This window comes from Nitratireductor sp. GCM10026969, from assembly GCF_042660605.1.
Classification (GTDB): Bacteria; Pseudomonadota; Alphaproteobacteria; order Rhizobiales; family Rhizobiaceae; genus Chelativorans.
The window spans coordinates 1-57,671 of sequence record NZ_JBHSUM010000001.1; the positions used below are offsets into that span (position 1 = coordinate 1).

Annotated in this window: 51 protein-coding genes, 1 tRNA gene and 4 pseudogenes; 41 read left to right on the forward strand and 15 right to left on the reverse strand. The window is 61.3% G+C overall.

Annotated features, from left to right (window positions below):
* Positions 1-227: 227 nt before the first annotated feature.
* Together ACFP9U_RS00005 and ACFP9U_RS00010 are read left to right on the forward strand one after the other, a co-directional pair.
* Positions 228-304, forward strand: a tRNA-Met gene (locus ACFP9U_RS00005).
* A gap of 238 nt (positions 305-542) precedes the next feature.
* Positions 543-752, forward strand: a complete 210-nt coding sequence (locus ACFP9U_RS00010; protein WP_378618092.1) for a hypothetical protein — start codon at positions 543-545, stop codon at positions 750-752.
* 29 nt (positions 753-781) lie between these two features.
* Here the strand turns inward: ACFP9U_RS00010 and ACFP9U_RS00015 are convergent, their stop codons facing one another.
* On the reverse strand, positions 782-1,576 hold the full coding sequence (locus ACFP9U_RS00015) for a recombinase family protein (RefSeq protein WP_378618093.1): 795 nt from the start codon (positions 1,574-1,576) through the stop codon (positions 782-784).
* Positions 1,577-1,662: 86 nt separating this feature from the next.
* Positions 1,663-2,073, reverse strand: a pseudogene (locus ACFP9U_RS00020) (recombinase family protein); the annotation flags it as partial.
* A gap of 696 nt (positions 2,074-2,769) precedes the next feature.
* Between ACFP9U_RS00020 and ACFP9U_RS00025 the strand changes: the two are divergent.
* The 5 genes and pseudogenes from ACFP9U_RS00025 to ACFP9U_RS00045 form a co-directional block, all read left to right on the forward strand.
* The gene (locus ACFP9U_RS00025; RefSeq protein ID WP_378618095.1) at positions 2,770-4,329 is read left to right on the forward strand and encodes a Fic family protein; all 1,560 of its coding nucleotides are present in this window, start codon (positions 2,770-2,772) and stop codon (positions 4,327-4,329) included.
* Between the two features lie 609 nt (positions 4,330-4,938).
* Positions 4,939-5,580 (forward strand): hypothetical protein, encoded by a 642-nt coding sequence (locus tag ACFP9U_RS00030; RefSeq protein WP_378618096.1) that lies wholly within the window; start codon positions 4,939-4,941, stop codon positions 5,578-5,580.
* Between the two features lie 116 nt (positions 5,581-5,696).
* Positions 5,697-6,095 carry a hypothetical protein gene (locus ACFP9U_RS00035; RefSeq protein WP_378618097.1) on the forward strand — a complete coding sequence of 133 codons (399 nt, stop codon included), beginning with the start codon at positions 5,697-5,699 and terminating at the stop codon, positions 6,093-6,095.
* 184 nt (positions 6,096-6,279) lie between these two features.
* A complete protein-coding gene (locus tag ACFP9U_RS00040; protein WP_378618099.1) occupies positions 6,280-6,678 on the forward strand; it encodes a DUF2513 domain-containing protein in 399 nt (132 codons plus the stop codon).
* A 2-nt stretch (positions 6,679-6,680) separates the two neighbouring features.
* Positions 6,681-7,103: pseudogene (locus ACFP9U_RS00045) on the forward strand (transposase); the annotation flags it as partial.
* A 7-nt stretch (positions 7,104-7,110) separates the two neighbouring features.
* On the opposite strand, the gene ACFP9U_RS00050 reads toward ACFP9U_RS00045, so the two are convergent.
* Positions 7,111-7,782, reverse strand: a complete 672-nt coding sequence (locus ACFP9U_RS00050) for a GntR family transcriptional regulator (protein ID WP_378618100.1) — start codon at positions 7,780-7,782, stop codon at positions 7,111-7,113.
* Positions 7,783-7,888: 106 nt separating this feature from the next.
* Between ACFP9U_RS00050 and ACFP9U_RS00055 the strand changes: the two genes are divergently transcribed.
* From ACFP9U_RS00055 to ACFP9U_RS00110, 12 genes are all read left to right on the forward strand, one after another.
* Complete coding sequence (locus ACFP9U_RS00055) at positions 7,889-8,476, forward strand: amino acid synthesis family protein (RefSeq protein WP_378618102.1); 588 nt, start codon at positions 7,889-7,891, stop codon at positions 8,474-8,476.
* A complete protein-coding gene (locus ACFP9U_RS00060; protein WP_378618104.1) occupies positions 8,469-10,250 on the forward strand; it encodes an alpha/beta fold hydrolase in 1,782 nt (593 codons plus the stop codon). Before ACFP9U_RS00055 ends, ACFP9U_RS00060 begins: the two co-directional genes overlap by 8 nt.
* Before the next feature lie 22 nt (positions 10,251-10,272).
* Positions 10,273-11,322, forward strand: a complete 1,050-nt coding sequence (locus ACFP9U_RS00065) for an LLM class flavin-dependent oxidoreductase (RefSeq protein ID WP_378618105.1) — start codon at positions 10,273-10,275, stop codon at positions 11,320-11,322.
* Positions 11,322-12,785, forward strand: coding sequence for an aldehyde dehydrogenase (locus ACFP9U_RS00070; RefSeq protein ID WP_378618107.1), 1,464 nt, complete (start codon positions 11,322-11,324; stop codon positions 12,783-12,785). The genes ACFP9U_RS00065 and ACFP9U_RS00070 overlap by 1 nt, the downstream gene beginning before the upstream one ends.
* Positions 12,786-12,832: 47 nt before the next feature.
* The gene (locus ACFP9U_RS00075) at positions 12,833-13,837 is read left to right on the forward strand and encodes an ABC transporter substrate-binding protein (protein WP_378618108.1); all 1,005 of its coding nucleotides are present in this window, start codon (positions 12,833-12,835) and stop codon (positions 13,835-13,837) included.
* Between the two features lie 69 nt (positions 13,838-13,906).
* Entirely contained in the window at positions 13,907-14,779 is an 873-nt protein-coding gene (locus ACFP9U_RS00080; RefSeq protein WP_378618110.1) for an ABC transporter permease, read from the forward strand.
* A gap of 1 nt (position 14,780) precedes the next feature.
* The gene (locus ACFP9U_RS00085) at positions 14,781-15,581 is read left to right on the forward strand and encodes an ABC transporter permease (RefSeq protein ID WP_378618111.1); all 801 of its coding nucleotides are present in this window, start codon (positions 14,781-14,783) and stop codon (positions 15,579-15,581) included.
* On the forward strand, positions 15,578-16,648 hold the full coding sequence (locus tag ACFP9U_RS00090) for an ABC transporter ATP-binding protein (RefSeq protein ID WP_378618112.1): 1,071 nt from the start codon (positions 15,578-15,580) through the stop codon (positions 16,646-16,648). The genes ACFP9U_RS00085 and ACFP9U_RS00090 overlap by 4 nt, the downstream gene beginning before the upstream one ends.
* A gap of 18 nt (positions 16,649-16,666) precedes the next feature.
* On the forward strand, positions 16,667-18,127 hold the full coding sequence (locus ACFP9U_RS00095; protein ID WP_378618113.1) for an NAD-dependent succinate-semialdehyde dehydrogenase: 1,461 nt from the start codon (positions 16,667-16,669) through the stop codon (positions 18,125-18,127).
* Positions 18,127-18,876: a GntR family transcriptional regulator gene (locus ACFP9U_RS00100; RefSeq protein WP_378618114.1), complete on the forward strand. Its 750-nt coding sequence runs from the start codon at positions 18,127-18,129 to the stop codon at positions 18,874-18,876. Before ACFP9U_RS00095 ends, ACFP9U_RS00100 begins: the two co-directional genes overlap by 1 nt.
* Before the next feature lies 1 nt (position 18,877).
* Positions 18,878-20,776 carry a TRAP transporter permease gene (locus ACFP9U_RS00105; protein ID WP_378618115.1) on the forward strand — a complete coding sequence of 633 codons (1,899 nt, stop codon included), beginning with the start codon at positions 18,878-18,880 and terminating at the stop codon, positions 20,774-20,776.
* Positions 20,777-20,824: 48 nt separating this feature from the next.
* A complete protein-coding gene (locus ACFP9U_RS00110) occupies positions 20,825-21,793 on the forward strand; it encodes a TAXI family TRAP transporter solute-binding subunit (RefSeq protein ID WP_378618274.1) in 969 nt (322 codons plus the stop codon).
* 69 nt (positions 21,794-21,862) lie between these two features.
* Here the strand turns inward: ACFP9U_RS00110 and ACFP9U_RS00115 are convergent.
* Positions 21,863-22,927: pseudogene (locus tag ACFP9U_RS00115) on the reverse strand (GlxA family transcriptional regulator); the annotation flags it as partial.
* Here ACFP9U_RS00115 and ACFP9U_RS00120 point away from each other — a divergent pair.
* From ACFP9U_RS00120 to ACFP9U_RS00165, 10 genes and pseudogenes are all read left to right on the forward strand, one after another.
* Positions 22,901-23,161, forward strand: a complete 261-nt coding sequence (locus tag ACFP9U_RS00120) for a hypothetical protein (RefSeq protein WP_378618116.1) — start codon at positions 22,901-22,903, stop codon at positions 23,159-23,161. The pseudogene ACFP9U_RS00115 and the gene ACFP9U_RS00120 overlap by 27 nt on opposite strands.
* A 1,104-nt stretch (positions 23,162-24,265) precedes the next feature.
* The gene (locus ACFP9U_RS00125; protein WP_378618117.1) at positions 24,266-25,177 is read left to right on the forward strand and encodes a LysR family transcriptional regulator; all 912 of its coding nucleotides are present in this window, start codon (positions 24,266-24,268) and stop codon (positions 25,175-25,177) included.
* 80 nt (positions 25,178-25,257) lie between these two features.
* Positions 25,258-25,944, forward strand: a complete 687-nt coding sequence (locus ACFP9U_RS00130) for an NADPH-dependent F420 reductase (RefSeq protein ID WP_378618118.1) — start codon at positions 25,258-25,260, stop codon at positions 25,942-25,944.
* Between the two features lie 25 nt (positions 25,945-25,969).
* Positions 25,970-26,407, forward strand: coding sequence for a DoxX family protein (locus tag ACFP9U_RS00135; protein WP_378618119.1), 438 nt, complete (start codon positions 25,970-25,972; stop codon positions 26,405-26,407).
* Between the two features lie 59 nt (positions 26,408-26,466).
* Positions 26,467-27,330 (forward strand): VOC family protein, encoded by an 864-nt coding sequence (locus tag ACFP9U_RS00140; RefSeq protein ID WP_378618120.1) that lies wholly within the window; start codon positions 26,467-26,469, stop codon positions 27,328-27,330.
* 10 nt (positions 27,331-27,340) lie between these two features.
* A complete protein-coding gene (locus ACFP9U_RS00145) occupies positions 27,341-28,303 on the forward strand; it encodes a glutathione S-transferase family protein (protein ID WP_378618121.1) in 963 nt (320 codons plus the stop codon).
* Between the two features lie 324 nt (positions 28,304-28,627).
* Positions 28,628-29,061, forward strand: a pseudogene (locus tag ACFP9U_RS00150) (tyrosine-type recombinase/integrase).
* Positions 29,062-29,390: 329 nt separating this feature from the next.
* Entirely contained in the window at positions 29,391-29,825 is a 435-nt protein-coding gene (locus ACFP9U_RS00155; RefSeq protein WP_378618122.1) for a curlin, read from the forward strand.
* Positions 29,826-29,900: 75 nt separating this feature from the next.
* Complete coding sequence (csgH, locus tag ACFP9U_RS00160; RefSeq protein WP_378618123.1) at positions 29,901-30,284, forward strand: curli-like amyloid fiber formation chaperone CsgH; 384 nt, start codon at positions 29,901-29,903, stop codon at positions 30,282-30,284.
* A 61-nt stretch (positions 30,285-30,345) separates the two neighbouring features.
* Positions 30,346-30,738, forward strand: a complete 393-nt coding sequence (locus tag ACFP9U_RS00165) for a curlin (protein ID WP_378618124.1) — start codon at positions 30,346-30,348, stop codon at positions 30,736-30,738.
* A 1,464-nt stretch (positions 30,739-32,202) separates the two neighbouring features.
* Here the strand turns inward: ACFP9U_RS00165 and ACFP9U_RS00170 are convergent.
* From ACFP9U_RS00170 to ACFP9U_RS00185, 4 genes are all read right to left on the reverse strand, one after another.
* A complete protein-coding gene (locus tag ACFP9U_RS00170) occupies positions 32,203-35,127 on the reverse strand; it encodes an autotransporter outer membrane beta-barrel domain-containing protein (protein WP_378618125.1) in 2,925 nt (974 codons plus the stop codon).
* Between the two features lie 334 nt (positions 35,128-35,461).
* Entirely contained in the window at positions 35,462-36,139 is a 678-nt protein-coding gene (locus tag ACFP9U_RS00175) for an outer membrane protein (protein WP_378618126.1), read from the reverse strand.
* A 305-nt stretch (positions 36,140-36,444) separates the two neighbouring features.
* Positions 36,445-37,497 carry a helix-turn-helix domain-containing protein gene (locus ACFP9U_RS00180; protein WP_378618127.1) on the reverse strand — a complete coding sequence of 351 codons (1,053 nt, stop codon included), beginning with the start codon at positions 37,495-37,497 and terminating at the stop codon, positions 36,445-36,447.
* A 57-nt stretch (positions 37,498-37,554) separates the two neighbouring features.
* On the reverse strand, positions 37,555-38,604 hold the full coding sequence (locus ACFP9U_RS00185; protein ID WP_378618128.1) for a helix-turn-helix domain-containing protein: 1,050 nt from the start codon (positions 38,602-38,604) through the stop codon (positions 37,555-37,557).
* A gap of 193 nt (positions 38,605-38,797) precedes the next feature.
* Here ACFP9U_RS00185 and ACFP9U_RS00190 point away from each other — a divergent pair, with 193 nt between their 5' ends.
* On the forward strand, positions 38,798-39,397 hold the full coding sequence (locus tag ACFP9U_RS00190; protein WP_378618129.1) for a TetR/AcrR family transcriptional regulator: 600 nt from the start codon (positions 38,798-38,800) through the stop codon (positions 39,395-39,397).
* Positions 39,398-39,457: 60 nt separating this feature from the next.
* Here the strand turns inward: ACFP9U_RS00190 and ACFP9U_RS00195 are convergent, their stop codons facing one another.
* The 5 genes from ACFP9U_RS00195 to ACFP9U_RS00215 form a co-directional block, all read right to left on the reverse strand.
* Entirely contained in the window at positions 39,458-39,733 is a 276-nt protein-coding gene (locus ACFP9U_RS00195) for a hypothetical protein (protein ID WP_378618130.1), read from the reverse strand.
* 371 nt (positions 39,734-40,104) lie between these two features.
* Positions 40,105-40,416: a hypothetical protein gene (locus tag ACFP9U_RS00200; RefSeq protein WP_378618132.1), complete on the reverse strand. Its 312-nt coding sequence runs from the start codon at positions 40,414-40,416 to the stop codon at positions 40,105-40,107.
* A gap of 191 nt (positions 40,417-40,607) precedes the next feature.
* Positions 40,608-41,084, reverse strand: coding sequence for a hypothetical protein (locus tag ACFP9U_RS00205; protein ID WP_378618133.1), 477 nt, complete (start codon positions 41,082-41,084; stop codon positions 40,608-40,610).
* Complete coding sequence (locus tag ACFP9U_RS00210; protein WP_378618135.1) at positions 41,081-42,712, reverse strand: hybrid sensor histidine kinase/response regulator; 1,632 nt, start codon at positions 42,710-42,712, stop codon at positions 41,081-41,083. The genes ACFP9U_RS00205 and ACFP9U_RS00210 overlap by 4 nt, the downstream gene beginning before the upstream one ends.
* Positions 42,709-43,446, reverse strand: a complete 738-nt coding sequence (locus ACFP9U_RS00215; RefSeq protein ID WP_378618136.1) for a response regulator — start codon at positions 43,444-43,446, stop codon at positions 42,709-42,711. The genes ACFP9U_RS00210 and ACFP9U_RS00215 overlap by 4 nt, the downstream gene beginning before the upstream one ends.
* Before the next feature lie 459 nt (positions 43,447-43,905).
* Between ACFP9U_RS00215 and ACFP9U_RS00220 the strand changes: the two genes are divergently transcribed.
* Positions 43,906-44,472 (forward strand): globin family protein, encoded by a 567-nt coding sequence (locus ACFP9U_RS00220; RefSeq protein ID WP_378618138.1) that lies wholly within the window; start codon positions 43,906-43,908, stop codon positions 44,470-44,472.
* Between the two features lie 250 nt (positions 44,473-44,722).
* Positions 44,723-45,571: a hypothetical protein gene (locus ACFP9U_RS00225; RefSeq protein ID WP_378618139.1), complete on the forward strand. Its 849-nt coding sequence runs from the start codon at positions 44,723-44,725 to the stop codon at positions 45,569-45,571.
* A 418-nt stretch (positions 45,572-45,989) separates the two neighbouring features.
* Here the strand turns inward: ACFP9U_RS00225 and ACFP9U_RS00230 are convergent, their stop codons facing one another.
* Positions 45,990-47,012 (reverse strand): LacI family DNA-binding transcriptional regulator, encoded by a 1,023-nt coding sequence (locus tag ACFP9U_RS00230; protein ID WP_378618141.1) that lies wholly within the window; start codon positions 47,010-47,012, stop codon positions 45,990-45,992.
* Positions 47,013-47,311: 299 nt separating this feature from the next.
* Between ACFP9U_RS00230 and ACFP9U_RS00235 the strand changes: the two genes are divergently transcribed.
* From ACFP9U_RS00235 to ACFP9U_RS00265, 7 genes are all read left to right on the forward strand, one after another.
* On the forward strand, positions 47,312-48,625 hold the full coding sequence (locus ACFP9U_RS00235) for an ABC transporter substrate-binding protein (RefSeq protein ID WP_378618276.1): 1,314 nt from the start codon (positions 47,312-47,314) through the stop codon (positions 48,623-48,625).
* 76 nt (positions 48,626-48,701) lie between these two features.
* The gene (locus ACFP9U_RS00240; protein WP_322451722.1) at positions 48,702-49,649 is read left to right on the forward strand and encodes a carbohydrate ABC transporter permease; all 948 of its coding nucleotides are present in this window, start codon (positions 48,702-48,704) and stop codon (positions 49,647-49,649) included.
* The gene (locus ACFP9U_RS00245; protein ID WP_322451723.1) at positions 49,646-50,584 is read left to right on the forward strand and encodes a carbohydrate ABC transporter permease; all 939 of its coding nucleotides are present in this window, start codon (positions 49,646-49,648) and stop codon (positions 50,582-50,584) included. The genes ACFP9U_RS00240 and ACFP9U_RS00245 overlap by 4 nt, the downstream gene beginning before the upstream one ends.
* Entirely contained in the window at positions 50,581-50,808 is a 228-nt protein-coding gene (locus ACFP9U_RS00250) for a hypothetical protein (RefSeq protein WP_322451724.1), read from the forward strand. Before ACFP9U_RS00245 ends, ACFP9U_RS00250 begins: the two co-directional genes overlap by 4 nt.
* Positions 50,809-50,811: 3 nt before the next feature.
* Positions 50,812-51,909, forward strand: a complete 1,098-nt coding sequence (locus ACFP9U_RS00255) for an ABC transporter ATP-binding protein (protein WP_378618143.1) — start codon at positions 50,812-50,814, stop codon at positions 51,907-51,909.
* The gene (locus ACFP9U_RS00260) at positions 51,902-52,897 is read left to right on the forward strand and encodes an ABC transporter ATP-binding protein (RefSeq protein WP_378618145.1); all 996 of its coding nucleotides are present in this window, start codon (positions 51,902-51,904) and stop codon (positions 52,895-52,897) included. Before ACFP9U_RS00255 ends, ACFP9U_RS00260 begins: the two co-directional genes overlap by 8 nt.
* Before the next feature lie 12 nt (positions 52,898-52,909).
* On the forward strand, positions 52,910-54,532 hold the full coding sequence (locus ACFP9U_RS00265; RefSeq protein ID WP_378618146.1) for a dihydroxyacetone kinase subunit DhaK: 1,623 nt from the start codon (positions 52,910-52,912) through the stop codon (positions 54,530-54,532).
* Between the two features lie 80 nt (positions 54,533-54,612).
* On the opposite strand, the gene ACFP9U_RS00270 is transcribed toward ACFP9U_RS00265, so the two are convergent.
* On the reverse strand, positions 54,613-55,725 hold the full coding sequence (locus ACFP9U_RS00270; protein ID WP_378618148.1) for a GlxA family transcriptional regulator: 1,113 nt from the start codon (positions 55,723-55,725) through the stop codon (positions 54,613-54,615).
* Between the two features lie 184 nt (positions 55,726-55,909).
* On the opposite strand from ACFP9U_RS00270, the gene ACFP9U_RS00275 reads away from it, so the two are divergent.
* Positions 55,910-56,986 (forward strand): class I SAM-dependent methyltransferase, encoded by a 1,077-nt coding sequence (locus tag ACFP9U_RS00275; RefSeq protein WP_378618150.1) that lies wholly within the window; start codon positions 55,910-55,912, stop codon positions 56,984-56,986.
* Between the two features lie 70 nt (positions 56,987-57,056).
* The gene (locus ACFP9U_RS00280) at positions 57,057-57,656 is read left to right on the forward strand and encodes a GNAT family N-acetyltransferase (protein ID WP_378618151.1); all 600 of its coding nucleotides are present in this window, start codon (positions 57,057-57,059) and stop codon (positions 57,654-57,656) included.
* Positions 57,657-57,671 lie beyond the last annotated feature (15 nt).

Sequence of the window (57,671 nt, forward strand, 5' to 3'; positions counted from 1 at the left end):
GCGATCCGCACGGCCGCCCCGCTCGCGGCCACTGGAAGGCGGCAGGCGAGGGCGCTGCCTTCGAGCCGTAAAGCGTTCGCCCGAGGTGGTCTGCGCGCATCGCCACCGGCCGTGAGCGTCACCCCGCAAAAATGGCTGAACGAGCCGGCGTACAGCTTGACACAGTCCAGAACAGAACCTTATATCCGCCCGTCCTCTCGGGCGCCGGCCTCATCGGCATCCGATGTGGCGGAGTAGCTCAGTTGGTTAGAGCAGAGGAATCATAATCCTTGTGTCGGGGGTTCAAGTCCCTCCTCCGCTACCACCAATCCCCACACCCGTTTGACGCCATTGGGGTAAGCGCGCTCGCCAAGGATCGCGTTGAGACGTCCTGCAATCTCGATCTCGACTGCACCGGGTTCGGAGGGATCGCGGTAGACGGTAACCATCTCGACGAGTTCCTTTATGGCTTCCGCGCATTCCTGATCACCTGACCGGAAGCCCTCCGCCAGCGCGTGTTGCAGATTTTCGAGTTGCTCTTCGTAGCGCTTCAGGATGGCGGGGTGCAGCGAAACGACGTTGAAGGTGGGTGGGGCTTTTGCCAGTTCTGCAAGAACCGCCTCGCGCTCATGGTAGAGTTCCGTCGAACGGGGACCGATCACATATGGATCGCCGATGCCCTTGGCGAGATGATCGACCAGCCGGTCGATCTCGCGCTTGAGCTTATCGGCACGGCGCTCAAGCCGAGTTCGATTGGTATCGGCCTCCGCTAATAGTCGCTTGCGCTCCTCGTGATAGGTTTTCACGTATTCGGCGAGCACCTCGGGCTTTTCATCTCAGCTCGCATGCCAGCCAGAACGGCTGCCTCCACAGTCTCCAAATAGAAGGTCTTTGGGTCGGGACACGACCCGCTTTCCGTTGCCGCCGAGCACCTGATCCGGATACGCCCCGACTTGTCCTTGCCGTTTGTCGACATGCCCGATCCGCATGCACCGCACCGAAGCAGCCCCGAAAGCATGTGGCGCGGCCGACGATGGTGGTGTGGGTGATCAAGACTGCGTTCACGTTTGCGCGCCTGTGCCTGCTCGAACAGTTCGCGATCGACAATCGCAAGCTCGGGTACTTCGACCGACTGCCACTCATCCTTCGGATTGGGGCGCGAGACACGGCGGCCCGTATCAGGGTCCTTCACCATGCGCACCTTGTTCCAGACCAACCGACCACCATAGAGTTCGTTCTGTAGGATGCCGGTGCCGCGTTGCACGTTGCCGTTGATCGTCGAAGCATTCCATTTCGTTCCCCGCGGAGGCGGAACGTTGTCGTGGTTGAGGTCGCGCGCTATGTCACGCGGCGTACGCCCTGCAACATATTCGTCGAAGATGCGGCAGATGATTTCTGCCTCTTCTCCGACGATCTGTCTCTTTCCCGGCTCGCCTGGAACCGGGGTGTAGCCGTAGGTCAGGCCGCCGGCGTTGAGGCCCTGACCGACACGTCCGGCTTTGCCCCGACGAATCTTGTGGGCGTTGTCTTCACGATAGAGTTGCCCGACCAGTCCCCGGAGACCGACGAGAACCGTGTTGGCGACGCCATCGTGCACAGCGCGGATTTCGATGTTGAGAAACGAAAGGCGTTATGGATACCCGCCAGGTCCTCCATGTCGCGCGAGAGCCTGTCGAGAGCCTCGATGACCACGACTTCGAATGCCCCATCGCGGGCGGCATCCATGAGTTGAACGAGACCTTCTCGTCCGAAGACCGAGGCGCCCGATCTTGCGCGGTCTTCAAAAGTGCCCACAACGAAGAGATCGTGTTGCTCGGCATGCTTCTGACAGAGCGCTACCTGATCATCGATGGAGCGCTCATTTTGAAGGTCGGTCGAAAATCTGGCGTAGATTGCCGCTCGCTTTTTATCGCATGCGCTCCTTGTCAGATCCAGCGCATGATCTTCTCGTGCGGCCAGACGCGCAAGTACCCGCGCAAGCCTGAGGATTGCACCATCAGAATCCAAGGCCTTCTGTGCGTGAGGCGTCGGTCCAGCTTTCTCAGCCGACGAGCTTCCAATTGAGCTGTCCGAGGATGCGCGAGCCATGAACATAAATGAGCAGCATAGCTGGCGAGTTCGGTAGGGCTTGTCAGCCAATTTGGGCCAACATCAGGCTCGGTCAATTCGCTAAAATTGGCGGTGTTTGGCCTGTGCCTGCGCTAGATTCACCAATGACCAAGTGAACGTAAGGGCATATCCATCTGCTAGCCGTTTGGTGCGGGTTTTTCGCATAAGCAACGGATAGCATGATTGTGCCTAGAGACGCATGAACCGGTGCTAGGCCGCAACAGAGGTGGGTACTTCGGGATAATTGTCATTTGCAGGTTCAAATCCTGCCCCCGCAACCAGTTCCAGCCAAGATAATCCAATTTGGGCAAGCAGTTAGCCAAGGTAAGCTAATTTCGTTCATCGATCGCGCTACCAAGAATCAATGACTTAGGTTGCAGGTTTAAATCACCTCGCAACTGATTCGTCGGTGGGGCGGTCATGTTCGTTGCTTTTCGCGGACCTCTGAACCAGTTCTGCGCCGTCCGGATGGTGATAGGAGAAGATCGCCAACGAGGGACGCGCATCGATCGGGAACTGTAGGTTTGCCGGGGCAGATGCCAACCCCAGACTTCTGCAAAATACCCTGATACTAGATCGACACAAAAACCTAATAGTGGTACACCCGGATAACCTAAGAGTCGTCCGGCACCAAAACCTACGAGCCGCGCGACGCGATAACCGAACGGCGGCACGGGTCTGATGGCGACTCCCTCCGAGAAACTGGCTGAATCACTGGAGGCGCTCAAAGCGCTGCAGGATGACGGCGCAGTTGCGATCCGCTCGGACAGTCTGACGCGCACCCACCGCGAACGGCTGCTCAAAAACGGATTTCTGCAGGAGGTGATGAAGGGCTGGTACATCCCGTCAAGCCCGAACGATCGGGACGGCGATACGACGCCCTGGTATGCGTCCTTCTGGGACTTCTGCGCCGCGTATCTGAGGGAGCGTTTCGGTACGACCTGGTGCATCGCCCCGGAACAGTCCCTCAAGCTGCATGCCGGCAACCGCACCGTGCCCGCGCAGCTGTTGGTCCGTGCCGAAAAGGGCGGCAACAAGCCGACCAGGCTGTTGCACGGCACCTCGATTTTCGATGTCAGAGCCGCGCTTCCGCCAGCAAAAGACATCGTCGAAGAAAACAACCTGCGCCTTTACAAGCCCGCCGCCGCGCTGGTGGAGGCCTCGGCCGGCTTCTTCGCGCAAAGCCCGACCGACGCCCGCACGGCGCTCGCGCTTTTTGCCGACGCATCGGAGATCCTTGCCCACTTGCTCGAAGGCGGGCACAGCGTCGTCGCCGGACGGCTGGCAGGAGCGTTTCGCAATATCGGCCGCGAACGCATCGCTGATGACATCATCAAGAACATGGAGGCTGCGGGCTACACCGTTCGCGAAACCGACCCGTTCGAAGGCCGGCTGCAATTTGACCTGCCCGCCCGCGAGCGCTCCGCTTATGCCGGACGCATCCGCCTGATGTGGCAGGCGATGCGCGCACATATCGCGAATAACTTCCCGCCCGCGCCCGGCCGTCCCAACGATATCGAAGCCTATCTGAAACGCGTCGAAGACATCTACGTGACCGATGCCTATCACTCGCTCTCGATCGAGGGCTACCGCGTCAGCCCGGCACTGATCGAGCGCGTGCGTTCCGGCAACTGGAACCCGGACCAGGACGAGCAGGACCGCGAGCATCGCGACGCGCTGGCCGCGCGCGGCTACCACCTTGCTTTTCAGGCCGTGAAGACAAGCGTGCGCGCCGTCCTCGGCAATGAAAATCCCGGCACAGTCGCCGATCGCGATCACGGTAATTGGTATCGTGAGTTGTTCGCCCCGAGCGTGACCGCGGGCCTTGCCAGACCGGCTGACCTTGCCGGCTATCGCAGCGACCGCGTATTCATCCGCAATTCAATGCATGTGCCGCTGCCCCCACACGCGGTGCGCGACGCGATGCCGGTCTTCTTTGAGCTGCTTGCTACCGAAGAGGATCCGGCCGTGAGGGTCGTGCTCGGGCATTTCATCTTCGTCTACATTCACCCTTACATGGACGGCAACGGCCGCATGGGCCGCTTTCTGATGAATGTCATGCTGGCATCCGGCGGCTATCCCTGGACCGTGATCCCGGTCGAGCGCCGCAACGACTATATGGCTGCCCTCGAGCAGGCGAGCGTTCACCAGAACATCTCCCCGTTCGCAAGCTTCGTGGGAGGTCTTGTCAGTGACGGGCTCCGGGGCAGACCGGTGGCGACGGTGCCGGATGAGGCTTAGGCAAGGCAACAACGACCAGGATCGGCCGTTATCTCAGTTGCACCGGCGCGGTGCTCGTCAACAATGTGCGCGGGTTATTCACGCCTCGCTTCGGAACGACCGCTCTGCGCCCTCTTGCCATGTTCGCCGTCGAGGCAAACTTTGCCTCCACCCGGAACCGGACATCGCGGGCAAGCAAATGTACGTCGCGGTTGCGGACTGAGCGGTCATCGCCACGACAATCACCGAATGACGTATTCGGGAGCCGTCAGCTGCCAATCCGGTTTGGCAAGGCGGAGAAGCGATCCCTGCCATTCAGTAGCCGACCTCTTTGCGGAAGTTCGGACGCCGGGCGTCGCCGTCTGATAGCGGTCATGCATTCAGCAGGTGAGCTCGTCTCAAATTCTTCGCCTAGCCCGGTTCCTGCTGAATCACTTCACCGATACGCGACCGCAATTTCTGCCGCGGTTAGGTTGTCCAGCATAAACTAGAACGGCAGTAGGTAAGCGATGATCTTCTGGTTACCGAGAGCAGGATCAAAACTGAGAGATCAACCTGCGGTACGCGCGCCTTCTGCCTGACCGCAACTATACGCTCGCAAGAGCGAGTTCTTTTTTGTATTGGCGAGAAATGAAACTCCCGGCTGCATTAAACAGAATTTTCGTGGTCATTAGCGCTTTCTTCTCGATTTTGGGCCTTTCCAGCATCGTGGATGGCTTTGTCACGTGGATCGGCTTCTTTAGGCGCATCCTTGACATCTATCAGGATAAAGTTCGCGATCCGGTGGCCCGGGTCATCGATTGGGTGCTACCCGACATCATTCCGTTGCCCGTCTTCGTCATCGACATCCTTATCATTTGGACCGCCTGCTTTGCGGTTTTCCGCCTTTTCGTCAGCTTCGAGAAGCAGCACAGTGTCATATTCGGGTATCAGCGGCACTCCTGGTACTTCTATCCACTCGCCTTCACTCTCGGGCCATTCCTGCCCCTGTATCTCAAACATTGGACCGACAAGCGCACTGGACGTGAGAGGCGGATGGCGGAAGAGGAGCTGAAAGAAGGCACGGAAGGGACTGAGGTCTCGCGCCTAAACAGGACCGGGAAGATCGCCATAAGAAAGCGCATCGAAGCGGCGAGCGAATGGCGAGAGGCTGCGAACAAGGTCCACAAGGTCTTCGCGACCTACTACGGTGCCGCAACCGCGACCTTCGTCCTGATCCTGTTCATCAACTACCAGCTCTTCCTCCAAGATTGGAGCAAGCTCGGAAATTGATCAGTCGGAGATCTGCTATGCTTGATGAGCGTCCGACCCGGCGGGTGAGCTTGTCGATAAGGTGCTCTGCTCAATCGCCAATCCATGGTAAGAGCCTGCAGAGTGGGTAGGCAATCATGCGGCGACACGACTTCGGCCACGAATATCAGCCAGTCGACGTTATCATCGGATCGGAACACCCGACGCGAGGGCTGGACGCTTTCACGCTCACCTATCTGCGCGCCGAGCGACAGGTGCGGAAGATATTCACCCACCTTGTCTATCAATCCAACGCCTTCGGACCGGGCGATGGGAAGCTACTGCGTCAGACCCTGCACGACGCCAAGCGCCTCGCCTTCAAGAATTTCGATAAGGGGATCAGGAGTCTGTCCGACACCTCTATTCAGGCGATGGTGGGGGGCGAATCCCAGCGGCTCGCGGCTCGTCTTCTCGACGCCAAGACCGTACGGGACAAGCTCTTCCATGGACAGCTATCGGACAAGTACCTCGGCACCAATGATCTTTTTGGCCTATGAACGAGACATCAGGGAGTGGTGTCGCCTGCTCGCGGAGGGCGCTCGCCGCGATATTGGCTACGACGGCATCGGGAAGGACTCGCACCACAAGGCGCGGCGCGCGCTCATCGTGGCGCGGGCGACGAAGCATCTGCCTGATCTCGACGCTTACAAGGTGTTCCTACGGAAACTCTAGGACAGCCGCGTGCGCGCCACCCTACTGCTCTCGATCGAAGAGCAGGACCAGGGGAAAGACGATGACATAGGGGTCGATGCCCCAGGCTATGAACCGGCGATCGTCAATGGTCATTTGAGGCTCTTAAAGGAAGCAGCACTCAGTGATGCGTACGAGGTGCCTGACGAGACGGACATATTTCATTATGTGCTCACCCGCCTCACCTGGCGCGGCCACGAATTTCTAGACACCATTCGGGACCCGGAAATCTGGCGTCAAACAAAGGGCGGTGTGTCGAAAATCGGTACGGCAAGCGTGGAGTTATTTGGGAAATTGCGAAAGCATACGGGAAACACGCAATCAACGAGCGCTTGGGGATTCATATCTGAGCATCAGATGCCAACTCAGCCGACTCCGCGCAATAGCTGAACACCAAACAGCGCACGGCACGAGACTATGCCCATTGCATGCGCGACCTCGTCGATGTCCACTATCCCGAGGCCAGCTGCATTCGCGTCGTCCAGGACAACTTGTCGACCCGCACGGCCGGCGCCCTCTACGAAGCCTTCCAGCCGAACGAGGCCCGCCGCATCATGCGCCGCCTGGAATTCCATTACACGCCCAAGCACGCCAGCTGGCTAAACATGGTCGAGATCGAGATCGGCGTCCTCAGCAGCCAGTGCCTGAACCGACGTATTGACAACGCCGAGCGCCTCATCAGCGAGATCGTCGCATGGGAGCAGAAGCGAAATGCCGCTGGCGCGCGTATCAACCGGAGGTTCACAACCAACAAGGCACGGGCCAAAATGGGCCGCGCCTATCCTCAAACAGCCAATGAGTCAGAATCACTGTGAAATGCTACTAGGCCTTGCTGAGAACATCACGAGCGATAGCCCAAGCCGACTCGATATGACGCCGTGCTGCGGTTGTCGCCTCCTCGGGCTGTCGCTTCTTGATGGCTCGCGTGATGCTTTCCATTTCGCTGGTCGCCGCCTTGCGCCGTTCCGGCGACGTTATGGTCATTGAGCGTAGTTGATTGATGCGGACATTCAATCCCTGAACGATCTCCCAAGTGATCACCTTGCCCGCCGCCTCGAAGAGAACTGCATAGAATTCGGTTGTGGCCCGCATGATCTCAATCGGCCCACCCTCTGCCCAGGCGTGTCGGATGTTCCCAAGCGCCGCCTCGAGCTGCGCGATCTGTTCTCGGGTTGCATTTTCGGCTGCCATGCCGGCGGCAATCCCCTCCAGCAGCGCGCGCAACTCGTAGATTTCTTCCGCGTGCTTGAGGTCCGGTTTGGCGACCGCAGGGCCGTGTCCTGGAATGGTCTCGACGAGTCCTTCGGCCTCCAATTGGCGCAGAACTTCGCGCACCACCGAACGGCTTACGCCCAACTGGTCGCAGAGCGAGCGCTCGACCAGCCGTTCCCCCGGCTGGAAATGAAAGCTCATGATGGCGTCCCGCATCCGCTCGAAAGCAAGCTCCCGCAATGTTTTGGCGGAGCGTTCGATCCGCAAAGGTGCGTCGTTCACCGAGATCTCCTTTTGACCGGTAGAAAAACAGATTCGAGCGGTTGTTGACAAGGAAAATGGCCGCCCATATGGTGGTATACCATAATATGGAATTCAAGAGGCAGAAATGCGGCCAGCTATTCGCAAAACGGTCACCTATGTCGAAAACACGTTCATCGAGGGTGGAAAAGAGGCACCGACGCCGCTGCGGCTGATCGGCGTGGCCGCAGTTCTGACCAATCCATGGGCCGGTCGCGGATTCGTGGAAGACCTTTCACCGGAAATCCGTGCCGTCGCACCCGTGCTGGGCGAACTGCTCACGCGCGAGATACTGGAGATAGCAGGCGGGGGAGACGTCATCGAGGGCTACGGGAAGGCGGCAATCTGCGGCACGGCCGGCGAGATCGAGCACGCCTCCGCACTCATTCACACCCTGCACTTCGGGAACCACTATCGCCGTGCGGTCGGCGCCAAGACCTATCTGGCCTTCACCAATCTTCGCGGGGGTCCCAATACGCCGGTCATGATCCCGCTTATGGACAAGAACGACGAGGGGCGTCGGTCTCATTATTTGACGGTGAATTTCCAGATCGCCGATGCGCCGGCGCCGGACGAACTCGTTGTCGCGCTCGGCGCCTCGGTCGGTGGCAGGCCTCATCATCGAATCGGCGATCGCTATCAGGATCTGAAGGAGCTTGGCGACCTCCATGGCTGAGCGGCGGGCCGTCCCCTGCCTTGTTCGCGGCAGGCCGGGAACGACGGGTTATCTCCGGTCCGGCCGCGGATCCCCGGTGCTGCTCATCCACGGCGTCGGCATGAATGCCGCGATTTGGGAGCCGCAGATCGCCCGGATGGCAGAGCATTTCGACGTCATCGCCATCGACATGCTCGGCCATGGCGCTTCGAGCTTGCCGCCGGAGGACGCAACCCTTTCGGATTACGCCTCGCAGGTGATCGGCTTGCTCGACCATCTCGATCTAGGGAAGGTTTCGCTCGTCGGGCACTCGATGGGAGCGCTGGTTGCACAAGAGGTGGCGTTGGATGTCCCGCATCGGGTCGAGCGCCTGGTATCGCTGAACGCCGTGTTCTGCCGACCGCCGGCGCTAACGGAGGCGGTCCGGCAACGGGCCGCAAAGGCCGAAAACGGCGATCCCGGAATTTTCGAGGCGACGATTTCCCGGTGGTTCGGAGATCCGGTGCCTGCGGAATTTGGCGAGGCGGCGCAGAAGGCACGGGCGGCGCTTGCGGGCGTCGAGATGGAAGGATACGTCCGCAGCTACCGTCTCTTCGCTGCCGCGGACACCGCGCATGAGCGCCGGCTGAAGGAATTGGAGGTGCCGGCGCTCTTCATGACGGGATCAGAGGACGCAAACTCTTCCCCGGCAATGTCGGCCTCGATGGCGAAGCTGGCACCGATGGGGAAGGCGCTTGTCCTCGATGGGGAGAAGCACATGATGCCGCTCGCTTCGCCGGACCGCGTAACGAAGCGCATCGTGACCTTCCTCCAGGAAAGGCCGGAGTACCCCGTCCGGTCGCAGGCCCCGTCCGGGAGCTTCGATACCGGTGAACTTCGGCGTGCGCTGGGTTCCTTCCTCACCGGCGTGACGGTCGTTACGACCCTGGAGCCGGGCGGTACGCCGCGCGGGTTCACGGCCAATTCCTTCACCTCCGTTTCGCTCGATCCGCCGCTGGTGCTGGTTTGTATCGCGAAGAAGGCACACGGCTATCCGATTTTCTCCACGACGAAGAGCTTTGCAATCAACGTGCTTGCCGAGGCCCAGAAGGAAGTGTCCGCGATTTTCGCGTCCAAATCGGCGGACAAATTTGCCTCCGCCGCATGGAGCGTGGCGACCACCGGGAGCCCGATCATTGAAGGCGCCGTCGCGGCTTTCGATTGCGATCTGGAGCAATTCGTCGATGCAGGCGATCATTCGATCCTGATCGGTCGCGTTCGCGATTTCTCGCACAGTGCGGCACGTCCGCTGGGCTTCTGTCGAGGTGCCTATGTGACGCTCGGTTTGAGCCAGGAAGCGCTGTCGAGTGTGGCGCCGGATATAACCGTTGGTGCCATTTTGGAGGATCAGGGCCGCGTCCTGTTCTTCGAAACACCGGAGGGAGTGCTCGAACTGCCGGTGGGCCGCGGACTTGGTTCGCCGAGCCAGACCGCGAGCCTGAAGGGGCGCCTCGCCGCAAACGGTGTCAATGCCGATCTCGGTTTTCTCTTTGCGGTCTGGGACGAAGGCGAGGGGGCGGGGCGAAGCCATGTCTACTACCGCGGCACTGTCCGAACACTACGCGGCAGCGCGAAACACGCCCAATTTATCGACATCGACCACATTCGCGCACTGAACATTGCGAGTCCCGCCGTCCGCTCGATGCTCGACCGCTACGTCCGCGAACGCACGGAAGACGCGTTCGGGATCTACGTCGGCAGTGAGGTCGAGGGTCAGGTGCGAAAAATCGCAAGAACCGCAGCCGCCAATCTTTGACCAGCGAGGGTGAGTGAGGAGCATGAAGTTTTCGTTGTTCGTCCATATGGAGCGGATCTCGCCACGCCAGTCGCAGCGCGAACTTTATAATGAGTTTCTTACGCTGTGCCGGATCGCCGACGAAGGCGGCATGCACGCCATCTGGACCGGCGAACATCATGGCATGAATTTCACCATCGCGCCGAACCCGTTCCTCAACCTCGTCGACCTTGCGCGGCGTACCCGGAATGTGCGGCTCGGCACCGGCACGGTGGTGGCTCCGTTCTGGCATCCGATCAAGCTCGCCGGTGAGGCGGCGATGACCGACCATCTCGCCGATGGACGGTTGGAGCTCGGGATCGCGCGCGGGGCTTATTCCTTCGAATACGAGCGCCTGTCCCCCGGTCTTGATGCCTGGGGTGCTGGTCAGCGCATGCGTGAGATCATCCCGGCGATCAGGCAGCTCTGGGAAGGGGATTATGCTCATGCGGGCGAGTTCTGGCAGTTCCCGGCCACGACCTCTGCCCCGCAACCGCTGCAGGAGCCACACCCTCCGATCTGGGTGGCGGCGCGCGACCCCAATAGCCACGAATTTGCGGTTGCGCAGGGCTGCAATGTGCAATGCACGCCGCTTTGGCAGGGGGATGACGAAGTCCGCGGCCTGATGGATCGGTTCGAGGCCGCCTGCGCCAAGCATGCGGACAAGCCCCGACCCAAGATCATGCTTCTGCGCCACACCTATGTGGGCGCGAACGAAGCCGATGTGGAGCAGGCTGCCGGGGAGATCAGCACCTACTACAATTATTTCGGTGCATGGTTCAAAAACGAACGTCCCATCCACCAGGGACTTATCCAGAAACTCACGCCCGAGGAGATCGCCGCGAACGAGATGTTCGCGCCCAGGATCATGCGCGAGAACAATGTGATCGCCGAGCCCGGCGAGGTGATCGAGCGCCTGAAGCGTTATGAAGCCATGGGCTATGACGAATACGCCTTCTGGATCGACAGCGGCATGAGCGTCGAACGCAAACGCGCTTCGCTCGAGCGCTTCATCAGCACTGTGATGCCCGCTTTTCGGCGCGAGGCGGCGTGATGCGGCGTTTCCAGCAATATATCGACGGGCGTTTTGAAGATGGCATGGCCACCTTCGAAAGCATCGATCCCGCCACCGGAAGGGCATGGGCGCTGATGCCCGAAGCGCGTGAAGCGGATGTGGACCGCGCCGTTGCCGCCGCCGAACGTGCATTCACCGCTCCGGCTTGGGCCGGCCTCACGGCGACGCAGCGCGGTCGGCTGCTTGCGCGTCTCGCGGATCTTGTGGCGGAGCACGCGCCGAAACTCGCCGAGATCGAAACCCGCGACACCGGCAAGGTCATTCGCGAGACCTCGGCACAAATCACCTATGTTGCTGACTATTACCGTTATTATGCCGGCCTTGCCGACAAGATCGAGGGCGCGCATCTGCCCATCGACAAGCCGGATATGGAAGTCTGGCTGCGGCGGGAACCGGCGGGCGTGATCGCTGCCATCGTGCCGTGGAACAGCCAGCTCTTCCTCTCCGCCGTCAAGCTCGGGCCGGCGCTTGCCGCTGGCTGCACGATCGTGCTGAAGGCTTCCGAAGAAGGGCCCGGACCGCTCTTGGAGCTTGCCCGGCTGATCGACCGCGCCGGTTTCCCTCCCGGTGTGGTCAATGTGCTCACCGGCTTCGGTCCCGCTTGCGGCGCGCGGCTGACTGCGCATCCGGCGATCGCCCGCATCGCCTTCACCGGAGGTCCGGAAACCGCCCGTCATGTGGTGCGGAACTCGGCCGAAAACCTGGCCGCCGTCTCGCTTGAACTGGGAGGCAAATCCCCCTTCATCGTCTTCGCCGACGCCGATCTGGAAAGTGCCGTCAATGCGCAGGTGGCCGGTATTTTCGCGGCGAGCGGGCAAAGCTGCGTTGCCGGATCGCGGCTGATCATCGAGCGGAAGATCAAGGACGCCTTCATTGCACGCCTGAAGGAAAAGGCCGAGGCAATCAAGATCGGCTCCCCGCTCGATCAGGCAACCGAGATGGGGCCGCTTTGCACCGCCCGGCAGCGCGCGCATATCGAAGGCACCATGGCGGCCTCGATCGGGGCCGGCGCCCGGCTCATTACCGGCGGTAAACGGCCCGAAGGGGAAGGCTTTTACTACCCGCCGACGATCCTTGACTGTTCGGATGTCACCGCTTCTGCCGCCGAGCGCGAACTCTTCGGCCCGGTGCTTTCCGTGCTGACGTTCGACAGCGAGGAAGAAGCGGTGCGCCTTGCAAACGCCACGCCCTATGGGCTTGCGGCCGGTGTCTTTACCCGTGAGCTGGCGCGCGCACACCGGATGATGCGGCGCATCCGAGCCGGGGTTGTCTGGGTCAATACCTACCGCGCGGTTTCGCCGATCGCGCCTTTCGGCGGCTTCGGCCTTTCAGGCCATGGACGCGAAGGCGGTATCGAAGCGGCGCTGGAATACACGCAGCTCAAGACAGTGTGGCTCAACACATCGGAAGCCCCGATCCCCGACCCGTTCGTCATGCGGTGAACGGATCGGGCGCTGGTCGAACAATAAACAATAATGGAGAGAGGAACATGAAACGAGCGATGATCAGCCTGATGGCTGCAACCCTGCTGGCAGGGACCGCCGCTGCCGGGGAGATGGTGTTCACGAGTTGGGGTGGCACCACACAGGAGGCACAGGAGCGCGCCTGGGCCCAAGGATTTGAGGAGGAGACCGGCGCCAAGGTCCTCATGGACGGCCCGACTGACTACGGCAAGCTGAAGGCCATGGTCGAAAGCGGCAATGTGACGTGGGATGTGGTCGACGTCGAAATGGATTTCGCCATCAAGGCGGCGAAGGACGGCCTTCTGGAGCCGATCGATTTTTCCGTGGTGCCGAAGGACGATCTCGATCCCCGATTCACCACGGACCACGCCGTGGGCAGCTTCTACTATTCCTTCGTCCTGGCCTGGAACAACGGAGCCATTTCGCAGGAGCCGTCAAGCTGGACCGATATGTTCGATCTGGAGAGGTTCCCCGGTAAGCGCACCTTCTACAAATGGTCGGCTCCAGGCGTGATCGAGATCGCCCTGCTTGCCGACGGTGTGCCGCCCGAGGAGCTTTATCCGCTCGATCTCGACCGTGCTTTCAAGAAGCTCGACACGATCAAATCCGAGATCATCTGGTGGAGCGGTGGCGCACAATCCCAGCAGTTGATCGCGTCGGGCGAAGCCGCCTTTGGGCAGCTCTGGAACGGTCGTGTCTTCGCCCTTCAGCAGGAAGGCGCGGATGTCGGTATGTCCTGGAACCAGAACATGACGGCGGCTGATGTTCTGGTTGTCCCAAAGGGTGCAAAGAACAAGGACCTGGGCATGAAATTCCTGGCGGTCGCAACAAGTCCGACGGCGCAGGCGAAGTTTGCCGAGGAAAGCGGCTATGCCCCGATCAACACGGCCGCCAAGGCCGAGATGCCGGAGGATGTCGTGCAATATCTTCCGGACGCCCACGTTGAGGGTCAGATCGACCTCGACATGACCTATTGGGCGGAGCATCGCGACGAAATCGCGGAGCGCTGGTACGCCTGGCAGGCGCAATAGCCAACACGGCCACAAACAAGAGCGGGTAGGGGAGAAGTCCTGCCGCCCGCTCCAGCCGGATTGCTTCCAATGTCAGTCATCGTCGATCAGATCTCCTATCGCACTCGTGGCACGGTACGCCTGCCTGCCGGGATCGGCGGGATCACGCCGGCCCTCCTTCTCGTCTTGCTCTTCTTCGTCGTTCCGGTGCTGTCGCTCTTGTTGCGCAGCGTCATGGAGCCTGAGCCGGGGCTGCAGAACTATGCCGAGCTTTTTGCGGACGGCACCTATGCAACGGTGTTCTTCAACACCTTCCTCGTCGCGTCGGTCGTCACGGCCGTCACGGTGCTGATCGCCTTTCCCGTCGCGTGGCTCCTGGCGATCGCGCCGCCGGCGCTCGGCGCGATCGTGTTCGGGGTCATCATCCTGTCCATGTGGACCAACCTGCTTGCGCGCACCTATGCCTGGATGGTGCTGCTGCAGCGCACCGGCGTGATCAACAAGGCGTTGATGACCCTCGGGATCATCGATCAGCCCTTACCGCTCATCAATAACCTGACCGGCGTCACCATCGGCATGGTCTACATCATGCTTCCGTTCATGATCCTGCCCCTGGTCGCGACCATGCGATCGATCGATCCGATGACACTCCGCGCCGCCGCGCTTTGCGGCGCGAGCCCGTTCCAGGTATTCCGGCGCATTCTGCTGCCGCTTTCGCTGCCGGGGATCGCCGCCGGCGCCCTGATGGTGTTCGTCATGTCGCTCGGCTATTTCGTTACGCCCGCCCTTCTCGGCGGCACGTCCAACATGATGCTGGCGGAGATGATCGCCCAGCTCATCCAGTCGCTTCTCAATTGGGGGCTGGGCAGTGCGGCGGCGTTCGTCCTCCTGGTCGTGACGATGGTTCTCTATGCCCTGCAACTGCGCCTTGTCGGGACCAGGCGCGTATCGGGAGGGCTCTGACATGCTGCTCGACTATGACCGGTTGGGCTGGTTCAAGACGGCACTGCTCGGGTTTGTGACGCTCGTCTGCGGATTTCTGCTCCTGCCGGTGATCTTCATCGTTCTGCTCTCCTTCGGTTCATCCCGGTGGCTTGCCTTTCCACCGCCCGATTGGACGCTCCAATGGTACCGGGAGCTTTTCGCGGACCCGTCCTGGCTTCAGGCAGCGCTCACCAGCGCGCGGATCGCCACGATGGTTGCGGTCTTCTCCGTGGTCATCGCGCTTATGGCATCCTTCGCACTGGTGCGAGGTGAGTTCCGCGGGCGCGAAGTGCTGCGGGGCCTGCTCTTGACACCCATGGTTCTGCCGGTCGTCGTCTTCGCAGTAGCGATCTATGCGTTTTTCCTGAAACTCGGCCTCGGCGGCACGACAGTGGGCTTCGTGATCGCGCACACGGTGCTCGCCTTGCCTTTTGCCATCATCCCGATCGCGACTGCTCTCGAGGGCTTCGACAAGTCGATAGAGGATGCAGCGATCGTCTGCGGGGCCAGTCCGCTCGAAGCCAAGCTCCGGATCACGCTTCCTTCGATCAAACTGGCAATCTTTTCGGCGGCCATCTTCTCCTTTCTCGCATCGTGGGACGAAGTGGTCGCGGCGATCTTCATGGCGAGCCCGACACTTCAGACTTTGCCCGTGAAGATCTGGGGCAGCCTGCGCCAGGACCTGAGCCCGGTCATCGCCGCCGCGTCGAGCCTGCTCGTTCTTCTCACCCTGCTTCTGATGGTCGTTACGGCGCTGCTCCGCCGGAGGTACTCGAAATGAACCGATCTTTCCTCGCCGTCCGTAACATCCGCAAGACATTCGGCGCCGTCATCGCGGTGCATGACGTCACGATCGACATCCCGAAAGGCGAGTTTCTGACCTTTCTGGGGCCGTCCGGTTGCGGAAAATCAACCACACTCTATGCGATTGCCGGCTTCCAGAACCCGACCTCGGGCGATGTCCTCCTCAACAAGAAGTCGCTCCTGTCGATACCGCCGCACAAGCGCAATATCGGCATGGTTTTCCAGCGCTACACGCTCTTTCCCCACTTGACAGTCGCCGAGAACATCGCCTTTCCGCTGCGGGTCCGCAGGCGGCCGGAAGCCGAGATCCAGCGCAAGACGGAGGAGATGCTTGCGCTGACGAAGCTCGAGAGCTTCGCCGAGCGGTTGCCGGTGGCGCTTTCCGGCGGCCAGCAGCAGCGCGTCGCACTCGCCCGGGCACTCGCCTACGACCCGCCCATTCTGCTGATGGACGAGCCGCTCTCCGCCCTCGACAAGAAGTTGCGCGAGGAAATCCAGACCGAGATACGTCGCATTCACCGGGAAACAGGCGTCACGATCCTTTACGTGACACATGATCAGGAAGAGGCTCTGCATCTCTCCGACCGCATCGCCTTGTTCCGGGAAGGGTGCATCGAACAAATCGGGACGGGCGAGGATCTTTATCTGAGGCCGGCAACCGCGTTTGTCGCGGGTTTCATCGGCAACTCGAACTTCCTTTCGGCAGAGCACCTGGAGACCGTCGATGGTGCCGCCACCATCCGTCTGTCGGACGGCTCGGTCATCAGCGGTGTCAAGGTAGACAGCGCCCTCGCGCGCGGACAGAAGGCGCAACTGATGGTCAGACCGGAAGCATTCCGTATGTCCGGCACGGAAGAACAGGCCGGCCTTAACGTTCAGATCATCGACACTGCATTCTACGGAGATCGCCAGCGCATCATCGCGCGGACGGCGTCGGGGCAGGAGCTTGACGTCCGGCCTACATTCGAAATGGCGAAAGCTGCCGATGGCGGGCAGCGACGGGTGTTCTTCAGCCCCGCCGACGCATTCCTGTTCGCGGCATAGACCTTGGCGAGTTCTTCGATGAATTCACTGAAGCTGAGTGATCCGGCGCTGTTGAGGAACCAGTGCCTGATCGATGGCGTGTTTGTCGGCGATCCCGCCGATCCCGTCGAAGACCCCGCGACGGGCGAGGTGATCGCCTTGGTGCCTCGTTTCGGCTCTGGCGAGACCGCGAGTGCCATTTCCGCGGCCAGGAAGGCCTTCGCAGGATGGGCGGAATCCACCTGCAAGGAGCGGAGCGCCGTTCTGCGGCAGTGGTACGAACTGATTGGAGCTTACCGCGACGACCTCGCGCGTGTACTGACTGCGGAGCAGGGCAAACCGCTTGCCGAGGCGCTGGGCGAGATCGACTATGCGGCGTCCTATGTCGAATTCTATGCCGAGGAAGCAAAGCGCATTGCAGGTGAAATTCTGCCAAGCCACCGGCGTGATGCGCGGATCCTTGTTGCGCGCCAACCGGTCGGTGTCGTCGCTGCGATCACGCCATGGAATTTTCCCGCCGCGATGATCACCCGGAAGGTCGCTCCGGCGCTTGCCGCCGGCTGCACCGTGGTCGTCAAACCGGCCCCTGAAACCCCGCTCACGGCACTGGCGCTGGCCGAGCTTGCGCAGCGCGCCGGCTTTCCTGCCGGTACCCTCAACGTCATCACCGGCGATGCAAGAGCGATCGGATCGGAACTGACGGGCCATCGCGCAGTGCGCCTTGTCAGCTTCACGGGTTCCACCGAAGTCGGCAAGCTCCTCATGCAGCAATGTGCTGGGACCGTGAAGAAGGTCGCCTTGGAGCTGGGTGGCAATGCGCCCTTCATTGTTTTCCCCGATGCGGATCTGGACGCGGCCATCGAAGGGGCGATGGTCTCCAAATTCCGCAACATGGGCCAGACCTGTGTCTGCACGAACCGGTTCTATGTCCATGAGGACGTTTACGACGTCTTCGTTGAAAGGCTTGCTGCCGCCGTTCGAGAGCTGACGGTCGGCCCTGGCACGGAGGAGGGCGTCGCACAAGGGCCACTCATCAATTCGGCGGCAGTCGCAAAGGCCGAGCGCCACCTCATGGATGCACTGTCGAAGGGCGGACGGCTGGTGACCGGCGGCAAGCGGCATCCGCGCGGCCGAACCTTCTTCGAGCCGACGGTCTTGGCCGACGCAAGCGACGCGATGGAACTGGCGCAGGAGGAGACTTTCGGGCCGGTTGCGGCTGTTTTCCGCTTTCAGACGGAAGACGAGGTGATCGCGCGCGCCAACGACACGGCCTTCGGCCTCGCCGCCTATTTTTTCACGAAGGATGTCGGCCGGGTCTTCCGCGTGACCGAGCGGCTCGAATACGGAATGGTGGGCATCAATTCAGGGCTGATCTCGACGGAACTGGCACCCTTCGGTGGCGTGAAGGAAAGCGGCAACTCCCGTGAAGGCTCACACCATGGAATCGACGAGTTCCTGGAGAAAAAGTACGCCTTGATCGCCGGCGTGGTGGGGCAGTGATGGTCACGAAGAGAGCCGGCATCGGCAGCATAAGCCGATCTGGAATCCAGACACTGCGCGTGCACCGCACCGAGCAGACACTGCGTTCCAAGGTACAGGAGACCCTGAGGAACTCCATTCTTGACGGGTTTTTCGGCCCCGGCGACAAGCTCGTCGAGCGCGAGCTCTGCGACCTCACCGGAGTCAGCCGGTCCATCCTGCGCGAGGCACTTGTCCACCTCGAGACCTTGGGGCTGATCGAACGCCATTCCTATCGGGGCTTCGCCGTGGCCTCGATGACGCCCGAGGAGATCCGTGAAATCTATGAAGTCCGGGCGAGTCTCGAGGTGCTTGCTGCAAGACTTTTCACCGTGCGGGCAAGCGATACACATCTGAAGGAAATTTCGGGGGCGACCGCCGATCTCGAGGCCGCCTTTGAGGACGGACAGATGTCGGCAATCCGCCAGGCCACCACGGCGTTCTACGACATCATCCTGGCCGGATCCGGCAATCGCGAGATTCGACGCGCCCTGCAGGGCATGCTCGACCGCATCTTCTATCTGCGCACGCAGTCCATGAGCGACCCCGCCCGGCGTCGCGCCAGCATGCAGGAAATGCGCGCCATCGCAGGCGCCCTGACATCCCGAAACGAAGTAGCCGGCGAACGTGCGACCGCGGCGCACGTGGAAGCCGCTCGCGATGCTGTCCTGGCGCGCCTGGAGCGGCAGGGCGGGGCGACAAAGGGCGAAGAGAAACTGGAGCACGCTTGAAATGCAGGTATCGCAGCGCACCCATTCGCCGCTCCAATGGAGCTTGACGGTCCTCGGACTTTCAACCTTCGCCTACATGGCCTACGCGACCCTCTTCGGTCCGTACAAGACGACGATCGTCCACCTGGGTCTGTTCGCGGCGTCGATGCTGGGGATCTCGTTCCTCGACCGGCGCCGCTCGGAGCGTCCATTGGCCCGTATGGTCCAGTGGAGTCTCGACATAGCCTTCGCTGCCGCGGCGGTGGGGACCATGGGCTATATCGTCGTCGACTTCGAGCGCCTCATCAATCTCTGGGGATCCTCATTTCTCACGACAACGGACGTGACCATCGGCCTCATTATCGTGGCTGTCTCGCTCGAAGCAGCGCGTCGGCATTCGATCGCGGTTTTTCTGCTCGGTGTATTCGGCGTTATCTATATGCTCTACGGATCGAGCTTTCCGGGCGTCATGCAGCACGCCGGCATGGATTTGCAGCGCTTCACCTACCTCGTTTCCTACACCACAGAGGGTTTTTTCGGGGTCGGATTGAGCGTCGCGGCCTCCTATCTCTTCATGTTCATGATGCTCGGCTCCGCTCTCCAGGCCACAAAGACTGGCGATTTCATCATGAACGTCGCAAATGCCACGATGGGCCGCCGCACGGGCGGCGCCGCAAAAAGCGCCATGATGGCGAGCGCAGGCCTCGGGACGATGGTCGGCAGTTCGATCGGCAACGTCGTTGCCACCGGAACCTTTACCATTCCACTGATGATCCGTACGGGCTTCAAGCCGCACGTCGCCGCGGCGGTGGAGACGAACACCTCCGAAGGTGCACAGCTTGTACCGCCCATCATGGGCGCAGCAGCCTTCATCATGGCGCAACTCACGGGCATTCCCTACGCCACGATTGCCATTGCTGCGATCCTGCCGGCGGCCCTCTACTACCTCTCGCTCTTCTGCGTCATTCACATGGAGGCGCTGAAGCTCGGCCTGGCTGGTGTGCCCGAAGAAGACATCCCGAGCCTGCGCCAAAGCCTGGCAGACGGTTGGCATCTCCTGATTGCTCCCGCTGTCCTTTTCTATCTCCTGATCGTCGAGGCTTACACGCCGGCTTATGCGAGCTTGGTCGCGATTGCCGTCGCTTTGGTCTTCGGCCTTGCACGCGGCGTCTCGCGCCTGCCCCTGCGGCAGATCCTCGACCAGTTCGACAGCGGTGTACGCCAAGCGGCGGCGATCACGGCACTGATCGTTTCGATCGGCCTCCTGCAAGCTGCCATTGTGACGACCGGTCTCGGTCCGCGCATCACCGACATCATCCTCGCCGTCAGTGATGGGTCGCTGATCGTGACGGCACTGTTGGCAGTCGTGGCCGCCACCGTACTCGGCATGGGCATGCCGACACCAATCGCCTACCTGCTTCTGGCGATGTTCGCGGCGCCCGCGCTCGTGACCGCCGGTGCACCCAAGCTCGGGGCGCATCTGTTCCTGTTCTATTTCGCCATCAAGTCCGGCTCCACCCCGCCGGTCGCGCTGGTGGCCGTCGTGGCGGCGGGCATTGCCCGCGCCAACTGGTGGCGCACGGCAGTAACGGCATTTGTCCATTCACTGCCCGGCTTCATCGTCGCCTTCATGTTCTTGTATTCACCGGCACTCCTTTTCCAAGGCGAGATGCATGCGGTGGTGATCTCGGCGGTATCCGCGGCAGTGGGCGTCTACGCCATGGCAGCCGCGGTTCAAGGCTGGTGTGGAGGCCGCATCGGCTGGATCGAGCGCGCTCTTCTTACCGTTGGTGCCTTCACCCTCATCAGGACGGGCCTTTTGACCGACATCATCGGTATCGCCTTGGTCGCAGCGGTCTTCGTTTTCCGCTCGCGCCTCGTCTCCACCCTGCCTCCTGTGCGGCAAGAGACACGATCGTGAACCCGAATATCCTCTGGAGAGAAACAAAGGGAGAAAGACATGAAACTTATGAATGCATCGTATGCAGCACGGCTGACCTTCGCTACAGCCACAAGCCTTCTTCTGGCTTCCTCCGTCCTGGCACAAGAGCAGTTCGCCATCGGCGCCAGCAGCTCCGGCTCCGGACCCTACATTAACGGCGCCGCGATATCGGAAGTGGTCAACAATGCGCAGGACGGCTACAAATTCTCGGTCCAGACCACTGGCGGATATCGCGACAATCTGGGTCTCGTTCTCAGTGACCAAGTCGATTTTGCATTCAACACGCTGATCGATCTCGAGTTCGCCTACAACAAGCGCGGGGACTTTGCCGAGGTCTCCAATAACGAGGCTTTCAAGGATCTTCGTCAGCTCTTCATTTTTGGAATCGTGCCAGAGAACTTTTTCGTTCGCGCAGACTCGGACATCCATTCCCTCGAGGACATCAAAGGCCACGCGATCAACATCAACACGCCCTCGAGCTTCACCTACGGTCTCAATCTCGAATTGCTCAAAGCTGCTGGACTTTCGTCGGACGATTTCAAAGCCGGAACAGTCTCAACTGGGCAGGTCTTCGATGAGATCCAGAACGGCGTATTTGACGGTGGCTTGCACGTTTTCCAATTGGGCCTTGCGAACGCACAGCAGCTCTCTGCCACGGTGCCTATGCGCTACGTGGGCTTTGATCAGAAAGTTATCGACAAGCTCAACGAGGCCTATCATGGCCTGTTGGTGCCCTTCGAGATCCCGGCGGAGACCTACAAGGGCCAGTCCGAGCCGGTGCAGACCTTCGGGCTGGCACAAGTCATCTTCACCGACGCGGATGCCGACGAAGAGATGATCTATGAGTTCACCAAAGCGTTTTGGGAGAACCTTGAGGCGCTGAAGGAAAGCAATTCGAGCTTTAGGGGCCTGACGGTCGAGATTGGCAGCCGGCAGAACACGGTTCCGATGCATCCGGGCGCAGTGCGGTATTTTGAGGAGATTGGGGCGCTCTGAGGGGCGAAGGGTGCCAGTCACCTTTGATAGCCGGCGGCCTCGTTCGGTGCGGCCTTGGTTGCGCCGGGTAGCCGGGCCGATGCCGAAATGAGCCCGGAATACGCGTGAGCAATGGCTGCGGTTCGAGAAGCCCGTGGCCAGCGCCACCTCGACCAGCGGAAGGCTCGATTGCCGCAGAATCTCGTCAGCCTTCTCCAGCCTGAGCATTCGACAGAATTGCATGATGCTCTGGCCCAGGTGTAGCCTCGCCAACCGCTCCAACTGCCGCGCTCCGAGGCTGGTGAGCTGCGCCAGATCGTCGAGTTTCAACGGTTCGGCGATATGGCTCGTCATGAGTTCGACCATGGCGATCAGCGCGGGATGATGCAGGTCGTACTTGCGCGCCGGGTCCAGTTGCTGCGGAGCCTCGGCTTGCCGGATTCCGGTGTGGATGAACCAGTCACTCACCGCCCGCGCCAGTGCTGCGCCGTGCTGCGAAGCGATCAATGCATGCGCCATGTCGAGCGGAGCCATGCCGCCAGCGCAGGTGCAACGGTCACGGTCGATGACGAAGAGGCGATGTTCGATCAGCGCCTCGGGGTACATCTCCCGCATGGCGTCTATGTGCTGCCATTGGATCGTGAAGCGGCGGGCCGACATGACCTCGGCCGCGGCCAGGATGGCCGCTCCGCCCGAAATGCCGCCCAGCGGAACGCCTGAGCGGGCAAGGCGCCGCAGCCAGCCCAGAACGCGGCTGTCCCGATAGGCCAGAGGGTCGCCGCCAGCCACCACGAATGCGCCCGAGACCGAACTTCGCATCCAGCCACCCTGTGCCGAGATGAAGCTCAGCTCATAGGGTTTCTTCTCGCTGAGGAGGTTGGCTGCGCGCAGCGGCTCGACCGCAGAGGCGGTCGACATCAGCGCATAGCCGTCTATCAGGAGAAATCCGTACCGCAGCGGCCTGCCGCTATGTGCCGGTTCGGTCATAGAGCGGGTCTCCTCCATTCTGCTCGAGACGGCTGCACCATCTTCGTGAAGCTGTGGCAGTTCCGAAACGATGATCAGGAACGCGTTGTTCGGCGACCAGGCGACGGCAAGCAGGCTGACACGCTCCCTGGAGAGCGCGCCTTGGCGGTCCTCTTCGACAACGGTCATGAGCAGGTCCAATGGGAGCGGGAAGCCGGGCTTCGGCTGGACAATCCGGACGGGCTCGAGCTGCTCGTTCTCGCCGGCGGATTCTCAGACGGGCAGGAGACGTTCGAAGCGCAGTCCTGGCTCCGTCTGCCTGCCGGCGCTGGCCTGAATGTAACTGTCGGACAGGACGGAGCGAAGGTCTGGCTCAAGGCGGGTCCGCTGCTCCAGGACGCGGTGATCCAGGTAGGGGCGTAGCTTCTTCATTCGCGACAGCGCATGGCGGATCACCTTGGCGAGCTCGGATTTGCCGGAGATCTTTTGCCAACCGGGCCTGCAGCCGGGCCTCCATGTCGTAGAGGGTCGGCCTGCTTGCCTTCGCCTGGCAGCCGAACCCGCTCCTCGGGCCGTTGATTGTGTGCCTTCTGCTGCACTAGGCTTTCGTATGTAGTGGGACCGGACGGCGTCAAGACGCCGGGTCCCATGGTCCGTCGGATATGCTTCATCTCGCCGTTGTCGACCTTTGCGGCGATCTCAAGGGCGACATCAAGGCTTGGTCGCCAAGAGCGGCTGAACGATCAGGGGCGGATACATTTAAGCAAGCCGAAACGGCTAATCGCAATCCCTGCATCAGCGGGCGGACCACACATCTTTTGCGACATTTCCCTTGATCGCATCGATGGTGTAGGGCGCAGCGATCACACGAGCCGGGTGAGTTCATCCGCCGCTTGTCGTTGTTGTTGAGCATGGGCTTCGCCATGGCTCGATCTTTTCCCAAAACCGCTACGACCGATACTCCATGCTTGCGGCCTTGAACCTTGGTATAACGCAGCCTTTGCTCGCTGTGGCAGTTGCGTTGCGCAATGATTCCGCCGCAGAAGCCAGGCTTCGCATGGTGTTCCCTCGACGATGGACAATCCTGGATCGGCTGGCCAGCCTTGCTGGCGATCTGCCATCTCTCGGAAAAGCGAACGGAGAAAAAGCAATCAAACCGGGCGCAGAGGCAGCACACCCGCGCCACGGATACACCTCAGCCGGAGTATCTCGCGGCGGAGAGGCAAGCAATCAATCAGCTCGGTGAAACCGCGGACCGCACTGAACTGCTCAGGCGCGCAGAAAGCATCCATCAAACCGTCCGACGGCAGTCTGTGGATATCTCACGAATAACGTCACCAATTGCCAAATTACGCGATCAGCACGGTGGCGTCCGACGAATAAAGTGACCATGACAACAGCATCATCCGGGATCAGGCGCGCGGGTGCCGGGGGCGGTGATCGTCCGCCCGCCAGTCGGTGGCCTTTGATTCTCGGCTTGGCTACAATGATTGATATTCATCGCTCATTGCTCTCCATGAGGAAGAAATGGATCGTCTCGACTGCGACCGGATGTTTCTCGCGGTGATCGCGACAGGCAGCTTTACGGGGGCCGCAGAAAAGCTGGGCACAGGGTCCGGACAGGCATCCAAGATGATCTCGCGCCTTGAAACCGAGCTAGGTGTGCGGTTGCTCAACCGGACGACGCGATCTGTCGCGCCAACCGAGGCTGGCCGTGCATATTACGATCGACTAAAGCCGCTTATCGATGAGTTCGACACCCTCGACCTTGACATCCGAAACATCTCGCAATCCCCGCGCGGGCGGTTGCGGCTGACGGCGCCCCTGACATTCGGAACGCTCGAATTAGCTCCCGGCCTTAATGAGTTCGCCGGGCTCTATCCGGACATCGAACTCGACGTCACCTTCTCCGACCGGGTCGTCAACGTCGTCGATGAGGGTTTCGACCTCGCCGTTCGTGTCGGGCGACCCGGCGATTCCAGCCTGATCATCCGCAGGCTCTGCGCAGTCCGCATCGTCGTGGTCGGCGCACCGTCCTATCTCGAGAAATACGATGCGCCGGCGTCGCCTTCGGACCTTGCGCAGCACGCCTGCATCATCGACACCAACTTCCGCGAGCCGAACCGGTGGCCGTTCAAGGGCGAGAACGGCGAGGTCGAGATGGCGAGCGTCGACGGCCGCATCCGCTATTCGAACGCCGAAGCGTGCGTCCAAGCCGCGGAACTGGGACTCGGGCTCGCTTGCGTCCCGGCCTTTGTGGCGGGGGACGCATTGCGCTCGGGCAAGCTGATCAGACTGTTGCCGTCGTACGAAACCGACCCCTACGACGTGCACGTCCTCTATCCGCACAGCCGTCATCTCGCCGCCAAAGTGCGCCTGCTCGTCGACTTTCTCTCAGGGCGGTACAGGCAGACTCCGCACTGGGAGCAAGGCTGGTAGGTCATTACACCCCATGGGGAAGCAATCTTCTTCCCGACGGCCGGATTATCGTCTCCCAGGCCAGAGTCTAAGTTCTCCGCATGACGAACGAACTGACGCTCACACGAACGTCGGATGTCAGAAGGAGAACGAACATGAACATCTCGATCATTGGCGCCGGCAACATGGCGAAGGGTCTCGCGGCCCGATTCGCAAACGCCGGCCATCCCGTCACTCTCGCCAACCGCGACGAGGCAAAAGCTGAAGCTGCCGCTCGGGAAGTGGGCAACGGCGTGTCGTCCGCACCCATCGCGTCGGCTGCACAATCGGCAGACATCGTTGTCCTGGCGGTGCCCTTTGACGCCGCGGGCGACATCATCGATGCGGCCGGCAGCTTCGCAGGCAAGATCGTCGTCGACATCACCAACCCGATGACCGCGGACTTCTCTGGCCTCAGCATCGGTCACACGACGAGCGCCGCCGAGGAAATCCAGAAGCGCGCGCCGCAGGCGAAGGTCGTCAAGGCCTTCAACACGATCTTCGCGCAGGTCCTCCAGAACGGCGGTCAGGCCGCCGGACAGCCCGCGACGGTCTTTGTTGCCGGAGACGACGAGGCCGCCCGCGCCGCGATCGCCGAACTGGCGCGGAGCGCCGGGTTCGACACGCTGGAGACCGGCGCCCTTGCCACCGCCCGCTACCTCGAGCCGGTCGGGGCGCTGAACATCACGCTGGGCTACGGCCTTGGGCACGGCACCGACATCGCTCCCTCCTGGCAGCGTACTGCCTGAGCCAACCCCTCCAAGGAACGTGACCATGACCAACGCAACCGATCCCGCCCGTCCGTCGCTCGTCGACGGCGTCACGAATGCCGATCTTGCCGCGACGATCCTGCGCGTTTCGATGGGCATCCTCTTCCTCGTCCATGTCAGCCTGAAGTTGTTCATCTTCACCCCGGCCGGCACGGCGGGCTACTTCGCCAGCCTCGGTCTGCCCGGGCCGCTCGCCTACCTCGTCATCGCGGCCGAGCTCTTCGGCGGCCCCGCGCTGATCCTCGGGCTCTACAGCCGATGGGTGTCGCTGGCGCTGGTGCCGATCCTGCTCGGATCGATCTACTTGGTCCACGGCGCGGCCGGCTTCTTCTTCTCGAACGAAGGCGGCGGCTGGGAGTTTCCGGCATTCTGGGCGGTGACGCTGGTTGTCCAGGCCCTGCTCGGCGACGGTGCCTTCGCGCTGAAACGCAGCCGCACCTGATCCCTCTGCCGGCCGCGGGGAACTTCCCGCGGCCGCACTCTTTCTCAAGGAGACCCGCCATGACCATCGCTACCGACTTCTTCGACCTGAATGCCGCGCCGATGCGGATCGGGGCCGTCCGGCTCAAGGTGCGTGACCTCGATGCGGTCTCCACCTTCTACCGGGCGGTGCTCGGGCTCAGCCCGATCGCGCGCGGCGAACATCGCATCACGCTCGGCACCGGAGGCACGCCGCTTCTGGAGCTCGTGGGCGATCCAAGCCTGGCCCCGCTCGATCCGCGACAGGCCGGGCTCTTTCACACCGCTTTCCTGATGCCGAGCCGGTCGGACCTGGCCCGCTGGGTCGCCTACGTCGCCGCGGCGCGCGTGCCGCTTCAGGGCGCGTCGGACCACACCGTCAGCGGGGCGCTCTACCTCGCCGATCCCGAGGGCAACGGCATCGAGGTCTATGCCGACCGCCCGGTTTCACGCTGGCACGGCGAGAGCGGCGAGATCCGGATGGGCACCAAAGCGCTGGACATTCAGGACCTGCTGGAAAGTGCCGAGGGCACCGAATGGTCGCGCTTCCCCGAGGGCGGCGGGGTCGGCCATGTTCACCTGCAGGTGGGTGATACGTCGGATGCCGATCGCTTCTACCGCGACGTGCTCGGCCTCGACATCGCTGCGCGCGATCCCGGCGCCAGCTTCTACGGCAGCGGCGGCTACCACCACCAGCTTGCGGGCAACGTCTGGAACAGCCGCCGTGCCGGTAAACGCCCCGCGCGGATGGCAGGCCTCGATGCCGTCGAGGTCATGGTCCGGGATTCCGGGGACCTTGCGGCCATTGCCGCACGCGCCGAAAGCGCCGGCATCGCAAGCATCAAGGACACCGGCGCCCTGACCCTGCACGACCCTTGGGGCACCACCATAAACCTGACCAATTGAGGAGACGACCATGTTGATGAACGGGAAATGGGTGGCCGACTGGCAGCCCGTCCAGGCCAAGGACGAGAAAGGCGGCTTCGTCCGCCAGACTTCCAACTTCCGCAACTGGGTGACGCCCGACGGCAGCGCCGGTCCGACCGGCGAAGCGGGCTTCAAGACCGAGGCGGGCCGCTATCACCTCTACGTGGCCCTCATTTGCCCGTGGGCGTCGCGGGCGTTGATCGGGCGCAAGCTGAAAGGGCTGGAAGACGTTATCTCGGTATCGGTTGTCGAGCCCGAAATCTCCGACCAGGGCTGGCGCTTCGGCGACACTGGCGGAGCCGACCTCGACACTCTGAACGGCGCCAGCTTCCTGCACGAGATCTACACCCGCGCCAATCCCGCCATCTCTGGCCGGGCAACGGTGCCGGTGCTGTGGGACAAGGTCCAGGGCACCATCGTGAACAACGAATCCGCCGACATCCTGCGGATGCTGAATTCGGGCTTCGGCGATCTGGCGGACCCCAGCTTCGACCTCTATCCGGCCAAGCTCCGCGAAGAGATCGACGCGCTCAACGCCCGCATCTATCCGCAACTGAACAACGGCGTCTACCGCGCGGGCTTTGCCACCACCCAAGAGGCCTACCAGGAAGCGTTCCACGACGTCTTCGCGATGCTGGATGACCTTGAGGGGCGCCTCGGCGACGGCCGTGAATTCCTTTTGGGCGACTGCTTCACAGAAGCGGATGTGCGGCTCTTCGTGACGCTGGTGCGCTTCGACGTCGCCTATCACGGCCTTTTCAAGTGCAACCTGCGCCGCATCGCGGACTACTCCGCTCTCAGCGCTTACCAGGACCGGATCCTTGCCATCCCCGGCGTGCGCGACACGGTCAACATCGACCACATCAAGCGCGGCTACTACTCGATCAAGGCTCTTAACCCAACCGGGATCGTTCCGGGAGGGCCCGCACTGCCGACGGCGCTCGCGGCCTGAGGCTCATGCAGTTCGACTTCAAAATCGAACCACTTCGGGTGGCTGTGCCGGAGTAGCCCAACCTCCAACACGCCCCAGATTCAACTCAGCCGCGGAGGCGGCCACGCGGCCGGCGAAAACTCTAGCCAGCCTAGTGAGCTCCGAACGGGGGTGGGCGGGTCATGGCTTATGATGTGGCGGTCTCAGCCGCTCGTTTCGGCAAGTGTCGCCTTGGAGCCCATAGCAGAGATCAGGTATCGGATCGCCGGATGTCCGCTTCGACAAAATCTGCGGTCCTAAAGATCTCCTTGAGGACCGGCAAACGCGTAGGCAGAACGGCGACTTATCGATCGCAAAGTCGCGCAAGCTGATCGTAGCAAGCTGCGTGGCTGCGACCTGGTGAAGCTCAAGATCGGCACGTTGGTAAGCGGCCCGGAGATTCGGACCCGGGCCATGGCTGTGCAACAGAAGACTGGCAGGCCCGTTCAATTCGAACTGATGGTAGACACTCGAGCGAGCCTACTTGTATGGCTCGAATGTAGGGGCGGGTCGACGACTTTGCCTTTCCCAGTCGGTTCGATCATGCCGGCAATTTGACCAGGCAGTATGCGCGCCTGGCCGATGAATGGGTTTCGGGGATTGGCCTTCGCCGTGAGGATTATGGCACACATTCCCTTCATCGCACCAAGGCCTCCATTATCTATAAGACCACCGGGAATCTCCGGGCAATTCAAATTCTGCTTGGCCACATCAAGGTGGAGAACACCGTCCGGTATTAGGGACTGTCCTTCCGTTTCAAGGCGACCGCTCCTAGGCCGAGGCGGCAGGTGTGCCTGTAGATCTGCTCGGCCGTGCCCTCGACCTCCCGGCTCAGCTTGCAGATGTGGAGGTGGAAGATGAAGACGACGCATTCGTTCCCCAGCCTCCTCCAGTTCGCCGGCGAGGCTGCAATGAGCGGCCCTCCGACGGGAGGGCGGCCGGCCGCCCACTCCCCTCCCGGTCGGTGAACGGCGGCTGAAGACGCGGTTCAGCAGCGGTTCCGGGTTGCCTCGCTAGAACTGTGATTGTCGAAAACCCGCGGGGGACGCCCGCCCCAGGAGGAAGTTCAATGATCCGCAATTTCATCATCACCACCGCGACCGCTGCTCTCTTCGGCCTCACCGTTCTGCCCGCTTCCGCCAACAGCATCTTCATCGAGCAGTTTGGCTGGGCCAATTCCGCCGGCGGCGATCAGTCCGGTTCGCGCAACCGGATCGGCGTCTATCAGGACGGCGAGCGCAACGGCGCCGTCGTCCGCCAGCGGGGGAGGAACAACACCGCCGCCATCGGCCAGCAGGGTCGCCGCAACCATGCCGACATCTGGCAGCGGGGCAGCGGGAACGCCGCAGGCGTCGGCCAGTTCGGCCGCGATCACAACGCCATCCTCACCCAGGACGGCAACGGCAACATCGCCGCGGGCGTACAGGTCGGCAAGGGCTGCGACGGCGAAGTCAGCCAGTCCGGCAGCGGCAATGTCGCGGCCTTTGTCCAGACTTGCCGGTAGGGTGAAGGGGCTCAGGAGGAGCGCCGGGACAGTTTCGTCGTCGGCCTCCGCTCCGCAGCGACTGAGGAGGTTTCCATGTTGCGCAATCAGCATCTTTTCCCGGCGGCGGTCGGGCTCGCGCTGGCGCTCTCGGCCACAGCTCTGATGGCCGGCGCCGGTATTGCCCATTCCGGCCCCGCGCGCTGCGAAGTGCAGACCACCACCATGAGCGGCATGACAACGCTCGAGGGTGTCGTGCATTCCGACAGGTCCATCAGCGGCTCCTACATCTTCCGTGTCAAGTCCGTCGGCGGTTCGGGAAGCTCGAACATCAGCCAGGGCGGTGACTTCTCTGCGACCCCCGGCAAGCCGGCGAAGGTCGGGCAGGTCACGCTCGGTGGTTCCGGCTCGATTTTCGAGGCCTCACTGGAGGTCGAAACGCCCGCCGGCCGGCTCACGTGCAGCAAGCGCACCGGCTGAGCCGGCATGGCAAAGCTCTTCATCCGGCAAAGGCAGCACCGTTTTCAAAGAAGGATAAGTCATGATCCGCGCCATTCTCTCCACCGCCGTGCTCGGCGCTTGCCTCGCCAGCGCTCCGGCTTATGCCGGCGGCTCTGTCTCGCTGAGCTTCCAACCCGTCAATCCGCCCGATGCCCACATGCTGCAAACGGGGTTGCGCCTCTATGCGCTCGCTGAAGGCATCAAGAGCGGCCGCATCAAGCAGAAGGGCTTCGGCAATGTGGCCGGGCTGGCGCAGAACGGACGCGGCAATCTCGGCATCGTGCATCAGGAGGGCGGCGGCCACGAGGGCACGATCCGTCAGAACGGCGACGGCAACGCCTACGGACTATTCCAGTTCGGCAGGGGCACCTCTGGCCGTGTCGTGCAAAACGGCGACCACCAGGCCGGCGCCACGTTCCAGTACGGCTGGTAGGAACTGGACGAGGAAAATAGGTCGCAGCCGCTCACTGATGCGGCGGAACAATTGTTCGTCCACGCACTTCGGCGCTAAGCAACGCCAGTTGCTGTTCACCTCCCCCTGTGAACGACCGACCCAGGCATTGCTCCCACCTGGGCCGGTCCTTTTGCCTCGGCCGGCCTCGATTCCCGTCAGGTCATCCCTAATGCTTTCTCCTGCAAGCGAACACCTGGGCAGCGCACTCCATCTTGGCTGACCACTTCACCGTTGGTGATGGAATTCGGGCGTGATCGTGAACCATGCATAACGCGCCCATCGATCGCATCCTGGGCCCGGCGTCAATCGTGAGCCCATTCTTCATCCTATCGGGGGACAGCCAGCCGGCTAGAGTTCCTAACGTCGTCGCCACAGCTTGGTGGCCACCGCTCCCGCGATTACGTCATGCCTGTTCTTCGGCCAAAACAGGTCATGCTGTGAGCATACCTAGGCCGCCAAGTTCCGGGAGAACAATCGGAGCCTATAGAGTACGTCCGGCAGGTGTGGGGATCGACGGTAGCGGTCCTCCGCTACCAAGCCACCATCTCAACTTATTGTTTTGGTTGATGAATTTCCTCTATGGCGTGGCGGAATTGGGAGTGGTTTGGCAGTTGACGCATTAACGCTTTGATTTAAAATAGAAATTCTTCATGGGGTCAATTCGAGGCGCTACCATCTTAAATGCTGCCGCGGTCAATTATCCAATGCCCTGATGGTACTGAATCAATGTCCGCAATACGCCCGGTGTCGGCCTTTGAGATGAGAAGCGCCGTTTCCCCATAAGCAAACGACCCCTCGCTGAACATTTGGAGTCTCGCACGCGCCGAGCTCGGCGTTGACGATCTGGCCGGCTTGAACTTGATCACGGTTAGCAGCCCGTCGATGTAGGGCGCCACTTCGCCTTCGAGGGTGGCAGCCACCGTTCCCACTATTCGAGTACTCTGGCTGTTCTTGCGTCGCGGCCGGCAGAACGACATACAGGCAAAGCGGCAGCGCCGTAGAGCCGCGCGCGCCCGAAGATTCTGTCAACGTCCCTCATCGCTGCCGCATTCCAGCTTTTCGCACCGTCGCGCATGTATGTTCTGCTCCCGCTTTGCGGCGGGCGATTGGGCTCCGCGATCTCTCCATGTCGGACATGCAGATCCGCCCGCTGCAGGAAAGGTGGTGATCGATGCTTGCGCCTGAAGAATTCACGGTCGGAACGTTTGCCTCGGCTCCCGCCGGAAGCCTTACCTGCCTCGCAATAAGCATGATGCAACCGTCATTATGGGGCTGCTCGACGAGGCTCTGACAGCCGTCTTTCTCGGCGGTCGGTTTCAATTCCACTATTTCCACACTGCAGGTTCAGAGAACTGGTCAGGCCTGATCATTCCGAATGTGCATGTTGAGGTCGACGAGTCGACGCCTTCGATCTGGGGTATGGTGGCTCTCCCTTCCCAGCTCCTAGAACCTGACGCCGAGATTGGCTTTGACGCTGTGGTCGGAGGCACCGGAGCCGATCTGGCCGGAATAGGCAATGCCGAGCGTGGCCTCAGGCGTGATGTTCAGATCGAAACCGGCTTCGAGGACCAGCGCGTCCTGAGCCAACGGAACGCCGGCTACGGTGAAGGCATCGCCGCCGGCAACGAAGGTGTTTGTGGCCGTGGGAGCGTCGCCAAAGGCGTGGCGCCAACCGATCATGCCGGAAAGCCGGGCATTGCTGGCTTCGCCCATGACCAACTCCGTCGAAGCCCTCAGCCCGAGTATCGTGAAGGTGGTATTGACCGCGTCGCTGGCACGGGTGAGTGCGGCCGCGCCGCCATCCTCGGTGGACCCATCAGTCTCGTGATTGACCCAGGCGAGATTGCCGAAGGGCTCAAAACGTGCCGAGTCAACATCCATGCCGTAGCTCACCTCGCCGAAAAGCTGGCCGGTGCCGGCCGAGTAGCTTGACGAAAGGCTGTCGGAAAAGCCGGTGAACGCTGCGGTGCGGTTCACCTCAAGATCGTGCCAGCTATAGGCGCCGCCGAAGCGGACGGCGAGATCGTTCCATTCCGTGCCGCCGTAGGCACCGAGGTGATAGCTGTCAGCCGATCCCGAAGACGCACGGTCGTCGGCGCTGAAACTTGAGCGGCTGTAGCCGGCCAGCACGCCGGCCTGCCAGCCATCGAAGACGACCTCACCATCCGCGCCGATGAAGACGCCACCGGTCGAGCGGTCCAGCGTGGCAGCGTTGCCATCGCTGTCGGTATGGCCGCTCGCGCCGAAGGCCTGGGTCCAGAACCCAAGGCCCTCGCTCGCGACGCCCAAACGCGCATTGGCTGCCTCGCGCACAAAACGGCTGTCCTCGATGAGGGCGGACTTGGCCGAGGCGTGGATTTCCCCGGAGATCGCATCAAAAGCGGCGCGCGCCTCGTCCTCAGTGCCAAGCAGTGCGATGGTATTGAACAATTCGCCACCGCCGAGCGACTGGGCACCGCCCGCGGCCGCGATCTGGTTCGGCGTCAGCGCGACGCTGTCGAAATCGGCGGTCTGTGTGATGGTCAGGAACACATCATTGGCGCCATAGGTCAGCGACGGGGTGAGAAAGAGCGAGGCATCTGCAAAATCGACGCCCATTCCGCTGCCAATAACATTAACGCCGCCTGCTGCGCTCAGGATGGTATATTGCGTGTCGAGGGCGAAATCGGGGAAGGGTACGACTTCGGCCGTGCTGCCGCCGTTGAGTGTGGCGATGCCCGTAGCGTCGATAAGGTCGCTCTGCCCGGCGGAATTGATTTCCACTTCATAGCTTGAACCGGGGCCAAAGGTAATGTTGCCCGCAACATTCAATGTGCCGATGGAAGCACCTGGCGCCACGGTGCTGCCGTTCCAGGCAAAGGTGTTGCTCACCGTGCCAGTTCCACCCAGCGTCCCGCCATCAAACACGTCGACGAAGAACGCATTGGCGATGGAGCCGTTGACGATCAGCGTGCCGCCGCTGATGGAAGTCGGTCCGGTATAGGTATTGACGCCAGATAACGTCAGAGCGCCTTCTCCGACCGTTTGCAAGGAGCCGCCGACGCCCGACAAGACACCGCTGAATTCCGTCGAAAGGTCATTCAGGCCGACGATGAGTCCCCTGTCGCCGAGATTGATGTCGCCTGCGCCCTCGATTGAACCGACCGTGGCGCTTGCCGCTGTTAGCGGGTTGATCTCGGTTATCGACCCTGGCTGGGCGATGAGCCGCGCATTTCCAAGGCTGGCGTTATCAAAAAGCTGCACCAGGCTGTCATTGTCGATTGTCGCGTCTGCCGCCGTGCTATCCGCTTCGAACCGCAGCGTCCCGTTATTCGTGATCGCCGAATTGCCCGCGGTGCTGGTGCCGAAAAAGGATAAGTTGCCGGCCGTAGTGTTGGCGATTGTTGCATTCCCGGCTGTGCTGTTATTCGTGAACAGCAGATCGGCGCCGGCCCTGTTGATGATGGTCGCATTGTCCGCAGTGCTGTTACCCCCAAACAGGACCACACCATCGCTCATTATGACGGCGCTGCCCCCCGTGCTGTCGTTCGAAAACAAGAGACCAAACGAAGCAGCGTCAATCTCGATGAGCGCGTTGCCCGCGGTGCTGGAATCGTAGAAGCCCATCGAAGAGTTGATGCCCGTATTTGTGATTTGCGCGGCGCCGGCCGTGCTGTTGTCCGTAAATAACAGGGTCCCGCCGTTGGCAATCGTTGCACTGGCGGCCATGCTGGCGTCTTCAAAATGGAGATTTCCGCCGTCATCGACAGTCAAGATGGAACTGCCTGCGGTGCTGTTGCCTTCGAATTGCGTGGTGCCCGTGTTCGAGGTTGTGATCCTGGCGCTGTCGGCACTGCTGTTGTGCGAAAACAGGACGGAATCATTATTGTCGATAAAAATGTGACCGGCACCGCTGTCGAAATAGAAAACCACCGTACCACCGGCATTGTTGATAATCCTTTGCACAGTAAATGGAACACCGTTGACGGCGTCGGTTATAGAAATGCCGTCGCCAACAAAGTTAACGGCTTGGTCATTGGTAAAGATATAGCCGTCCGCACCGGCGTTGAATATCCACGCGTCGACATCTGTTGGAGCTGTGATCGTCAAATTGGTCGTATTCGACTGTCCGAATATGGCGGTATCGCCCTGATTGACCGGCGCGGCATTTGGCGACCAGTTGATGACGTCGTTGTAATTGCCGTCGATCGGCAGTTCCAGCCAGGTGCTGTCCACGGCAGAGGCCGGCGCGACAAGCGCGCCACCCAGAAGGAGCGCGGTGGCAGGAATGCGCGCCAGCGCCGTGCTTCCCCTGGGCGTGTCGGAAAGCGCGCGACGTGATTTCGAATGCTGCCGGCGGGAAACGGTTTTGCCAATCATCTGGGCCATGGCCTTTCTGCGGTTTGGTCAAGGCAGCGCAGTCCGCAGCCTGGCCGATCGTGTCGAGCGGTCAGGTTCCGAAGGGAGTTGGTCAAGCTGTCCGGCCAGGGATCGGAAAAAGGCGTCCGCCCCGTCCTGGACCTTTCACCGACGTCCCCTGCGCCTGTGATTCCTGAGCAATTGCAATGAGTTGGGGTCAGCGCAATGCGCATGTGTGGAGGCTGGTTCCATTGTCGCAATGCGCGCAAAATGGCCATCTCGGATGTCGCCGAACGCGCAAGAAGAACGTGAGAAGCCGACCCTTGGAGGTCGGGAGAGCCGACTCCCCAAAGCACGGTTGCACTCAGAACTTGTAGGTGAGGCCGATCGAGACCGTGTGCATGGTCAGATCGAAATCGTGCTCGATCGGGTTCTCAAAGAAGGTCGCGTTCTGGAAATCGTAGTAGCGGTACTCGCCGCGAACCGACCAGTTTTCCTTGAGCATGTGCTCGATGCCTAGGCCGGCCGTCCAGCCCATGTAGGTCTGATCGTCGCTAACGGAGATCGCGGGAAGATCGATGTTGACACCTGCGGCGGCCAGACCCGCTGTGCCGAAGAAGAGCGTCTTATCCACCGCAAGACCCAGGCGGCCGCGCAGCGAGCCGAACCAGTTCACCCTGGCCGAGCCGGTCTCGTCACCGCCCCATATGAAGTCACCGTCAATCCAGGACGCATTGATATCGCCTTCGACGCCCAGAACGAGACTGTCCCATTGGACGTTGTATCCGGCGTGAGCGCCGATGAAGGGGCCGCTGAGATCTACAGAATTGCCCTCCAGGAAGAAATCCGGACCGGCGGTCTGTTCGAGATTCGCCCATCCGAAGCCACCCTGGACGCCGACATAAGGTCCGGTCCAATCATGGGAGGCGACTTCGGCGGGAGGGACCGGCGGCTCGAAGGTGATCGGATCGGCGGCCCAAGCCGGGGTAGAAAGTGCCAGAAACGCCAATGGCGTTGCGAGAGAATTGCCAAGAAACTTCATACCTCACCCATTCAATGTGGACTTTGCAGCAAGTCATTCCGGGAATGCCGCGCTGCTCCTCGGTTACACCGCGCGCGGCAATCGTCCCGCTTCGTGCGCCGGATATCGTCAGCAATCGCAATGGCTTTGAGGAATTGCAACGCAGTTGTGGCAGCCGGGTCGCAGTTGTCACATTGCGCGCAAAATGACCGATGCAGGCGTCGCCTGACGCGCAAACGGCCGGGCGAAACGCAGGAAACGATCCGCCCCGACGACGCCCAATCGCACATCGTGCGCCGAATCCCTACACGACCCAGGGCTTGGCGTCAGGGAATGTCGATCCATCTGAATGGCGCGGGTTCCACCGTCGTGCCCGCACCGGTTCTGCGTCTGTCGGTGGCGAGAGCGCGCTGTTGGCTGGGCGTCAGATTGTAGACACGCTCGAAAGCCCGGATGAAGCTGGTGCGATGGGAAAATCCGTGGGCCTGCGCAATCTCGCCGATGGTCCTGCCGCGTTGCGCCGGATCCATCAGCGCCTGGCACGCGAGGCGCAACCGTTCGTTTTGCATGTAAGTGGAGACACCGCCATCTTCCTGGAAGAGATAGGAGAGTTTACGCCGGCTGATGCCAAATTGAGCGGCAATTCTCTGAGGCGAAAGGTCCGGGTCGAGCGCATGAATGCTGACATGCCGGCGAATGGCCTGTGTCAGTGACTGGCGCACACCGTCCGCCGTCCGTTCCCCCACCATTCCGTTGATCGCGGCCGCGGACAGTTGCAGGATCGCCGGCATCAGCGCCTGTGCCTGCGACACGCTGATCTGATGGGCATAGGATACCAGAGAATACATCTGGTCGTGCAGCATCTTGACCAGGATGTTGTCGCCGCGAATGTGACGGATCGGATATGCATCCGGCTCGATAAGCAGAGGGGCCAGCAGCGGACGCGGCACGGCGACATGCAAGAAATCAATGTCGGTAAGGACCATGCGCTGCGGATGCGCCATATCCGCCACCAGCATATCACCCGGCTCAAGCCGGTTGCCCGTCTCGGTATTTCGGCAGACCAGGCGCCCCCTCTTGAAGAAATGCAGGACATAATGCTCGACGCCGTGCCGCGCGATGCAGAAGCGGGAGCGGTCGAAAGCCTGGGGTGTGAGCTGCATATCCCCGATGACGATCTTGTCCAGGACGACGCTCTCAACGCGAGCATGGAAATCCATGTCAGAGCTTTTGCTGAGTCGTGCTTCGCAAATCGGCTCCAACTGCTCCTGCCAGTCTTCGAATGCACTGAGCTGGGGCAAAATCGAGGTATCGAAAACCGAGCGTGGAATGGCCTGCCCGGCATTCGCTCCTTCGCTTTGAGTGCTCGGCTCTGACATCTTGTCCCCCTTGGACCTGGCGCTGTTATGCGCCTCCGGAGCCCTTCCTGGAGTCGGCTAAAAACGCCCTATCCACTTGATTGGCGATGCGCGCGACAACGCGTCCTTGTCCGCACTCCGCCGTCCAGCGGCGATCGCGCGCTGCTGGCTGGGCGTGAGGCTATAGGTGCGCTCGAAGGCGCGGATGAAACTGGTGCGATGAGCGAACCCATGGGCTTCGGCGATTTCGGCAATGGTTCTGCCACGTTGCGCCGGATCCATCAGTGCCAGGCGTGCCAGGCGCAGTCGCTCACCCTGGATGTAGGTGGCGATCCCACCGTCCTCCTGAAATAGATAGGAAAGTTTGCGCGCACTGATGCCGAATTGCGCGGCGATCTGTTGTGGTGACAATCCGAACTCCAGTGCATGATCGCCAATGTAGCGGCAGATCGCCTGCCTGAGCGCGGAAGATACGCCCTGCCGTGTCTCATCACCGACCGCGCCATTGATTGCCGCGGCCGACAATTCCAACAGGGACGGAACAAGTGCTACCGCCTGTTCCACTGCGATATGGTGAGATTGCGCATAAAGCGCGGTCACGTGATCGAAAAGCAGTTTAACCAGAACGTCGTTGCCGGAGAAATGCCGCAAGCCGTGCGCATCAGGCTCAACAAGCAAGGGTGCCAACAAGGCGCGTGGCACAACCAGATTCACGACATCGATATCCAGAATGACCACCGACTCCGGGTTCGCCATGTCGGCGAGGATCATGTCGCCCGGCTTGATCGCCTCACCTGTGCCGGTTATTCGGCAGATCATGCGGCCCTTCTTGTAGAATTGCAGCATGTAGTGGTCGATGCCGTCCCGCGCTATACGAAACCTGGAGCGGTCATAGGCATAGGCTGTGTTCTGGATGCTTCCCACAACCAATCTATCGAGAACGACAGCCTCCGCGCGCGCATGGAATCCTTCAGGTTCCTTTACGAGCCGCGCCTCGGCAAGGTGATCCAACTGCTCCTGCCAAAGCGCAAAAGCCTCACGCGGTGGTATGCCGCTGGAATCGAAGATGGACCGGAGAACCGCCGAGCCGACCATCGCTTTCCCGCTCTCATCTGCACGCGTTGACATATCCCCCTCCAGCGACATGTCACCTGACAGCCCCGTATCCCGTCAATTGACGGACCTGCGTCCTCAGAAACGCCCACGCAATGTATCGTTCGGCGCGGTAAGCAGTTATCACGAAATTGATATTGATAGAAGCTGATTTTCGTGAAAATGTAATAACAGGAATATGCGGGCGCCAATGGCAAGACGCTACACAATGGGCAAGCGAGCGGAAGAGCGGAATCGTACCCGCGCTCGCATCGTCCGCGCGACCATGGAACTCCATGACGAAAAAGGCGTCGCGCCGACGACGTTTGCCGATATCGCTGCGCGCGCCGGCGTCGGTCAGGCGACGGTGTCGCGCCATTTCCCGACCTTGGGAGATATCGTTCGGGCTTGTGGCCAGCACGTCTGGCAGGAGATGCGCCCGCCCCTTCCGGAATCAGCCGCAGCCGTATTCGAAGGGCTCGATCGCATCGAACAACGGCTGAAAAAGCTGGTAGAGGAAGTGGACGGCTTCTATGAGCGCGGCGCGCTGCGTCTGGATCTGGCCGCGCGTGACCGCGAAATCGTCCCCGAACTCGACGGTTTCCTGTGCGCGGTCGAGGCGGGCGTCGCGGCCCTGGTGAAGGAGGCGCTGGCACCGATCGAAGCGAGTGAGCGCCAAGTCGAAACCGCGCTCGTTCTGATGAGTTTCCGGGTGTGGCAGTCTTTCCAGCGCTCGAACCTGCCACGTTCTGAATTGCAATCCGTGCGTATCGGCCTGCTTTGCTGCGGCTTGAAGGCAGGGAGCATGACTGCAACAACCGGGCGCTGACGTTTCTCTGGCGGAAACCTGCGCGCGCGCCCGAGGCGCACACAGGCTGAGGACGGGCGCCTAGCGGCCGAGCAGCTTGGTCGGCCGCTCGATTTTTGATGCATTCACGTCCTGGCAGACATCGGTAGTAGTCTCAGGATCCGTGAGTTTGCACTCGGCTCTGAGATCTTCGAACGAAGAGCACTCAAGCTCCACCTTACCGTTGACCGTGTACTCGAAACAGTAGAGGTCGACGTCGTCGTCGGCTAGTGCGAGCGATGGTTCGACAGCAAATCCTCCAAGTGCGCCTAGCGCGAAAAGGGTAGCAGCACTGACCCCTTTGATGGTCTTTATCATTTTGGTTCCTTTCTGAATTTTTGATGCAATGCCGCCAGTGCGACGGTGCGAAGAGGATCGTGCGGCGATGTTTCAGACTTCGCGCCACACACCGCCAAGCTTCAATTGTTTCAAGCAGAGGGGCTCCTGCAGCCCGCGCTGGTCCGTGAAGAGTGGCGTACAACCGCCGGGCTCGCGCGATCTATCGGCCGTCGAAGCTTTGGAGGATGCCGGCTGCCAACTCGTCGTAGGCCACGCACCTACCACAGGCGATAGAAAGTTCTGCAAGGAACCGGTGTCGTAGCCCCCCGGCATCCGGGATCAGGTTGAAGATCGAAGACCGGTCGGTCGAAGAACCGGGATGATTTCGGGCCCTTCGACCTTGCCGGCGGTTACCGCTTTTTGAAGGAGCTTTCGATCATGGCCCTTGTCCGAGGGCTGGTGGCCTGCGAGGTCAGATCCCCTGGCGCTTTAGGCCGCACCACGCCCTTGCTCGGATAGTATCCGTCGCACTGGTCGAGACCCCATTCGTAGTCTTCCTGACTGCAATTGTTCTCGCCATTGCCATAGCATTGGGAATGAACATATGCGTAACATGAGATTGCGTTGGAATGCGCGGTCTCGGCCATCGCCGGGTGCGCGACACCCAGCATCAACAGCAGGCCGACAATGCCGAAGTTGGTTCGGCTGGTCCGTCGAGTCATATCAGGTTCCTTTCTGGATTCGTGATGCAACGCCGCCAATGCGACGGTGCGGAGAGGATCGTGCGGTGATGTTTCCGTCTTACTTCGTGCCGCACACCGCTAAGCTTCAATTGTTTCAAGCAGAGGGGCTTCTGCAGCCGCGCCCCTGGTCGCTGAGAGTGGCGTGCGACCGCGTGCCCGGCTCTCGCGCTCTATGGACCGTCGAAGCTTTGAAGGATTCCGTCGGCCAACTGGTCGTGGACGTCCCATGCGGATGACGGATAGCGGTATGTCAGCCCGTGAATGATATTGTCTTGTCCGAACTTCCAGCGCTTGTGAAAGATGTGGCCGCCGCGCTCGCCCGAAAAGGTGACCCAGCCATCTTCCACATGGCGACGGGTCATTTCGCATTCCCCTACCGCGCAATCATCGGCCTGTTCGGCAAACTCTTCGGGTGAGAGGCCGAGCGCATTGTTCATCGCGTAGGTTCCCAGACTGGCCCCGTCGCGCGAAAGGAACGTCATGCCTTCGCCGCGCGGTGGCGGGTCCATTGCCCGCAGGAAAATTTTGGCCGGAAATGTGACGACGGTGCCAAAACGGGCGTTCTTGTAGGTCAACGAATCCCCAAGCGCAGGGGCCGGAAACAAAAGGGCGCAAACGAGCATTGACTGAACAAGTTGTTTCTTCATTCGCTGGAGCCAGGAGAAACAGCCCGTGCGTTACGGGCACTTGCCGGTGGTGTCTCGACGACAGCCGCCACTTCGGCGGCGGTGAAGGGCTTTTCGAGCACGGGGCACCCCGCCTCGCTCAGGAAGCGGCCGGCAGCCGGGCCGAGCGCATCGCCCGTAGCGAACACGATCCGCTTGGCCAGCAAGGGATGGTGGGCCCTCAGCCACCGGAACAGGGCCGGACCGTCGATATCGGGCATGCGCAGGTCGCAGATGATGACATCGTATGCGGCTGGCTGCGCGGCTATCAGCGCCTGTCCCTCACGCCCGCTTGTCGCCACGTCACATCTGTAACCGGCCTTGCCCAGTGCATCCGCGAGCAGCACCGCGACTTCCGGTTCATCGTCAATGACGATTGCAAGTGGGCACTCGGCCACCTGGGTTGGAGTGGAGCGATCCGTTGCAACGCCGGAAACACCGGCTCCACCGGGCTGTTTTGCAATCGTGGGCAACACAAGTTCGAATGCTGCGCCGCCGATGCCGGGATTATCGACCATCTCGAGCTTGCCGCCCTGAGCTTCCGCCAGACCGCGCGAGATCGACAGGCCTATGCCCGTACCGACGCCCTGCGGCTTGGTCGTGAAAAAGGGATCGAAAATGCGTCGCGCATGATCGGGCGCTACACCCGGGCCGTTATCGGCGACAAGGATTTGTAGGCCGCCGTTCCCGTATGTCGCCCCGACGCGTATTTTCCGATACCCGTGGATCGACTCCAACGCCTGCATCGCATTGACGAGGAGGTTGGTCAGGATGTTCTGAACCTGGTCGGGATCGGCGACGACCTTGGGGAGCGCGGGAGCAAACTCCCGAACGATTTCGATACCGGCGCTTCGCAACCCGTAGCCCAGAAGTTCGATAGCCCCCTCGATGAGCGGTACCACCTCGACACTACGCATCTCGGCCTTCCGCTGCCGCGCCATGGCGAGAAAGGAGCGCACGATGCGGACGCATCTCTCGGCCGCCGCCTCGATCTTGGTAGCCCGTTCCAGCAGGGATGTGCCCGTCGCCTCAATCTCTTCGCGGAGCAAGGTCGATTGGCCGAGAACGATCGAGAGCGGATTGTTCAATTCATGAGCAACGCCCGCAAGCAGCGAACCCACCGCTGCCAGCCTCTCGTTCTGATAGAGGGCCTCGCGTTGCCGTTCGATCTCGGCCGACGCCGCGCGGGCGGACGACAGGTCCCGCAGGTTGGCGGTGAACAGATTGCCTTCGGGCAGCGCCACTTCCGTGATGGCCAGTTCTACCGGAATGATGCGGCCATCGCTGCATTGCGCCTCCATTTCGACTCGTCGGCCAAGGACATGCGGCTCGCGCGTTGCGCGGTATCGAAGAACGCCCGCCTCGTGGGCACATTTGAGGTGATCGGGAACGATCAGATCCCCGATTTTCCTTCCGGTCGCCTCCGACAGTCGATAGCCGAAGATTTCTTCCGCTGCGGGGTTCATCGTGACGACGACGCCCTCCTCGTCGACAACGATGACGGCATCCAGCGCCGAAGCGACGACCGCCGCATAAACCGCGGCAAATTGTTCGGGCGTGTTTAGGCGCCGCGCGATCGCGTCGCTTGCCGCCGGCTTTTCGCTCTTCACGCGGCCACCATTGGCGGGACATAGATGTAACCGACGTTGCGCACCGTGCGAATGACCTGCGGTTTGCTCGGGACGGCCTCGATTTTCTTGCGAATACGCGTCACACGAATGTCGATCGAGCGATCGAACGGCTCTCCGTTTCGCCCTGGTGCCGTGTCGAGCAGTTGTTCGCGTGAAAGCACTCGGTTGGGGCTACGGGCAAACGCAGCAAGGAGATTATACTCTGTCGCAGTCAGGTGAACCTCCGAACCGTCATCGTCGATCAGAAGATGTCTATCGAGGTCGAGGCAGACCCTGCCGAAGGAGACAAGCCGTGCCCGTTCGCAATTCGCTTGCTGTCGAGTGAGCCCCGCTGCGCCGGCTTCGCTACGGCGCAACACCGCGCGGACCCGGGCTTTCAGCTCGCGCAGGTCGAATGGCTTGGTCACATAGTCGTCAGCTCCCACCTCGAGGCCGACAACCTTGTCGACCACATCATGCAACCCGGTCAGCATGATGATTGGAGTCGCCTGTTCCGAGCGCAGCCGTCGCGCAATCGAAATGCCGTCCTCGCCGGGCAGCGAAACATCGAGGATGACGAGATCGGCTGGTGCCGCCTGAAGCATCATGTCGAGCTCGTTCGCTGAGGCGCAGCGACTTACATGATAGCCGTCCCTGGAGAAATAGTCGGCGATCATGCAACGAATGTCGGCTTCGTCATCGACTACGGCAAGCCTGACCGACTTGTCATTCATACTTCGCACCTCGCACCGGGACATTCGCAAACAAAAAAGCACACACCGCACAGCAGGGCCTATTACGCGTGCTGACAAATTTGTCCTCGTGGAAGTTCGCAACGGCTTTGGCCGTATTGCAATGAACATTTTCGGGCAGAGGACGATTGTTTCCCTACGCGCAAATCGGCGCATCCACCCGTTACCGAACGCGCAAGACTTGGTGTGGAGCAATCCATCCCCCGGACGTCGCATCGCCTTGCGACCGCCTGAATACGCGCGTGGAAGGCCAAAGCAGGGATACGAGAATCGGAGTGCGTTCCGCATGTCCACGGTGTGAGACGTGGTGAATTCACGGCCGTTCTGAGCTGGCCGGACGAAGCCACGAAACAATTGAAATATCGGCCGCTATTGAAGCAATCGCCGTGAAATGCAGAAACGCGATTGTCTCCATCTTCGCAACAATCACGGGAGACGATCATGAGCAAACTCAGCCTCGTCGTCGCGAGCGGCCTTCTTGGCCCAGCGCCTGCACGCGCGCATCCGCGATGCGCAACCCTCTCAGCTTGCTCTTCAACCACTCCGAACACAAATCTTGACAGGAACCCATCGATGACGCCGGAACGGATCGGGCTCGTCCAGCAGGGTTTTCGCGCCGTTGCGCCAATCCGAACCGAAGCCGCTGCGATCTTTTATCGCCGGCTCTTCACCATCGCGCCCGAACTTCGTGCACTCTTCGGCAGCACCGACATGGCCGCGCAGGGAAACAAGCTCATGGCGAGCCTCGGCTTCGTGGTTCAGGGACTGAAACAGCCGGATATCATTCTGCCTGCGATCGAAGCGCTTGCACGACGGCATGCCGGCTATGGCGTGCGGGACGTGCACTACGAAATTGTCGGCCAGGCGCTCATCGAAACGCTTGAAGAAGGTCTTGGCGATGCATTTACACCTCGGGCGCGCGAGGCCTGGCAGGCAGCATACACCATGCTGTCACAGGTAATGGTTGCTGCAAGCCGTACGTCCGAGCGCCCGGAAACATTGCCGTAGCTGCCACCGTACCTGAGTTTCCCACGAACTAACGACTCGATACCGGTGCGCGGAGCACGGCGGTACAGGCTTTCGGGCGGTTCACAGGCAGATGTATTTCTTCGACGAAACACAAATCCACGAAAACGAAATCCGGCCGATACGTGGAGCCTCCAGTCAGGGTCGCGTGGACCGGCGAGCGCGCCTCGCATCGGCCTGCTCATGCTCCGTTCGCCACGTATTTGAGCCAACACGTCCAAGGAGGACCGAAATGACCTTTAGAATCGCAGGCGGCGCTATCATTGCCGCCACCGCCCTGATCACTGCCTCGCCCGCCCTGGCGGGATGGGACGGCTTCATCAAATCGAATATCTCGCAGTTCGGCGAGCCGGTTCGTTTCGAGATGGAATTCGACAGCAACGGTTATCGGCTGAAGGACAAGACATACAATGTTCCGATCGAATATCGCGCGGAGGTTTCCGGCGTCGGGCGCAAGCTGAAAGCAATCGACGTCAACGTGCAGACAACACTCTACGGTCCGGGTAGATATGCGGGGGTTCGGCGTCAGCTTGATCAGAAAGCCGCCTGGGGCAAAACCGTACTACCGTTGCGCCTAGCGCATCTGGCGCCAATGGCAGCCGCTGGCAAGGCGGCGTGTGCTAAGCACGGCGGAGCATCGGTCAAGCACGTCCAGGTGAAGCTGCCACTGCAGATGCGCGTGACTTTCGCCGATGGACGCAAGACCAGAGAGTTCACCAAGGACGCGAACGTGCCTGCAGTGTTCGTCTGCGCGGCCCAACCGAGCCGCAAGACCGTTGACCTTCAACTGGAGAAACTGAAGGTCTACACGCTCCCGGCCAAACCTGCCTGTGGTGAACCGGTACGCATGGTTGCGGAGTTCTGGACCAATAAACCCGGCACCGTGTCGTTCCAGTATGTTCGCGGTGACGGCGAAAAGCAGAATGCGTTGGTGACGACGGAAAAGGTCAATGGCGGCTACGCCAAACGCTGGGGCAAGACATATACCTTCTCACAGTCGGAAAGCCGTAAGTACATGGTCGTCGTCAACGGTCACAAGGCGTCGTCGAACTGGGTGCCGATCGATGTGAACTGCGGGTGAAGCGCGATTTGCCAGGCGTGGACCTGACAAGGGAATCCAGTAGGCCCGAACGTCAGGTAGTCCCAGCTCCGGTACAGCTGCGCGACGACGCGTCAGTAGCGGTGCCGCGCCGGCTCCGGGTGTTGTGCCCGTGCCCGGCGCGGTCTGGAAGAAGTTGCTGCTGACGCGCGCTGCTTGTTCCTCAGCGAGACTGCTGCTTTGCAGACGCAGCAACCTGTTCGGCAAGATCGTCAGACGAGAAAAACGACTGCTGCCCGCTTGCAACGGTCTCGGCCTCTGCGGAAACCGCGTAGCCTTCCCTCTCCGCCTTCGCTTGGGCCTCGCGAAAGGCCAAAACACCATGGGGTGAGCGCGTTCCATACACGAGCTATTGCCAGACCTGCTCGACCGGATCGAATTGTGCACAGGAGTTGGTAAGCTACAGATTTTCCGCCAGCAGGATTTCGATCCGCATTTTTTCCTGGGCGGCGAAAGGCTGACGCTTGTCGGCGCGGGCGCGCAGGATGCGCAGGGCGCTACGCACGGCGTGCCCCGGGTTCTGGGCGATGATCGCGTCGATGCGCTCGTCACGCAGAGCCTGTTCGTTGAACGGGGTCCGCTCATGGGCGACCACCACGAGATTCCCGAGTGCGGCGTAGCGCGATACGGCTTCGAGCGGCACGCGTGCTTCCGAACTCATGATGTAGACTGCGACGATGTCGGGATAGTTGGCGAAGGTCTGCCGGATAATGCGCTCGGCGCGCCCGGCGTCTCCATGCGTCTCCAGCGTCGGCAGGCATTGGAGAGCGGGGAATCCCTGGTTGATCACCCGGTCGAAACCCAGTCGACGCTTGAGGCTGTCCTGCGATTGTATGGTTTCGGTGATCACCGCGATCCGGCCATGGCGTCCACTGCTGAACCGCCCGACCAGGCGTCCTGCGGTTGCGCCCGCCGCGACGTTGTCGATGCCCACGAAGTCGTGATGCCCCAGATTTGCCTGGCCCGACAGGAACTGCACGACGTGAATGTCGCGCTCATTGAGACGCATTACCGCGTCGCGCACCTGCGGGGATTCGGGCGCCATGACCGCCACACCGTCCACCTCCCCGGGATTGAGGGAAGAGAGCTGGTTGGCGACAGCATGCGGGTCTTCGATGTCAAGCCGTATAACGTTGACCTCGACGAGGTCGGATTTCAGGGTCGCGCACGCCGCGTCGACTTCGGCGAGCAGTTCCGCAAGATACTGGTCGCCACGCTCCGGCAGCACGAAGTGGAATCGGTAGGTCCTGCTGCGGGCGAGATTGACCGCGGCGAGATTGCGCTCGAATCCGATACGCTCGATGGCATCATGCACCTTGCGCACCGAACGGTCGCTGACATTCGGGCGCTCGTTCAGGACGCGGTCTACTGTCGCCAGGCTAACGCCCGCCGCTCTGGCAAGATCCTTTGTGGTGGGACGCATTCCCGCTCCTAAACTCCACGTAACGGCGAGCCGTTATCAGCCAAGGTGGCATTGATGGCAAGAAAAATGAGGTACGCACCTCAAAAAGAACTTGATATGAGGTACGCACCTCATTTATGTCTGGTTTCATGCAGGCGGCGGATGTGAGGATTGTTGGCCGCGCTGCCGGAAGTGCTGGGGGAGGAGACCTGCCAGGAGACGCCTGGGCTCCTCGCGCAGGTAATAGCGCCTTAAAGGCGTGCGCCGCTTCTCCAACCGGGGCGGCTTGGGAGGAAGATATGCGCAGGAAAACCAAGATCATGAATTCCGTTGCCGCCGGCAGCCTTGCCGCCGCCGGCCTCGCTGTTTCGGCGCCCGCGAACGCGGACGAACTGACGCTCTGCTGGGCCGCGTGGGACCCGGCCAACGCGCTGGTGGAATTGTCCAAGGACTTCGAGCAGCAGTCGGGTCATACGATGAAATTCGAGTTCGTGCCGTGGCCGAATTTTGCCGACCGCATGCTCAACGAGCTTAATTCCGGTGGCCAACTCTGCGATCTTATGATCGGCGACAGCCAGTGGATCGGCGGCTCGGCCGAAAGCGGTCATTACGTGAAGTTGAATGACTTCTTCGAGAAAGAAGGCATCACCATGGATGACTTCATTCCCGCGACGGTGACCGGCTATTCAGAGTGGCCGAAGGGGACGCCGAATTACTGGGCGCTGCCGGCCTTTGGCGACGTGGTTGGCTGGACTTACCGCAAGGACTGGTTCGACAGGCCCGAGATCCAGGCGGAATTCAAGGAGAAGTATGGGCGTGATCTGGCCGCTCCCGAGACATTGGCCGAGTTGAAGGAGGTCGCAGAGTTCTTCCAGGGACGCGAGATTGACGGGCGCAAGGTCTATGGTGCTGCGATCTACACCGAGCGCGGCTCCGAAGGCATTACGATGGGTGTGACCAACGCCCTCTACAATTACGGCTTCCAGTATGAAAACCCCGAAAAGCCCTATGAACTTGACGGCTTCGTCAATTCCGAAGGCGCGGTGAAGGGGCTGGAGTTCTACAAGGAGCTCTATGATTGCTGTACGCCGCCCGGCTCCTCGGACTGGTACATGTCGGAAGATATCGATGCCTACAAATCGGGGCAGGTGGCGTTGCAGATGAATTTCGCCTTTATCTGGCCGGGTGTCGAAGCGGACCCGAATGTCGGTGGTGGAAAGTCGGGCTATTTCGCCAATCCGAAAGGTCCGGACGGCCATTTCGCGCAGCTCGGCGGCCAGGGCATCTCGGTTGTCTCCTATTCGGACAAGCAGGATGCGGCGCTTGAATACATCAAGTGGTTCGCCCAGCCCGAAGTTCAGCAGAAATGGTGGCAGTCGGGCGGTTACTCGGCGCTTAAGGCGGTGGTCGAGGATCCCGGCTTTGCCTCCAGTCAGCCCTACGCGCAGACCTTTCTCGATTCCATGGCCATCGTGAAGGATTTCTGGGCCGAGCCGGCCTATGCCTCGCTTCTGCTCGCCATGCAGGATCGCGTCCACGACTATGTCGTCGCCGGCAACGGAACGGCGCAGGAGGCCCTGGACAGGCTCGCTGAGGACTGGACCGAGGTCTTCGAGGACGAAGGCAAATACTGACGCGCGATACGCTTCCCGGTGATGCCGGACCCGTTTCCGGCATCACCCCCGTTCGCTTCAGGATGAAGGCCAGACAATGTCCATCTCACCGATAGAGCGTGTCGCCGAGGCGACACCGCGAAGCGTCGTGCGTCGTGTCAGAGGCTTGTCCGACCGCGCGATAGCCTGGATTTTCGTCACTCCGACGATCGCGCTGCTGCTCGCCATCAACATCTTCCCGCTGATTTGGACAGTCTGGCTGAGCTTCACCAATTTCAGGGTCAATCGTCCCAACCGCGAAGCTGAATTCGTGGGCTCGCGCAATTACGAGCGCATCCTGACCGACAGCGACATTTGGGGCACGATGCAGGCGACCGCACACTTTCTTTTCTGGACAATTGCGTTTCAGGTGCTGATTGGTTTCACACTCGCCTATCTGATCAACAAGAAGTTCCGCGGAAGCGATCTCTGGACCACCGTCATCGTGCTGCCGATGATGCTTTCGCCGGCGGTGGTGGGTAATTTCTGGACATTTCTGTACCAGCCGCAGATCGGCCTGTTCAACTACGTGATTGGGTTCCTGACCGGTGCCGATCCGTCCAGCTTCTCGATGATCGGCGAGGTGGCGCTGGCACCCTGGGCTATCGTCATCGTCGACACCTGGATGTGGACGCCCTTCGTCATGCTAATCTGCCTCGCCGGTCTGCGCTCCATCCCCGAAAGCATCTATGAGGCGGCGGAATGCGACCGTGCCAGCAAGTGGCGCCAGTTCTGGACCATCACCATTCCGATGGTGTTGCCGTTCCTGATGCTGGCCGTGCTTTTCCGCGGCATCGAGAATTTCAAGATGTTCGATCTGGTAGTGCAGCTGACCGGTGGTGGGCCGGGCTCCACGACCGAACTCACCTCCATCAACCTCAAGCGTGAAGCCTTCGAGAAGTGGCACACGGGCTTTGCCTCGGCGTACGCGGTGATTCTGTTCGTGACCGTCTTCGGCCTCGCCTCGATCTATGTGAAAGCCTTGAACAAGGTGAAAGAGAGATGAGTTTCTCAGTAACGGAACCGTCCGATCGCCAGAAGCTGTTCGCCGGCTTTCTCGTGATCCTCTATGCGGCCGTCACCCTCATGCCGCTGGCCTGGATCATAGCCACCGGCTTCAAGACACCCTCGGACGCGATCGCTTATCCGCCGAAGGTTGTCTTCGATCCGACGCTTGAGGGTTACGTCAACCTGTTCACCACGCGCACTCGCGCCAGCGCCGATACGCTGGAGCAGCTGGGCGAACCGCAAACCTGGTATGACAGCATCGTGCGCAAGTACGACATGGTGATCGTCGGGCCGTCGCGTTACGGCGAGCGCTTCCTCAACTCCATCATCATCGGCTTTGGCTCGACCTTCCTGTCGGTGTTCCTCGGCACCATCGCCGCCTACGCCTTCTCGCGCTTCAAGGTACCGTTGAAGGACGATCTGATGTTCTTCATCCTGTCGACGCGTATGATGCCGCCGATCGCCGTCGCCATCCCCATTTTCCTGATGTACCGGCACCTGGGGCTGAACGACACGCATCTGGGCATGATCCTGCTCTATACGGCGGTCAATCTGTCGCTGTCGGTGTGGCTGCTGAAGGGGTTCATCGACGAGATTCCGGTCGAATATGAGGAAGCGGCACTCATTGACGGTTACACGCGGTTCCAGGCCTTCTACAAGGTGGTGCTGCCGCAGGCCGCCACCGGCATCGCTTCCACCGCCATCTTCTGCCTGATCTTTGCCTGGAACGAATACGCTTTCGCCGTACTTCTGACCTCCGGCACGGCGCAGACCGCACCGCCCTTCATCCCCACCATCATCGGCGTGGGCGGTCAGGACTGGCCGGCCGTGGCCGCAGGCGCCACCTTGTTCCTGGTGCCTGTCATGGTCTTCACCATCCTGCTGCGCAAACACCTCCTTCGCGGCATTACTTTCGGAGCCGTGCGCAAATGAGCCTGTCCGACACCACCCGCACATCCGGTCATGACGGCCGGAAGCAGCGCAATGCCCGCCGGATCTTGGTGCGTGGTCCATGGGAGCTGGGTGCCAGCATCCTGATCGGACTTGGGGTCGTGATGCTGATGCAGCCGTTTTTTCTGTGGGCCTACACCTACAGCTTTATCGTCCTGCTCGTCGGGACGGTCGGCTTCATCATCGTTTCGCACTTTCCGGAGTAGATGATGGCCAGGATCGAGATCAGAAATCTGCGCAAGGAATTCGGCGACTTCACCGCCGTGCAATCCTCCAGCTTCACGATCGAGGATGGCGAATTCTTCATGCTGCTCGGCCCCTCGGGCTGCGGCAAGACGACGACGCTTCGGATGATGGCGGGGCTGGAACTGCCGACTTCAGGCGAAATTTTCATCGACCACGAGGAAGTGAGTCAGAAGCGGGCGAGCCAGCGGGACATCGCCTTCGTGTTCCAGATGTTCGCGCTCTACCCGCACATGAGTGTGCGCAAGAACATCTCCTATCCACTGGTAAGCCAGGGCGCGCCAAGGGCACAGGTCAAGAAGAAGGTGGCGGAGGTCGCCGGCATTCTGGGCATAGAAAACATCCTCGACCGGCCTGTTGGCGGACTGTCCGGCGGCGACCGGCAGCGCGTGGCTCTTGGGCGAGCGATCGTGCGCGAACCCAAGGCGTTCTTCATGGACGAGCCGCTCGGCGCCCTTGATGCCGAATTCCGAGAGCATATGGCTCATGAATTGCGCAACCTGCATGATCGGATGGGCGCGACAACGGTCTACGTGACCCACGACCAGCTAGAAGCCATGCAGATGGGGGACAAGATCGTGGTGATGAACCATGGCGTGGTTGAGCAATTCGGGGTGCCGCAGGACATATATGACTGGCCGGCAACCATGTTCGTGGCCGATTTCATCGGCTCCCCATCGATGAATTTTCTGCGCTTCGAATCCGTGTTGGGCATTGGTGCGGCCGCCGTCAACCTCAACGGAACGATGATAAAGGTTCCAGAGCTCCTCGAGGGCGGGGAAGGCAAGCTGGCTCTTGGAGTGCGCCCGGAGCATATCCGCCTCGATGACGCGTCCCCCTACAGAGGAGAAGTCACTGCGACGGAGTATCTGGGCACCACCCAGATCGTATCCTTGGAGACGCCGAATGGTGCGATGAAGGCGCGGCTTTCTGCGGCCGACCCGGTTGCGGTGGGAGAAAGGGTCGGGCTGACGCTTGATTCGCGCACGCTCACCGTCTTCGACGCAGAAACCGGGCGGGCGCTTGTTTCGGAAGCCAATAGGGGAGTGCTCACTCATGGCTGAAGTGATCCTGCGCGGCATCTCCAAGAGTTTCGGCGGCCAGGAGGCTCTCGACGATGTTTCATTGACCGTACCGCATGGTTCCCTGGTGGTGCTGCTGGGACCGACTGGCGCCGGCAAGACGACGACGCTGCGCATTGTGGCGGGATTGGAACATCCCGACAGCGGTGAAATCCTCATTGGCGGGCGCTCCGTGCGCGACCTGACGCCAGCGCAGCGCGATGTCGCCATGGTGTTTCAGCAATACTCGCTCTATCCGCATCTCACGGTGCGTCAGAACCTGGAGTTCCCGCTCAAATCACCTCTGCTCAAGACGCCGAGGGAAGAGATGGAGCGCAAGGTGCGGGACGTGGCGGAAGTGCTGCGCATCGCTCATAAGCTCGACAACAAGGCGACCGCGCTTTCCGGCGGCGAAATGCAGCGCGTGTCGATCGGACGCGCGCTGGTGCGCAAGCCAGCGATCTATCTGATGGATGAGCCGTTGAGTTCGCTCGACGCCAAGCTTCGTGCGGAGCTGCGTATCGAACTCAAGCGTATACAGGCGCAATCGGGCGCAACGCTTCTCTATGTGACGCACGACCAGGTCGAGGCGATGACCATGGCCACCCATGTCGGCGTCCTCGACCATGGTCGTCTCGCGCAATTCGGCTCGCCGAGGGATGTGTACGAAAACCCGGTCAGCATCTATGCCGCCAGCCGCCTTGGCCAGCCACGTATCAATCTTCTGCCTGCTGATATATTCGCCGGTGCTCCGACTGGCGCTCGTACCATCGGCCTGCGGCCGGAACACATCGTGCAGGGCGAGGGTGAAGAGAGTTCGGTGGTGCGTGTCGAGCGGCTTGGCGACGAGACGCGCCTTCATCTCTCTTTCAAGCAACATGATCTGGTGACGGTCACCGACCCGCATACCTCGCTCAAGCCGGGAGACGCGGTGAAGGTACGGCCACAGGACGCTTACTATTTTGACGCCGACGGCGCGCGCCTCGTCTAGGAGAATTTGAAGATGACTCAGTTTTTGAACCGCAAGGAAGACATCGTTACCGAGGCCGTGGACGGCGTGGTGGCGGCTTCCGGAGGCCGGCTCGTGAGGCTCGACGGCTACCCGCATATCCGTGTGGTGGTCCGCAAGGATTGGAAGAAGGACAAGGTGGCGCTGGTTTCCGGTGGAGGCTCCGGCCATGAGCCGGCCCATGCTGGGTTCGTTGGCGAAGGCATGCTGACGGCCGCTGTCTGCGGTGACGTGTTCGCCTCACCATCGGTCGACGCCGTGCTGGCCGGTATCCTCGCCGTCACAGGGCCGGCAGGCTGCCTTGTCATCGTCAAGAACTACACCGGCGACCGTTTGAACTTCGGCCTTGCCGTCGAGCGTGCCCGCGCATTCGGACACAAGGTGTCCATGGTGATTGTCGACGACGATATCGCGCTTCCCGATTTGCCGCAGGCGCGTGGCCTGGCCGGCACGTTGTTCGTGCACAAGATCGCCGGTGCCCTGGCCGAGCAGGGCGCGGACCTCGCAACAGTCGCGAAAGCCGCTGAGCGGGTGATCGAAGGCACAAAAAGCATCGGCATGTCACTCGATACGTGTCGAGTTCCAGGTGCCGCCAAGGAGGAGCGAATTCCCGAAGGCATGGCCGAACTCGGGCTTGGTATCCACGGTGAAGCCGGGGCTGAGCAGGTTCCGTTCTCCAACGCCAAGGCGGCGGTCGGCGCCATGTGCGAGAAGCTGTCGGCTGTCATGCCCGACGGCCCGCATGTGGCTCTTCTCAACAATCTCGGCGGCACCTCCATGCTTGAAATGGGGGTGGTGGTCCATGAACTCGCGCAATCCTCGATTGGGGCGCGGCTTGAGGGGGTCGTCGGGCCAGCATTCATGATGACATCGCTCGACATGCGCGGTTTCTCGATCTCGATCTTGCCGGCAAGTGAGGAGAACCTGCGTCTCCTTCAGGAAGCGACACCGATCGCCGCATGGCCGGGTGTTACCGGTCTTTCGGAAGTCGCTGTCGCCCCGCTTCCCGATGGGCTGATGCCCATCAAGCCCATGCCCTCAAATCACGCGCCGACGCGGGAGTTTCTCTCCCGATGCTGCAATGTCCTGATCGAGGCAGAATCGGAACTGAATGCGCTCGACGCGAAGACCGGTGACGGCGATACCGGGTCGACTCTTGCTGGCGCCGCGCGTGCGTTGCTGGAGCGCATGGACCAGCTGCCTTTGTCCGATCACACCCAGCTTCTGCGCGCCATCGGCCAGGAACTCAGCCAGACCATGGGTGGCTCGTCCGGAGTTCTGCTTGCGATCTTCTTCGCCGCCGCTGGGGACGCGGCATCTAGCGGCGAGCCCATGGGCCAAGCCCTCAAGGCCGGGCTGTCGCGCATGCAGGAAATCGGGGGTGCGGAGCGCGGCGACCGGACAATGGTCGATGCGCTCGCGCCAGCGCTCGACACGCTCCCCCAGGGATTCGCCGCCGCTGCTGCGACGGCGCGCCAGGGCGCGGACGCAACCGCGTCAATGTCGAAGGCGCGTGTCGGCAGAGCCTCATATATCGGTGCTCATCAGCTTCAAGGCAACGTAGACCCTGGAGCGGAGGCGGTCGCGAGACTTTTCGAGCACTTGGCCCGGGGATGATCACAGGCACCAACCATCGCATTCGAAGCTCGACGCGCATGAGGCCTTTAGAGGGCGGTGGAAGTGGGCAGAGCGGCTTACTAGGCGCGAGAAAGACGGGGAGCTCCTGTAAGTCGGATCTCCTCTGATACCTTTAATGCTTTGCCGGATCGCGTGTCATGAGAACTTGGCCGGGCATGGTCGGGGATCCTGAAGCGGCGGCGGTAGTCGCCGGGCGAGATGCCTGTCAGGCGCCGGAACAGGCGACTGAACGAGGAAGCATCCTCGTACCCCACTTCGCGACCGATCGCATCCACCGGTGCGGAGCCGGTCTCGAGCATTTGCTTCGCCTCCTCGATGCGCAGTGCCTGGACATAGGTAAGCGGCGAGTAACCGGTGGCTGCCTTGAACCGGCGGTCGAAAGTGCGCTTGGGCAAACCCGATACGCGCGCCGCCTCGGTGATGACGTCCGCACGGTCGTAATTCTCTGCAAGCCAAGTCTGGCATTTGAGAACGACGGCGTCGCCATGAACGACATTGACGGCCATCGAGGCATAGGGGAGTTGCCCGTCGCGGTGCCACTGATAGAGGAAGAACCTCGAAATGCGGATCGCCTCCTCGCCGCTCCCATAGCGGGCGATGAGAAGGAGCGCGAGGTCCTGCCACGACGAGGCGCCGCCGCAGGAGATGATGTTGTGGCCATCGCCGGACTGAACCAGGATGCGGTCCTCATGCAGCCGGACGTCGGGAAACTCCTGGCGGAACACGGGAACATGGCTCCAGTGCGTCGTCGTCTCGCGGCCGGAGAGCAGCCCTGCCGCGGCCAGGACCAGAGAGCCGCCACAGGCGGAGCAAATCAGCGCGCCCTTTTCGTGCATTTTCGCGACCCAATCGATGATCCGGCGATCGAGGGCGTGAAGGTCCTCGGGCGTTAACACTACCGGGTTTGGTACGAAGACGATATCCGTCTGCTCGACGTCGTCGATCGTGTCCTGCGGAACGATGCTCACGCCGGTGATGAGCTCGAGCGGCCCGTGCTCGGCGGCGACGATGCGCGGCTCGAAGATCGGCTTCTCATCGATGCGCGGTCCTGTGAGCGCCCCCTCAGGTGGGGCCTTGAGAAACCTCCCCGCCGCCCAGAGCGTATCGAAGACGCCATAGATGATCGAGGGATCGCATTCCCGAAAGACCACGATACTGACGTGCTTCGGCACCGATTGTCCTCCAGCTTGGCCCATCTCGCACGGTTCCGGCTATTCTGCCTCTCTCGCGCGCGCCGCACCACGTCTATTTTCGCGCCCGATGTGCCAAGGGCACGACCGTATCATGAAACACGGTGAACAACACAGGCCAGCCTCAGGTCCCCTGAGCGCTTGGACAGGAAACATGGAGACGGAGATGCTGAATACACACCACAACACAATCGATTCCGCGAAGCTCGATGCGCTGGTCGCGCGCGCTTTCGGCGATCTTTCGGCCGGCTATGGCGGCGTCATGATCAGCCTCGGCAACCGCCTCGGGCTCTATAAGGCGATGACCGGGGCCGGGCCGCTCAGCGCACATGAAATCGCCACCCGTGCCGGCTGCGCCGAACGCTATGTGCGCGAGTGGCTCAACGCGCAGGTTGCGGGCGGCTACGTCGCGTATCATCCGGTCAGCGGCACCTACGAGCTGACGCCCGAGCAGTCGATGGTGCTTGCCGACGAAGACAGCCCCGTCTTCTTCCCCAATGCCTGGGCCGTTCCCGCATCCATGTGGGCCGACGAGGAGAAGGCCGTGGAGGCCTTCCGCACGGGCAAGGGCATTCCCTGGGGCGACCACGACGGACGTCTCGCCTGCGGCGTGGCAGCCTTCTACCGCAACGCCTACAAGGCAAGCCTGGTCTCCGAATGGCTGCCGGCCCTCGACGGGGTCGTCGAGAAGCTCGAGGCAGGGGCGCTGGTGGCCGATATCGGCTGCGGCCACGGACATTCTACGGTGCTCATGGCCCAAGCCTTTCCGGCCTCGCATTTCCGCGGCTTCGACAACCATCGGCAGTCGCTGGAGGAGGCCCGGAAGGTCGCTGCCGAAGCGGGTGTTGCCGAGCAGTCGAGTTTTGCAGCAGCGCGGGCCGATAATTATCCCGGCAAGGGGTACGACCTAATCTGTTTCTTCGACGCACTGCACGACATGGGCGATCCGATCGCCGCCGCAACGCATGCCGCCAAGGCGCTCGCGCCCGACGGCGCGGTGATGCTGGTCGAGCCCTTTGCCAACGACCGGGTCGAAGACAACATCTCGCCCGTGGCGCGGATGTACTACGCGGCCTCCACCACGATCTGCTGCGCGCACGCGATCTCCGACGGTGGCCATCTGGTGCTCGGCGCGCAGGCCGGCGAGGCGCGGCTTGAGGACGTGTTCCGCAAGGCTGGCTTCACCCGCTTCCGCCGTGCCTTCGAGACGCCGTTCAACCTGGTCCTCGAGGCTCGGCTCTGATCGAGCATTCGAGCAGATATGCCTCAATTGCCTGGAAGCGGCCTGAGATCGCACTCTGGAGGACGATGGAGTGTCTTATCCACTGACAGCCCTCATGCCGCGCGATTGCATCCGCCCGGCGCTACAGGAAGAAGCTGGTGAAATCGCCCGCCTCTTCCTGATCTCCTCGGATGGGCTCGCGGCCTACATCTGGAGTAAGACAGACGCGCCAAGCCTGTCGCTGGAGGAGATCGGTGCGGCCCGCTATGCGCGTAGAAACACCGCCTTTTCCTTCGAGAATTGCATTGTCGCGGTGCGCGGCCACAGGATCGTCGGCATGGCGCACGCCTTTCCGATGGAAACGGACGCCAGCGGCACTGAGGAGACCGATCCGGTCCTGCGGCCCTACGCGGAGCTGGAGGATCCGGGCTCGCTCTACGTTTCCGGTCTGGCCGTCCACGATCACTACCGTGGCCGGGGGATCGGCGGCGCGTTGATGGACCGAGTCTATGCCCTTGCCCGTTCGAGAGGCCTGCCGCGCGTTTCTCTGATCTGCTTCGAGGGCAACGAGACCGCGTTCGAATTCTACCGCAAGCGCCGCTTCCAGGAGATCGCGAGGCGGCCCGTCGTCCCGCACCGGTCCCTTCACTACAGCGGCGGCGACGCGGTGCTGATGGTCAGGCACTGCTGAAGCACTGACCTGCTA

Coding starts and splice junctions, on each gene's coding strand:
- ACFP9U_RS00110 (WP_378618274.1), top strand. CDS start 20,825: ATGAATGCATCGTATGCAGCACGGCTGACCTTCGCTACAGCCACAAGC.
- ACFP9U_RS00165 (WP_378618124.1), top strand. CDS start 30,346: ATGATCCGCGCCATTCTCTCCACCGCCGTGCTCGGCGCTTGCCTCGCC.
- ACFP9U_RS00105 (WP_378618115.1), top strand. CDS start 18,878: ATGCAGGTATCGCAGCGCACCCATTCGCCGCTCCAATGGAGCTTGACG.
- ACFP9U_RS00260 (WP_378618145.1), top strand. CDS start 51,902: ATGGCTGAAGTGATCCTGCGCGGCATCTCCAAGAGTTTCGGCGGCCAG.
- ACFP9U_RS00190 (WP_378618129.1), top strand. CDS start 38,798: ATGGGCAAGCGAGCGGAAGAGCGGAATCGTACCCGCGCTCGCATCGTC.
- ACFP9U_RS00140 (WP_378618120.1), top strand. CDS start 26,467: ATGACCATCGCTACCGACTTCTTCGACCTGAATGCCGCGCCGATGCGG.
- ACFP9U_RS00230 (WP_378618141.1), bottom strand. CDS start 47,012: ATGCGTCCCACCACAAAGGATCTTGCCAGAGCGGCGGGCGTTAGCCTG.
- ACFP9U_RS00175 (WP_378618126.1), bottom strand. CDS start 36,139: ATGAAGTTTCTTGGCAATTCTCTCGCAACGCCATTGGCGTTTCTGGCA.
- ACFP9U_RS00100 (WP_378618114.1), top strand. CDS start 18,127: ATGGTCACGAAGAGAGCCGGCATCGGCAGCATAAGCCGATCTGGAATC.
- ACFP9U_RS00075 (WP_378618108.1), top strand. CDS start 12,833: ATGAAACGAGCGATGATCAGCCTGATGGCTGCAACCCTGCTGGCAGGG.
- ACFP9U_RS00220 (WP_378618138.1), top strand. CDS start 43,906: ATGAGCAAACTCAGCCTCGTCGTCGCGAGCGGCCTTCTTGGCCCAGCG.
- ACFP9U_RS00155 (WP_378618122.1), top strand. CDS start 29,391: ATGATCCGCAATTTCATCATCACCACCGCGACCGCTGCTCTCTTCGGC.
- ACFP9U_RS00025 (WP_378618095.1), top strand. CDS start 2,770: ATGGCGACTCCCTCCGAGAAACTGGCTGAATCACTGGAGGCGCTCAAA.
- ACFP9U_RS00090 (WP_378618112.1), top strand. CDS start 15,578: ATGAACCGATCTTTCCTCGCCGTCCGTAACATCCGCAAGACATTCGGC.
- csgH (WP_378618123.1), top strand. CDS start 29,901: ATGTTGCGCAATCAGCATCTTTTCCCGGCGGCGGTCGGGCTCGCGCTG.
- ACFP9U_RS00215 (WP_378618136.1), bottom strand. CDS start 43,446: ATGAATGACAAGTCGGTCAGGCTTGCCGTAGTCGATGACGAAGCCGAC.
- ACFP9U_RS00070 (WP_378618107.1), top strand. CDS start 11,322: ATGCGGCGTTTCCAGCAATATATCGACGGGCGTTTTGAAGATGGCATG.
- ACFP9U_RS00275 (WP_378618150.1), top strand. CDS start 55,910: ATGCTGAATACACACCACAACACAATCGATTCCGCGAAGCTCGATGCG.
- ACFP9U_RS00180 (WP_378618127.1), bottom strand. CDS start 37,497: ATGTCAGAGCCGAGCACTCAAAGCGAAGGAGCGAATGCCGGGCAGGCC.
- ACFP9U_RS00065 (WP_378618105.1), top strand. CDS start 10,273: ATGAAGTTTTCGTTGTTCGTCCATATGGAGCGGATCTCGCCACGCCAG.
- ACFP9U_RS00170 (WP_378618125.1), bottom strand. CDS start 35,127: ATGGCCCAGATGATTGGCAAAACCGTTTCCCGCCGGCAGCATTCGAAA.
- ACFP9U_RS00130 (WP_378618118.1), top strand. CDS start 25,258: ATGACGAACGAACTGACGCTCACACGAACGTCGGATGTCAGAAGGAGA.
- ACFP9U_RS00085 (WP_378618111.1), top strand. CDS start 14,781: ATGCTGCTCGACTATGACCGGTTGGGCTGGTTCAAGACGGCACTGCTC.
- ACFP9U_RS00245 (WP_322451723.1), top strand. CDS start 49,646: ATGAGTTTCTCAGTAACGGAACCGTCCGATCGCCAGAAGCTGTTCGCC.
- ACFP9U_RS00095 (WP_378618113.1), top strand. CDS start 16,667: ATGAATTCACTGAAGCTGAGTGATCCGGCGCTGTTGAGGAACCAGTGC.
- ACFP9U_RS00055 (WP_378618102.1), top strand. CDS start 7,889: ATGCGGCCAGCTATTCGCAAAACGGTCACCTATGTCGAAAACACGTTC.
- ACFP9U_RS00035 (WP_378618097.1), top strand. CDS start 5,697: ATGCGGCGACACGACTTCGGCCACGAATATCAGCCAGTCGACGTTATC.
- ACFP9U_RS00060 (WP_378618104.1), top strand. CDS start 8,469: ATGGCTGAGCGGCGGGCCGTCCCCTGCCTTGTTCGCGGCAGGCCGGGA.
- ACFP9U_RS00080 (WP_378618110.1), top strand. CDS start 13,907: ATGTCAGTCATCGTCGATCAGATCTCCTATCGCACTCGTGGCACGGTA.
- ACFP9U_RS00255 (WP_378618143.1), top strand. CDS start 50,812: ATGGCCAGGATCGAGATCAGAAATCTGCGCAAGGAATTCGGCGACTTC.
- ACFP9U_RS00125 (WP_378618117.1), top strand. CDS start 24,266: ATGGATCGTCTCGACTGCGACCGGATGTTTCTCGCGGTGATCGCGACA.
- ACFP9U_RS00195 (WP_378618130.1), bottom strand. CDS start 39,733: ATGATAAAGACCATCAAAGGGGTCAGTGCTGCTACCCTTTTCGCGCTA.
- ACFP9U_RS00185 (WP_378618128.1), bottom strand. CDS start 38,604: ATGTCAACGCGTGCAGATGAGAGCGGGAAAGCGATGGTCGGCTCGGCG.
- ACFP9U_RS00225 (WP_378618139.1), top strand. CDS start 44,723: ATGACCTTTAGAATCGCAGGCGGCGCTATCATTGCCGCCACCGCCCTG.
- ACFP9U_RS00145 (WP_378618121.1), top strand. CDS start 27,341: ATGTTGATGAACGGGAAATGGGTGGCCGACTGGCAGCCCGTCCAGGCC.
- ACFP9U_RS00235 (WP_378618276.1), top strand. CDS start 47,312: ATGAATTCCGTTGCCGCCGGCAGCCTTGCCGCCGCCGGCCTCGCTGTT.
- ACFP9U_RS00265 (WP_378618146.1), top strand. CDS start 52,910: ATGACTCAGTTTTTGAACCGCAAGGAAGACATCGTTACCGAGGCCGTG.
- ACFP9U_RS00135 (WP_378618119.1), top strand. CDS start 25,970: ATGACCAACGCAACCGATCCCGCCCGTCCGTCGCTCGTCGACGGCGTC.
- ACFP9U_RS00250 (WP_322451724.1), top strand. CDS start 50,581: ATGAGCCTGTCCGACACCACCCGCACATCCGGTCATGACGGCCGGAAG.
- ACFP9U_RS00240 (WP_322451722.1), top strand. CDS start 48,702: ATGTCCATCTCACCGATAGAGCGTGTCGCCGAGGCGACACCGCGAAGC.
- ACFP9U_RS00030 (WP_378618096.1), top strand. CDS start 4,939: ATGAAACTCCCGGCTGCATTAAACAGAATTTTCGTGGTCATTAGCGCT.
- ACFP9U_RS00205 (WP_378618133.1), bottom strand. CDS start 41,084: ATGAAGAAACAACTTGTTCAGTCAATGCTCGTTTGCGCCCTTTTGTTT.
- ACFP9U_RS00200 (WP_378618132.1), bottom strand. CDS start 40,416: ATGACTCGACGGACCAGCCGAACCAACTTCGGCATTGTCGGCCTGCTG.